This window comes from Streptomyces sp. NPDC086777 (genome assembly GCF_040702065.1).
Lineage (GTDB): Bacteria > Actinomycetota > Actinomycetes > Streptomycetales > Streptomycetaceae > Streptomyces.
In genome coordinates this window covers 56,423-113,208 of record NZ_JBFBJI010000028.1, presented here as the reverse complement: position 1 = coordinate 113,208, position 56,786 = coordinate 56,423, and the positions used below count along the sequence as shown (strand labels likewise).

Sequence of the window (56,786 nt, the reverse complement as noted above, 5' to 3'; positions counted from 1 at the left end):
ACTGGGAGTCCGTCTGGAGGAGGACGAAAGCGCTGCGTCGGCGGGGACCGAGGCCGACCGGGAACCCGGGGCTCGGCCAGACACCGCGAGGAACGCAGATCTCGCGGTCTGGCACAGCTGGGTCCGGGGGCTCGGCATGCTGGTCTGGTTCGTGTTCTTCCTCGTGGTGCCCATGCTGGGACACGGCAACCGGTGGACCATGCTGATCGCGACGACCGGCCTGTTTCTGGTGCCCGGAGCTGACCTGGTTCTGGGGATCCTCCAGAGGGTGCGCACGCACAGCGACGCACTGCTCTGCGGGGCCGACGTGGTCATGCCCTCCCCTGAGTCCGGAGCCGGTGCCACGCGCCGCTTTCTCGACACTGCGGCCCTACGTGTCCTCCCTGACGACTTGGTGATCACCGACACGGTGGGCGCAGAACGATGGCTCCCGCTGCGGAGAAACCACGGCGTGACCCGCCTCGTCCGTCTCGTCGAACCGTCGTCCGGTGCCGTGCTCGGCGTGGAGTTCCGGGACAAGCAGAACGCTGCACGCGCACTGCTGCCGTGGCGATGGTGGTTCGCGGGGCCCGCGGGAGCCGAGAACTGGTCCCGCTTCCTCAAGGCGTCCGGTCTGTCCGTCTCCGACGAGAAGGTGCGGCACAGCCGGGACGCGGACGGGTGGTGGAAGAACCACACCATGGCCGCCGACGCACGATGGTTGGCCCCGGTCGACCCCAAGAGGGCGCGAGAGAAGACAAGCTGGCACTCGACGGTCCTCGGAGGCGGGGAAGCGATCGTGGTACCGATCCTCGGTCTGATCCCGTTGCTGGGCCTCGGCTCCGACCAGCCGGTGGCGCGGGTGGCCGGCGTCCTGGCGGCCCTCACCATTCTCGTGGAGGTCGTACCGGTGGTCGCGCACCGTCTGACGAGCCGCTTCCGGCTCGATCGCCGAGCTGAAGTTGAGGCAGCATGACCACCACGCCGACGCCGCCTTCTGACTACCAGCTCATGCTGCCCGACGGCTGGTTTCGTGTCGCGTTGGAGCCGGAGCGCCGAGAGCGGTCTGTCGACGCCCTGGTGAAGCGGCAGTTCAGCGGTACGGACGACGTGCCGCACCTGCGTCAGCTGCTGCGCAAGGAAATGTTGGAACGTGCGACCGACGCGTACGACGCCGGCGGTATCGAGCTCTATCTCAGCCTGCAGAGGGCAGCCACATTGACGATTCCCGCCTCGTTGCTGGTCACTCTGTTGCCTCCGAACTCTGGCAGCACCTCGTCCCTGAACGAACTGGCCGCAGGCCTCGGCGGCGAGGGGCGCACCGCGTCACTCGTCGAGCTTGCCGCCGGCACTGCTCTCCGCCTTCGCCGGGACCCATCGGCGGCCCCGATGGCGCCGCCGACAGCAGAGGGGGACTACGCGCTGCCTTCGGTCATGCTGGACTACCAGCTCCCGGTGCCAGGAGCGGCGGCTCACCTCCTGTTGACCTTCTCCACTCCGCTTCTGCAGATCGCAGATGCCATGGTCGAGCTCTTCGACGCGGTGGCCGGCTCGCTCACTTGGCTGGACGGTGACGCTATCCATGAATGACATCCAGATGTGCGGCATCGTCTGCCCGACGGACTGGGTACCACTCCCGCTCGATGCATCGGACGACGTGAAGAAGTGGGCAAAGAACACCGCGGCGGAGCTCTGCGAGCGGAGCAGCGCGGCAGGGTTCGAGCTGGACGCCGGGGCTCTGCGAAAAGACCTGCGACGCTGGGCCGAGGACAGCCGCATTCGTGCTCCGTTGTACGGCTTCGCCTTCTACCCCGACGGGTTCGACATCGCCCTGGCACTGTTGGAGGTCGAGGTCATCCGGCCTGATGAGACGGTTCCGCGGCTCTCTCTCGACTGGCTGGCGGACACTTTCAGCGCGCATGACTTCGGCCCGCCGCAGATCTCGCGCCCCGAGGTGCCGATCGGCCCCGCCGTACGCCTGCGCCAGAACTTTTCCGCAGACGGTATGCCGCGCGGCGGTCCCGGAGTTCTGCTCCAGACCGTCACGTACGGAGTCCTCCCGGTCGGAATCGACGACGCCCTCGTTCTTCTCGTTTCCTGGACCTTGCCGGGCTTCGATGAGGTGATGGAGGACGCGGCGGACAGCATCGCCAGGACGCTGACGATATCCTGACGCTCGGGCGGGGGGTGTGACCGTGCTGTCTCAAGGCGCGGGTGCACGGACGACGTTACGCAGCCGAGCCGGCAGGAGGGCCCCGCAGCGCGCGTTCTGCAGAACCGGCAGAAATAAGCAGCGCGGGGCACATGCGTCAGATCAGCGAACGACCGCTTGGATTTCCTTGACGCCAACGTCCCGCGTGGTTCCGAAGGTGCTGTCGGGCAGGCTGTCTCCCGTGCCGCCGGTCCCGGTCCCGGAGATCTTCCAGGTGATCGTCGCCCGGAGCTTGAAGACGCCGTCGCGGGGTGAGCGCAGGTACCTGATTCCGCAGGGCGGCGTCCTGCCCGCGTCTCCCTTGGCGTAGGGCTCGCCGATGGAGCCGTCGGCGTTGAAGACGCACTCGCCGAAGGCGGGGAAGATCTCGGCGTCCGTGGTGCCGGGTTCGAGCTTCAGGGAGACGGGCTTCGCGGTGGTCGTGGCCTGGATGGCGAAGCCGGGAACATTGAGGGCCGCCGTGGCCTGGACCTCGCCGAAGACGGCATTGTCGAGCCAGGCCCAGGTCGGCAGGTTCCCCTTGGTGGTGCCCTAGGGCGCGAGGGTCACCTTTGTGTCGGGCAGTTGCATGCGCTGGTACGCGAGGGCGGCGAACATCTTTGGGCTGACGGCCTCTTCGTACCGGGCCGGCGGCGCGTCACCGTTCTCGACCCAGCAGGGGAGGCCGTTGCACGAGCTCCGCTTGAGCATGTCGGGTTCATCGGGATTCTCGACCGCGGCCCAGAAAATCCCCTCGCCGTCCTGGTCGACGTTGTAGCACGCTCCATCTCGCCGATCGCCGCGCCCGCGGTACCGCCCATACCGGGCGGGTTCCTGGCGCTATCGATCTGTCCGGACATCTTCTTCTCGAAGTCCTTGCACGTGAGGAGCAACGGTGGCGAGTGGAGTCAGTGAGGCGAAGAGGCGTCGGTCAGGGACGGACGGCCGGTGTCGCTTCGCAGAGGTGGGCGGTAATGACCCGCGAAATCGTTCGACTCCTCGCGATTACACCTGTCGACTCTCCGTTTCGGGCGTTGCCTGCTCGTGGGTTGGTTCGCGGTGCTCCTCATCGTCCGGTACGACCAGGCGCATGCCCCGGGACTCGGCGACACGCAGCGCGTCGGTGAGGCATTCGGCGAGGCGGATGCCGGCGTAGCGGACCTCGGTGTACGGCGACATCGGGTCGTCGAGCACCTGGCGGGCACGGCCGAGGACGTCGGTGCCGGTGGCGACCTGGGCGGCCTCCAGGTCGTCGGCGAGGCGGGAGAGGTAGCCCCCCTTGTTGTCCGTGACCAGGTAGCAGGGCTTGCCCTCAGGTGTGGGCCAGGGGAGGAGGCGGGGTGAGGCCGGGGCGTGCGCGCGGCTGTCTGCCTGTTCCATTACGCAGCCACCTCCGGCGCACCGATCACGTGCTGGTCGAGGTCGATCCCGAAGTCGGCGGCCAGTACGAGGGCGAGCCGCCGGCGTTGCCGGAGGGCGGCCTCGCGCTCGCGCGCGGTGAGGTAGGGGCGGACCAGAGCGGAGTCGGCGCCGTCGAGGAGGGTGGCCAGGCCGTACGGCGACCAGTGGCCGGGGAGGTGCGGGGGCTCGGCGGTGAGGGGACAGCGTACGAGGGTGAGGTGCAGGTGCGGGAAGGGCTGACGGCGAGGGCGGCGGCGCCGTTTCCCGGTGCCGGGGGCGAGGAGGAGGCGCAGCCATTGGAGGGCGCGGGGGGATAAGGTCGTGCATGTCGACGCTCCTGGTAAGCGTTGGCCGTGCCCCGGGAGGTCTAGCCACCTCGCCGGGGTCCTGTCATTTCGACCATACCGGTAACTGCGTCCCCCTGCACCCCTAAGGTATATTCCGCGTCCCGCTGCGGCGGGACGCGTTCTACTCCTGCGATGTGCGTAGGGCTGCGGCACGGTGGAGGCATGACCGAGCTTCCGCGTTACGAGTACGTGAAACTCGCCGACGCCATCGCGGCAGACATCGCCTCTGGAAAGCTGCAGCAGGGGGCCGCGCTGCCCGGTGAGCGCGCTATGACTGATCTGTACCGCGTGAGCATCGGTACCGTGCGTCGCGCCATCGTGGAACTCCGAAAACGAGGGCTGGTCGCGACGCTGCCCGCGAAGGGGACGTACGTCATCGGGATGCCGGAGTCAGACGGTGATGCCCACAACGGGGACGGTTCGAACGTCTGAAGGAGCTGCTTGGCGCTGTGTGGCCCCTGCTGCCATGTTGGCCACTCGGCAGCAGCAGCCTGCCACCCTCCCCGCTCCTTCGCGGGCGCCGGCGCCGGGCATGTCTGTCCGTAGGCGTTCAGTTCTCCAAGGCCGACTCGTCGGCTCTGCCGACGCCTTGTTCTGACGAGCCCATGTTGTTTTCAGGAGCGGGAAAGGACACGGTCCGTAGGATCGCCACCGTTCCGTCGCAGAACTCACCCCAGTATTCGGTGGATGCCGTATGAAGGGTGAAGACGGCGGTGTACGGGCCGGTCGGGAATGGAACGTGGACCTCGATCTGACCGGTCAATAGCTTCTTGGGCTGGCCGTCTGCCGTGATCGCCGGGTTGAGGCTCAGCTCGCGCAGGGTGACGCAGGAGACCGCAGGGCCGCAAGGCAGGTCCATCCAGCGGGCGTCGTTCAAAGGATCGCTACTGAGCGCGGCGAGGATGCCCTGCGCCGCTGTCTCCGGATCCGTCTGATCTGTCTGGACGGCGGCCACGGTGAAGGCGCATTGGACGACACCACCGTCGTCCGTGGAGAACAGGCCCAGCGCGGAGTACGCGAGGCCGCTGTCCGACAGATATTCGGCGATGGCCTCGAAGTAAGGAGCCGCCGGGGTCCAGATGGACTCGTCGCCTCGGGAGTACAGCTCGCGCACGAAGGTGTGGGCGAGCGCGGCGCGTTCCTCCGAGGTGCCGGCGAGCGGGAGCGCGAAGAAGCCGTCGGGGGTGACGAACGTCATCGGCGGGACGGGGTTGTCGTCGGTGCCTGGAGTGGGCGGAGTGACATCGGTGGGGGTGGCCATGGGGCGCTGTCCTGAAGTCGTGATCGGTCAGAAGCCGTAGTCATCGGGCTGGGGCTTCACTTCTTCGCCGTCGGGGCCCATCAGACGGATTACGGCGATGCGCTGCCCGACCGGCGGGTCCTCTGGGCCCAGTTGCTCGGCGAGAAAGTTGCCGCTCGGTCGGCGGGTGACTACAGGGGGCGAAGCGAAGCCGCTCTCGGTGACCATGTCGTCGACTGTGCGGCGCTGGCCGGGGGTGAGTGCGTCGGGGCGAATCAGCTCGTTCGGGATGGTCAGGTAACGGAACCACTCGCCGGTGTATACGTGAAGGCGGCACCAAGAGCCGTCGGTGAAGCGGATGACGGTGTCCGCCTTGTCCTTGCTGTACGCCTTCCTCTCCACGGCCGTGATGTCACGGCGCCCGCACTCCCACAGGACCTCGGCCTCGCGGCCGCCGCCACCCGGGTACCCGATGAAGACGATTCGTTGGTCGGTGACGAATGCTTTGGTCTGATAGGAGGCATGCCGCCGGCCTCGATCGAGCTGCCAGGGCAGGGTGCGGGCGAGAGTATCCCGTGCAGCCCACATGACCGGGAAGTCCTCGACCTCGTTTTCGGGATCCTCCGGTGGCGTTTTGACGGGGCCGGAAGGGCCCTTGATGGTGCTGCCGGACCCGGCCAGGCTTTCCAGACCACCCACGACCACTGCAAAGAGCCCGATCAGGCCGGACCGGCCGGCGGAACGAGCCCGGCCACGATTCTCGGTCCGCGGGGTGTAAGTCGGTCCTTCGGGCCAGCCAGGGAGGGCGCCCTGGATGTCGTTCCGCTCCGTGTCGCGGAACCAGCGCATGCCGGAGACCTTGGGGGCGACGCCAGTGGCAAAGGTGACGAGGCACCGGGTAAGCAGTAGTTCTCCGGGACGAGGTTGCCAGGTAGTCATGCAGTGTGCCTTCGGTCGTCAGGGGGAGGTTGCGGCTTCGTCGAGGCGATCACCCGCGGTGAAGTGTTCATGCGCGGCACTGACGATACTGACCGCCTTTGGACCGATCTTGAACACTCCGTCGATGCCTCGGCCCAGTTTGCTGAACGGGTCGACAGCCATCTTCTCCGGCGTGAGCAGATTCCAGGACTTCGTGCCGAGTGTCTGTCCCTGCCGATAACCCGCGTTCATGACGCCGGCCAAGCGGTTCAGTTTCGTGCTGTCGCTCCCCACCAACCGCATCGGACTCTTGCCCCAGAGCGCTACGGTCTTTCCGAAGGCTTCCAGGCGCTTCCCGCCCATCACTGCCTCGGCCTTCTCGCCGAAGGAGACAAAGTTCCGGGAGGCTGCCGGACCCAGATCCCTGAACCCGGCACCGAAGATCGTCTCCGCCGACTCCGCCACCCCCTTCTCGACCACGACTCCCTCCTTGCCGAAGGCGCCGATGCCCGGCAGCAGACCGAGTGCGTCTGTCCCCAGCTGCATCCAGGTGACGTCCGCTCCAGCCGCCATGGCGATCGAATGGGACAACAAGGCCAGCCCACTGGTGAGGATGGCCGCCGCACCGAAGATCGCTCCCAAGGGTTCGAAGGGGAGCGTGATGATGGCCAGAAGGCCGAGCACTGCCGTGAGATCGCTCAAAATGTCGCCGACCATCTTGATCAGGTCCGCGTGATCTTCCAGCCACTTCCCTGTGGCATTCCACGCATCCTCGATCCCGTGCCCCAGCTTGTCCCAGAAGCCGGGCTCGTCGGGCGCGATGTCGGCGGCCTTGTCGAGTTCCTTGCCGATCTGCCGGGCAGCTTGGCGGTACTCCTCTTCCAGCTCGTGGACCTTCTGGATGACGCCGTCCACGGCGCTGGAGGCCTTGCCTAGTTCCATGCTGCCGTCGCTGCCGGCCTTCCCCTCGGCCTCTGCCTTGGCGTCGAGTCTTTCTCCGGCGCTCTTCTCCAGCCGGTCCGCCCGGTCCTGGAAGTCCTGGAGTTCACCTGCCCAGCGGTGCAGGGCACGGGAGGCCTTGTCGAAGGAGTCGTGGCTCTTGCGGACGAGCGGGGTGACGTCCTTGTCGATGTAGTCGGTGAACGCGATCGCGGTCTTGCCCTTCCAGGCCCCGCACTCGATGCGTTCCAACTCACCGAGCGCCGTACCCAGCTCGCCGGCCAGCTTGCCGAGCTGCTTCGCGAGATCCCGGGTGTCCTCCACGCTCCCCGGCGTGGGGTCCCAGCCTATGTGGGGGAAGGCAGGCCGTTGCCCAGCCACGTCACTTGCCCTTCTGCTTCGGAGCCTTGAGGGACTCGGCCAGGTCCAGGTCGAGCTTGCCGAAGCTCTCGCCGATCTTGTTGATCATCTTCACGGCGCCCTGGGTGTGCTTGCCGAGCTGCTTGATGCCGTAGCCCCAGTCGTCGGCGAAGTCCTGGACGTCTTCGATGAGTTGTTTCTCTCCGACGGCCGAGGCGTCCGCGCCGCGGAGGGTGCGGCGGGTGGTCTCCATGCGGTCGCTGATGGACGAGAAGGTCTTCTTCAGGTCCTGGAAGATCGTGTCTTCGAGGCGCAGGTCACTCATATCGGATTCCGGTCTCCTGGGGCAGCCCGGAGCCGCAACTCGGCGGGCCGCTCGCGTCTCGTCAGCGGTTGACCGCCTGGATTTCCTTCACGGTCACGTTCTGCTCGTACGTGGACAGGCCGTCGGGGAGGCCCGGCTGCCGTGCCGGCCCGTCCGGATCGGCCGAGTCCGTCCACGTCACCTTCCACGTGATCGACGCCTTGAAGGGGTACGTGCCGGTTCCGGACGAGCGTTGGTAGGTGACGTTGCAGGCCGCGTCCTTACTGTCGACCGTGTAGCCGCCGTTGCCCTTCACCAGGTCGTACGTGCAGGTCTGCGGATCGGCGTCCGACGTACCCGCGTCGACCCTGAGGGCCACGGGAGTCGCGACGGTCGTCGCAGCCATCTGGACGCCCTTGTAGTTGATGCCGGCAGTCGTCCAGACCCGGTCGAAGTTCCCCTCGAACTTCACCCGCGTACCGAGGTTCACCTTGAGGTGGTCCGGGCTCGGGCTCAGCACCACGGGCGGCTTCGGCAACTTGGTGGAGTTGTAGGCGAGTTCGGAGAGGATCTCCGGCGTCAGCTGGTTGGGGTCCGCCTTCGGCCGGGCGGGCGGAACCCAGATCTCCCAGTTGGCCGGGGTCACGGGACAGGCGTCGGTGTAGTCGTCGTGGCGGAACTGCACCTGCCACCACAGGCCTTTGTCACCCTTGTGGTAGTCCTCGTCGGCACGCTTCTTCGCGTAGCTCGCGGCCGGTTCCTGGGCTCCCTTGTACGAGGACTTGATGAAGTCCTCGTACTCGTCCGCCGTGTACATCGGTTCGTACCAGCAGACGGGGGGCTTCCAGTCGGCGTTCGAGGACGTGGCGGTCGCCGTGGAGGTGGACGAGCCGGGGGTCTTCTGGGTGATGCGGATGTGGGCGCCGATGGTACCGGGGCCCGAGTCGGCGCCGGAATCGCCGCCGGGGTTGGCCCCCGGGTCACCGCCGGGGTCGGCCGGAGGTTGCCCGCCGGTCCCCGTGTCATCACCTGTCTTGGGATCACCGGCGTAGGCCGGGAACCCAGTTCCCAGCGCCACCAGGAGGCCCGCGGCCACGGCCGTTTGGACGACGGCCCGAACCACGCCGGACCTCAGCCCTGGACGCACGCTGCGTCCCCCTTCTTCCAGTTCTGCTGTGTGACCTGCCAGTCGCCGGCCGAGTCACGGGCGGCTTGAAGGGTGTACAGGACGAAGTCCTTGTTGCTCGGCTTGGTACGCAGAACCTTGTTCGTCTTGATTTCCTTGCCGTACGCCTTGCTCTGGTCCTCGCAGTAGCGGGCCGCCGCAGTCTTGCCGTTCGCGACGTCGGTGACCTCGAAGTCGTAGTACCGGTAATGGCCCGTGAGTGTGAGGCCCTGCTTCTTGAGGGTCGCAACACGCTGGGACCAGTAGGTGTAGGCAGCCCCACCGAAGTAGCGGCTCATATTGGTGGTCTTGCCGTCACCTTTGCCGAAGGCTTCGATATTGGCCTGGGTCGAGTACGCCACGTCCCGCAGGATCGCGTCTTTCGTGACGTCTCCCGTCGACTCCCGGTCCACCGTCACGGTGATGTCCGACGGAAACGCGAACGTCGGCGTGTTCTTGTCGGCCGGGGCGGATGCGGACGGCGAAACGGAAGCCGATGCTTCCGTACCGGCCCCCGCGATCTTGTCGTTCTTGTCCTTGGAGCCGTCGTTCCCGCCTCCGCACGCCGTCAGCAGCAGAGCTGCGGTCGCGGCGAGCGCGGCGGCAACGGGCATGGTGCGGCGCTTCACTGTGGACTCCCCCGTGAGAATGAAGTTCGGCAAGAGTGCAAACGGTATCTGCGGGATCCCGGGTTTCGCCACCGCGAACTTCGCTGTAAATATGATGATTGCGGACATTTGAGGTGCCCCGCAGGATGAGGTGGCCCGGTGGTGACGGCGTGACATGGCGCCGCCCCGGGCCGGCCGCAAGGGCATCGTGAAGATTGCGCGGGCATGGCGTGGACGCCTGTCCGCCCCGGTCGGGCGCCGCCCCGCCTTTGACCTCCCTTTGCGGTCTGTTGGTTGTAGCCCCGAAAACCCTCGACACACAGTGACCCTGGCCCTCTGCGTCTCGCGGGGCGGTCGGCAGGCAGGTGTTCACGGGGGTAGTAGTGGCGGACCACGTCAAGGTGTCCACGACAGAGCTGCGGGAGATCAGCAGATCTGTCGCGAAGTTGAAGTCCAACTTTGAACATGCGAAGGATCTCGTCGACTCGTACGGCTCCGAGATCGGGTCCGGCGAGGTGGCCGACGCCCTAGGGGACTTCGCGGACGACTGGAAGAAGAAACGCAAGGAGCTCTGCGACGGGCTGGAGTTCCTCGGGAAGACCGCGGGTGAGGCGGCGAAGGCCTACGACGGGGTCGATCAGCATCTTGCCGACGCGCTGGTCAAGGCTCAGCCGGGGGACAAGTGAGCGATCACGACTTCTCCGGCGTCGACTGGCAGACGGCTCGGTACGACGACAGGGAGTTCACGCCGGGGGACCCGTACGAGGTGGCCCGGCTCGGGAAGCGGATCTCCGACACGGCCCGGCTGATCGAGGAGCAGGCCGCCAAGCTGAACAACCTCGTCGACGGGAACGGGTGGGACTCGGATGCCGGGAAGGCGTTCACCGAGAAGACCGGCGCCACCGTCAAACTGCTGAGCCAGTCGCATCAGCGGTACGCGGCCGCGGGGGCGGCGCTCGGTTCCTCCGTGCCGTACGAGCCCATCGCCGACACCGTGCGGGAGAATTGGGCCACCGCCCTCAACCACGCGCAGAATCGCGTGCGTTCCGCGCTGAAGAAGGCCGCGGCTGCCGATGCCGACAGCAGTAACTACCAGAAGCAGATCGATCAGCACCCGTCCGCGGACGACAACCACCCGGACAAGCAGAAGCTCAAGCGGCAGAAAGAGGCCTCGGACGGGGACCTCGACGCCGCCAAGCGGGAGCTCCGGGCCGCGCTCGACTACCGGGACACCCAGGCCGGGTATGCCGCCAAGGCGATACGGGACGCCGTCGAGCACGACGGGCTGAAGGATCCCAAGCACCACTGGTGGGACAACTGGAAGGACTGGGTCGCCGAGGTGGGGCACTGGGCGGGGGTGGCCGCGGCCGTTCTGGGGGTGCTGGCCCTCGCCCTCAGCTGGGTGCCGATCCTCGGCGAGGTGCTCGGTGCGCTGGCCCTCATCGCCTCGGTCGTCGCCCTGGTCTGCGACACCGTTTCGGCGCTGGACGGCAAGGGCACCTGGCTGGACGTCGCCATCGACGTCATCGGCGTGCTCTCCTTCGGCGCCGGGCGGGTCCTCGGGACGACGGCCAAGGAGGCGGCCATGGCCGCCCGGGGCGCCTCCGCCGTCAAGGACCTGCAGTTGGCCCGGGAGGTCGGGCTGAATCCGACCGCGGCCCGGGAACTCGCCGAGACCCTCAACGGGGTAAAACCCGGAGAGATCGGCAAGGCGCTGTCCGAAGGGCCCACGAAACTCCTGCCCCGGATGCGTTCGGTGGTCAAGGAGTCGTTGAACCTCAAGGCCTACGCGACCGACATCCGCGACGCCCCCGCGGTGCACCGCGCGGCCAAGGCCTTCGCGGAATCGGCGCCCAAACTGGCGGAGATCGGGGACTCCTCGTTCAAGACCATGGCCGGTCAGGCCAACGCCCTCTACTACGGCAGCCAGGTGCTGCCGCTCCTGGCCGGCTGGTCGAACCTGGCACACACGCACTCCAGCGAGCCGTGGGCCACCGGGCCGAACTTCCTCCAGGGGGCGAAGGAGATTCCGGGCATCGGGGCCGGCGGAACACCGTTCTACAACTGGCACTGGAGCACCAGCGGCTGACCCGGTCGGCTGTCGGGAAACCCAGAGCGGAAAGAGCAAGGATCACGTGGCGAGTGAGGACGAGCGGTCCGTCGACGAGCTGTTCGCGGAACTGCCGGAGAAATGGCAGCGGTCGTTGGAGGAGGTGGGGATGGGGCTGCCGGAGCTGCGCCGTATCGCGGCCGGCCCGGACGGCATGCGACGGGTACGCACCATCCTCGCCGAGTTCTCCGACTCCGTCACCACTCCTCGTCCGGTGCGGGCCGGATACGGCGGCGGAACACCGGTATGGCCGTGGGCCCGGCTGCTCCTGGTGGCCGTCGTGTCGGTCGTCGTCTGTCTGCTCTCCAGCCTGTTCATCGGCAAGGCGGCGGCGTTCGTCGGGTTGCTGCTCGGGCTGCCGGTCATCTGGGTGGCCTTCAAGACCCGTGACTCCCGAGGGGCCCCCGCCGCCCGGTACGTCACCGCGGCCGCCTATCTCGTACTGGTCCTGGTCGGCTCGTACTTCGCCAACGGCTGGTACCTGCAGCTGCGTGGGGTGGAACAGACGGTCACCATCGCCACGCCGACCCACCAGTGGACGCACGGGACCCGTGAGACGTACTGCAGGGTCCGGCTGCGGGACGGGTCGGTCCACGAGGTGATCGACAACAAGGGGAACTGTGCCGACCGGGTCGGGCAGACGACCACGGCGGTCGTCGACCCGGCAGGTCACTACAAGCCCTCCCTCGGCACCAAGTCCGCGATCGGCGGCGTCTCCGAGGGCTACGTCTGCCTGGGCGCCGCCGTGGTGCTCGTGCTGGCGCCGGTGACCGTCGTGGTCATGGGACGGCGCAAGCGGTACGACCAGGCGATCGGGTCGGCGGTATGACAGACGGGACTGCCCGTACGGCCACCGCACCCCCCTCCGACTACCGTCTCGCCGTTCCCGAGGAGTGGGAGCGGATCGTGCTCGATCCCGAGCGGTGGCCGCACCGTATCGACAAGGTCGTCAAGCGGGGGCTGCGGCGGACCCGCGCCACCCCCCAGCTGGAGGCCGCGCTCGCGGAGCGGATGCGGGAGCAGGCCGAGGCGGCGCACGCCAACGGCGGGGTCGAGATGTACGTCATGAACCAGGTCCTCGGCCAGGTCCCGGTCTCCGCCGGCCTGGTCGTCACCCTGCTGCGGCCGGCTCCCGGCACCGAGGCCGGGGACCTCGGGGACATCGCCCGCTCGCTCGCCCTGCGTACGACCGAGGAGGCGGCGGACGTCACCCTCGTCGACCTCCCCGCAGGTCCCGCCGTACGCCACCGCTATCTGCGCCGCCCGGCCGCCGACGACCCCGACGGCAACAAGCTCGCCGTCACGCATCTGGACGTCTACCTCGCCGTCCCGAACGGCGACCAGCGGCTGCTGCTCTCGTTCTCGACGCCGATGGAACCGCTGGCGGACGCCCTGGTCGGTCTCTTCGACGCCGTCGCCCGCACCCTGCAATGGATGGCCTGATGCCCGAGTTCGCCGCGTCCACGGTCCACATGAAGGCGCCCGAGGACGCCGTGTCCCTGCCGGTACGCGCGCCGGAGGCCGACCTGCGCGCGTGGGCCGCGGAGGCCGCCGCGCGCCGCGTCGGACCCGACGGCGACCCGAAGCTCCTCACCGCCCTCGCCGCCGAGCTCCGTGAGGCCGCCGCCGACTCGCGCGAGCGCGGACCGGTCACCGCGCTGTCGTACGTGCCGGAGCCGCGGCTCGGGGAGCTGGCGCGGATCGAGCTGTCGGCGCTGGTCGCCGACGACACGTACCCGTCGCTGAGCGTCGAGCTCCTCCGGAGCTACCTCGCCGCCCCCACCGCCGACTCCTACCGGCCGCCCGAGGCCGAGCTGTGCACCCTGCCCGCCGGGCCCGCGGTGCGCGTCCGGCACGCGTACGTCCGTGACGTCGGCCGGGACGGGCTGGGGACGATCATGGAGACGTGCGCGTACGGCATCCGGGCCGACGAGACGTGGGCACTGGTGCTGTTGACGTCCTGGCAGGCGCCGACCCGCACGGACGCCCTGTGCGAGCTGACCGACGAACTGGCGCGGACCGTACGGGTCACGGCCTAGCCGGAACGGTCACGCAGCCGTCAGGTGACCGACCAGGGCCTCGCCCTCGAAGGACGTCAGACGGCACCAGGAGCCGTCCGTGAAGGTGATCCGGAAGTCTCGTCCGCCGACGCTGAACGGCCGCCGTTCGACCGTGGCGACCGTGCTCAGGCCGGTCTCCCAGAGGATCTCCTCCCAGGGGTTCCTGGGATCCTGGAGCCCGCCGAGGACCAGCAGGCGGCGGTCGGTCAGGACCAGGTGCGTGACGTCGGTGTCGGGGCGGCGGGCCGGGTCGAGTTCCCAGGGGAGGGTTCGGGCGACCGTGCCCGGGGCGGCCCACAGCACCGGGAAGTCGGTCTCCTCGTTCTCCGGGTCCTCGCTCCTGCCCAGTCCGGGACCGCCGGAGCCGCCGCCGGAGGGCACGTTGCCGTCGGCGGCCACGGCCAGGGCGAGCACACCCAGGAGGAACGTGACGCCGAGGACGGTCCGCACCACGAAGCCGGTCCTGGACCTGAGCCGGTAGACAGGTCCCGTCGGCCAGCCCGGCAACTCGCCCTGTATGTCCCGCCGTTCGGGGTCTCGGAACCAGCGCCTGCCCTGCACCCGGTCCGCCGCGCCGGTCGCGAAGGACACCGGCGCGCGCGCCACGATCTCCTCGCCCTCCGGGGGGTGCCAGGAGTGGCGCTGCGGCACGGTCACGGTCGGTCCTCCTCAGGGTGGTTCACGGCGGCGGGATCCGTCGTCCGGCCGGGTGATCCGTGATCCTAGTCAGGCCGGCGTCGGAAACCGGCCGCCGGCGTGAGCACTTCGTGCAGGCCTGATGGGCGCACGGTGACGGCACCGGGTGCGGACCGGCCACGAGCACGGTGCGGTCGATTCACCGGCGCACACCTCGGCATCCCTTGAAGTGTCCAGAGACTCAACCGCCGCACGGGCCACCGCCGTTGCAGATCGCAACGACGATTTCAGTGAGGTCAAGGAGTCCGGCCGCGCCTTGAGGGGCTTATGTGCGGCTGATACGGTGCGATCGCTTGACACGCACCCCGCGGGCGAGTATTTGGCCGGTCCGGGGTGATTGGTGTGGAGTGTCCGCTTTCGTCGTGCCGGTGGGCAGGGCGACGAGCGTTGACAGGTTTTCAGAGTTCTTGACAGACACTGTCTTGGCTGTAACGGGGAGCGGTTGCGTGAAGATCCAAGAGCGTACGGGGGCGGGCGCCGGTCGTTCCGCCGGTCCGGCTCAGCCTTCGGTCGGTGACCGCCTTCCCACCGCGCCGCGCGAGCGCAAGCCCGCTCTGGCCGCGCTCGCCGTCCTGCTGATCCTGCTGGGCGCGCTGGGGGCGACGACGCTCGTGCTGCAGGCGGGCGACCGGATCGAGGTCATCAAGGTGACCGCCGACATCCAGCCCGGCGAGTCCGTGACCAACAGCGATGTGACCTCCGTGATGGTCGCGGCCGACGACAGCATCAACTACATCCGGTGGTCCCAGCTCAGCGCCCTGGAGACCCTCAAGGCCAAGACGACCATCTACAAGGACACGGTCGTCATGGGGCAGATGTTCGGCACGGGGAGCACCCTCTCCGCCGGCAAGGCCGTGGTCGGCCTCTCCCTCAAGGAGGGCCAGTACCCCGCCAGGCTCAAGACCGGTGACGTCGTCGCCGCCTACCGTGTCAGCAGCAACGGCGCCTCCACCGGCGGCAGTTCCTCCTCGTCGTCCTCCGGCGGCAGCGACTCCCCGATCGTCAGCCAGGCCAAGGTCAGCTACGTGCCGGACAAGCAGAGCGGCGACGGCTCCCTCGTCAGCAGCACCAACCTCGCCGTCACGCTCACCGTCGACAGCGGCGACGCCGCCGCGCTGGCCCAGGCCGCCTCCACCGGTTCGGTCGCCCTCGTCCTCGTATCCGGCAACGGCAACTAGAAGGCGGCCCCCACCCCATGGCGCTCATCGCAATCGCCGCCGACAAGGGCTCCCCCGGCGTCACCACCGCGGCCGTCGCGCTGGCCGCGGTCTGGCCGCGCCGGGTCCTGCTCGCCGAGGCCGACCCGGCCGGCGGCGACCTGGTCTACCGCAGTGCCGCCGCGCACGGCGGACCGCTCAACCCGAACACCGGCATGCTGTCCATCGCCGCCACCGCGCGGCGAGGGCTCGTACCGGACCAACTCTGGGATCACGTCCAGCCGTTGAGCGGCGGGCTGGAGGTGCTCGTCGGGCTCGGCATAGCCGAGCACGCGGCCGGGCTCGCGGGGCTGTGGCCCACCCTCGGGCACGCCTTCGCCGCCCTCGCCGACTCCCCGAACGCCCCGGCCGACGTCATCGCCGACTGCGGACGGATCAGCGGCGACACCCCGGCCGTCGAGATGTTCCCGCACGCGGCGCTCGTGCTCCTCGTCTCGCGGACCGAACCCGAGGCGCTCGCCCGGGTCCGGGACCGGGCCGCCGCCCTCGCGCAGAAGCTGCACGGCGGCCCGCGCGGCGCCGCCGCCCTCGCCACCCCGCTGATCGGGGTGGTCCTGGTCGCCGACCCGTCCAGCTCGGGCAAGCTGGTCAACCAGGTCAACGACATGCTCGTGCACGCCCAGACCGGCGCCCGCGTGGTCGGCACCATCGCCGACGACCCGGCCGGCGCCGACCAGCTCGCCGGCCGCAAGCGCGGCCGCCTCGACAAGTCCCTGCTGATCCGCTCGGCCCGCAAGGTCACCGCCGACCTCCACCAGCAGTACGGCGCCGCCTGGTCCGTACCGACGCAGGCGCCGCACGCGGGGGCCGGCCGGTGACCGCTGTCGACCACCAGCTGGTCAAGCGGTTCCGGCAGGACGCCGGCGACCGGATCGCCGAGCAGCGCCGCCAGGACCAGGCGTCGGGCGTCACGCCGATGTCCACCGAGGACGAACGCCAGTACGCCCGCGCCGTCATAGCCCAGATCCTGGAGGAGTACGCCCGCGCGGAGATCAACGCCGGACGCACCCCGCTGGACGCGGAGACCGAGGAGCAGTACGCGGCCGCCGTGCACGCGGCACTGTTCGGCGTGGGCCGGCTGCAGCCGCTGCTCGACGACCCGGACGTCGAGAACATCGACATCAACGGGTGCGACCAGGTCTTCGTCGGGTTCAGCGACGGGCGGGAGGCCGTCGGGGATCCCGTCGCGGAGACCGACGAGGAACTCGTCGAGCTGATCCAGGTGCTCGGTGCCTACTCCGGCCTGTCGTCACGCCCGTTCGACTCGGCCAACCCGCAGCTCGACCTGCGGCTTCCCGACGGGTCCCGGCTCTCCGCCGTCATGGACGTCACCCGGCGGCCCGCGCTCTCCATCCGCCGCGCCCGCATGGGCAAGGTCTTCATCTCCGACCTCGTGGGGAACGGGACGCTCACGCCCGAGGTCGCGCACTTCATGGCCTGTGCCGTCCGCGCCCGCAAGAACATCATGATCGCGGGGGCGACCAACGCCGGCAAGACGACGCTGCTGCGCGCCCTCGCCAACGAGATCCCGCCGCACGAGCGGCTGATCACCGTCGAGCGCGCGCTGGAGCTCGGGCTCGACACCTTCCACGACCTGCACCCCAACGTGGTGGCGTTCGAGGAACGGCTGCCCAACTCCGAGGGACAGGGCGCCATTTCCATGGCCGAACTGGTCCGCCGGTCACTGCGTATGAACCCGTCCCGGGTCATCGTCGGCGAGGTCCTCGGCGACGAGATCGTCACCATGCTCAACGCCATGTCCCAGGGCAACGACGGTTCGCTGTCCACGATCCACGCCAACAGCTCCAGCGAGGTCTTCAACCGCATCTCGACCTACGCGCTCCAGGCCTCCGAGCGGCTGCCCATCGAGGCCAGCCAGATGCTGATCGCGGGCGCGGTGAACTTCGTCGTCTTCATCCAGCGGCGCAACAACTACCAGACCGGCGGCCGCCTCCAGCGCATGGTCACCTCCGTCCGTGAGGTCAACGGCGTGGACGGCAGGGTGCTGTCCAGCGAGGTGTTCGCGGAGGCCCACGACGGCCGGGTCGTCCCGCACGCGCCCATAGCCTGCCTGGAGGACCTGATGGCCTACGGCTACCAGCCGCACGGGGCGTGGGGGTGACATGACATGAACCTCAATCCCTTCGCCTCCCTGGGCTCCATGGGCGGGCTGTTCTCCAGCACGGTTCTCTACGGCCTCGGCTGCGGTGTCGCGGTCGGCGGCGGACTCGCGCTGCTGATCCTGGCCGTCCGCGGCCTGCCCGCCAAGCCCGAGCACGAGAAGCAGAAGGCGAACGAGCGGGCGGCCGAACTCGTCCGGTTCGCCGGACAGCGCGGTTCGCTGGCCGCCATCGTCGGGCTCGCGGTGCTGCTGCTGACCCGCTGGGCGGTGGCCGGCATCGCCGCCGGCGTCCTCGTCTTCTTCTGGGACAAGCTGTTCGGCGGTGCCGCCGAGGAGCGGGCCGCGATGAAGCGCGTGGAGGCCCTCGCTTCCTGGACCGAGTCGCTGCGCGACACGATCGCCGGCGCGGTCGGCCTGGAGCAGGCCATCCCGGCCTCCGCCCGCGCCGCCGCACCGATCCTGCGGCCGCACCTCGACGCCCTCGTCGACCGGCTGCGCGCCCGCACCCCGCTGCCCGACGCACTGCAGCACCTCGCCGACGAGATCGACGACGCCTCCGCCGACATCATCGTGGCCGCGCTCATCCTCAACGCCCGCCTGCGCGGCCCCGGTCTGCGCCAGGTACTGGGCGCGCTCGCCAAGTCGGCACGCGAGGAGGTCGACATGCGCCAGCGCGTGATGGCCCAGCGGGCGTCCACCCGGCGCTCGGTGCAGATCGTCGTCGCCGTGTCGGTCGCGTTCGTCCTCGGCCTCGCCGTCTTCAACCGGGACTTCGTCGCGCCGTACGGCACCGCCGTCGGACAGCTGGTCCTCGCCCTGGTCTGCGGGCTGTTCGCGCTCGGCTTCTGGTGGCTGCGCAAGCTGTCCACCATCGAGACCCCGGAACGCTTCCTGGTCCGCGACCAGTCCTCGGTCCAGTTCGTACGACCGCCCAGCACCGCGCCCGGCCGGCCCGGTGCGCCCGGTCACCCCGGTCAGCAGACCCTGCCCACCGAGGAAGGAGCCCGCCAGTGAATCTCACGATGCCGATTCTCGTCGGCGTGACCCTGGGGCTCGGCGTCTACGTCCTGATCCGCGCCCTGATGCCGTCCCGGCGCAGCGCGGTCGCCCAGGTCGCGCGGATCGACGCGATGCGGGCCCGCGGCGCGGCCTACGAGTCCGCGCGGCAGACGCCGGACACCGGCCGGCTCGGCACGCTGCGCGCCGAGGTCGGCGAGCGGGTCGCCGAGTTCTACCGGCAGCAGGGCTGGGAACAGCGCTCGCTCCGCGCCGACCTCGCCGTCCTGGACCGCAGCTGGGAGAAGTTCCTCGCGACCAAGGTGCTGCTCGCGGCGGCCGGCCTGATCTTCGGGCCGTTCCTGTTCGCCGTCGTCTACACGATGGGCTTCGGCCACAACCCCGTCATCCCGGTCTGGCTGGCGCTGGCCTGCGCGGCCCTGTTCTTCTTCCTGCCCGACCTGGAGGTACGACGGGACGCGGCCGACAAGCGCCGGGACCTCAGGCGCGTGATCGGGGCGTACCTCGACCTGGTGTCGATGAGCCTCGCCGGTGGCCGCGGCCTGCCCGAGGCCCTGATGGCGGCCGCCGAGGTCTCCGACGGCTGGGCCAACCAGCGCATCCGCAACGCCCTGGCCGACGCCCGCATCACCGGCGTCAGCCAGTGGCAGGCCCTCGGAGCGCTCGGCGAGGAACTCGGCGTGGAGGAGCTCAAGGACCTCTCCGCCTCCCTCGCCCTGGTCGCGGACGACGGCGCCAAGGTCCGTGAGTCCCTCGCCTCCCGCGCCGAGACCATGCGCCACCGCGAACTTGCCGAGATCGAGGGCAGCGCGGGCGAGAAGTCCCAGTCGATGCTCGTCGCCCAGCTGCTGCTGTGCGCCGGCTTCCTGGTTTTCCTGATCTTCCCGGCGGCGATGCGGGTGTTCCAGGTGTGAGCCGGCCCGAGCTGACCCGAGCTTCGTAGAGAACCTTCGCCAACTGCTGTTTCGAGAGGACAAGTCATCATGAACGGACGGAACGTCAGCACCGGGATCCCGGCGATGGACTTCCTGGTCACCTTCCTGCAGGCGCGCGTGCAGCGCGCCCGCTCCGGCGAGCTCGACCGCGGTGCCTCCGCCGTCGAGTGGGTCATCATCTCGGCGGTCGTCGTGGCGATCGTCGGCGTGGTGGCGGCCATCATCAACGCGGCGCTGAGCGACGGCGCCAACAAGGTCGGCAACTGCATCAAGGGCGCCAACGCCAGCGGAACCTGCTGAGCGGACGAGCGCGACCACGACGGGGGTGACGGGGGTGACGGGGGTGACGGGGATGTCCGCGGGCAGGAGCGGAGGCCTGCGCGGCTGGGTACGCCGCAGGACGGCGGCCGCGCGCGGCGACTCGGGCATGACCGCGATCGAGTTCGTGTTCCTCACCCCTGTCCTGTTCTTCATGATCTTCGCGACGGTGCAGTTCGCGCTGTACTTCTTCGCGGATCACGTGGCCCAGGCGGCGGCCCAGGCCGGCGCACGCAAGGCCCGCGCCACCGCCGACGCGGAGCCCGGCGCCTGGCGCGGCGAGGCCCAGGACGTGGTCGACTCCTACATCAGGCAACTCGGCCCGCAGCTGGTCCTGTCGCCCGACGTCAGGATGGTCCAGCCGGAGCAGACCACCGTCGGCGTCGAGATCACGGCCCGTATCCCGACGGTGTTCCCGGGCCTGGACCTGACGGTGCACGCGCGGTCCGCGGGGCCGGTCGAGCGGTTCGTGGAGGACAACTAGATGTCCGCCGTGGAGAAGAGAGCTCCGGACGGCGACCGGGGACTGTCGACCGTCGAGGTCGTCATCCTCGCCCCGGTCATGATCCTGTTCATCCTGGTCCTGGTCGCCTTCGGCCAGCTCGTCGACGGCCGCGGCGCCATCGACGGCGCCGCGCGGGACGCGGCCCGCGCCGGGTCCATCCAGAAGGACCACGGCACGGCCATGTCGGAGGCGCAGAAGGCCGCCGACGCGGACCTCTCCGACGTCTGCTCGGGGCCGGTCTCCGTCGTCCAGACCAGCGCGGGCTTCGAGTCCGGCGGCATCTTCACGGTCCGGGTGAGCTGCCGGGTGCGGGGCCTGGCCATGCTGGGACTGGACATACCGACGACCCTGTCCTCGACGTTCTCCTCGCCCCTCGACCCGTTCCGGAGGGCGGCATGAGCCTTGCGGTGCTGCGCAGTTGGTGGACCGCGCGCCGGCTCCGTCTCGACGACCGGGGCTCGGGGGCGGGCGCGGTCATCATCTTCGCCCTGGTCTTCCTCTCGCTGTCCGCGTTCGTCATCGACGGCGGCCTGTCCATCTCCAAGCGCGAACGGGCCGCCGACATCGCGGAACAGGCGGCCCGTTACGCGGCCCAGGACATCGACCTGGAGCAGCTGTACGAGAACCAGGGCGACGCGCCGATCAACTTCCAGGACTGCGACGCCCGGGTGAAGACCTTCGCCCGCGAGATGGACATGTCCGCCGCGGACGTCGCGGGCACGCACTGCGTCGCCGCCGACGCCCAGCAGGTCCAGGTCGAGGTCCAGTTGACCTACGAGCCGGTCTTCACCGGCATGTTCTACGGCGGCGCGATCGTGGTGCACGGTGAGGCGACCGCCGAGAACGAGGTCGGCTAACCACCGGGCGCTCCGCTTTGCTCGGGGAGGGCCGCCGTGCGCCGTCGTTCGGCTGCGGCGGCGTCGTGGCCGGTCGCGCAGTTCCCCGCGCTCCTTCGGGGCGCTGGTGCCGGGGGCCACGGGGGGCGGGATCCGCCGGGGGAGTGGGATCGGCATCCAGGTCTTCGGCGGCCCAGGCGGCGCTGATCACTGCCGGCCCACCCGAAAGTGACACATGTCACTCAAGTCACTTGTGTTTCCGGCGTCATCAGGCCGCCGTCGGGCGCTCTCACTTGTACGACGGTCCATCACGCACCCCCGGAGACGATCCGTGCCCATCACGCTCGAGCAGCCCACCGGTGCCCGCCTGCTCACCGCCGACGAGCAGGAGGTGGCGGTCCCCGCGACGCTCCGCTACACCTCGGCCGACCCGCAGGCCGTGCACTTCGTCTTCCCGCCGTGGATCTCCCTGGACGGCGAGGAGGTCGTCTGGAGCTTCGCGCGGGCCCTGTTGGAGGAGGGCCTGTCGGGCCCGGCCGTGCTCGGCAACGTGCACGTGCGCCCGTACGGCGACTCCCGCACGGTCGTCGAACTCCGGGCGGAGGAGGGGGTGGCGGCGATCAGCTTCCCGACCTCCGCCCTCACCCGCTTCCTGCTGTCCTCGCTGCGGGTCACCGGCTGACGGACCGTGTGGGGCGTGTGGAGGGGATGTGTGCGGGTCGGGTGACGGTGACTCCGGCCAATGGGGAGCGGGTTGGTGAAAGCGGAGAATTCGGGCGGCGGTTGGTCGTTCCACCCCTTCGACGCTGTCGGTGCCAGTCAATAGGATCGTCAAGGGGACCTCGGCTGGCTCGATGCGCCCCCGGCCCACTCCTTCCACACACGACCCCGGGACACCCGCCATGGCGCGACGCAGCACATCAAGCTCGACGGGAAGGCCGACGGGCACCGCTCCGTCGGGTCCGCGGAACCGGACCCCGCAGCCGGTGCGGTTGCGTCGGCGTACGTTCGGGGACGTCGTCAAGGCGTTCCTCGCCTTCGTGGTGCTGCTGGTCCTCGTCGTCGGCGTCCCCGGCGCCCTCGCCGTGGCGGTCGGCTGGCCCCTGCCGCGCAGCGCGCCCAGCATGGACTGGCTGTCGCAGCCCATCGACGTACAGACGTTCCTGAACGCGCTGACCGTCGTCGTCTGGCTGGCCTGGGCCCAGTTCACGGCCTGTGTGCTGGTGGAGGTCAAGGCCGCCGTCTCCGGTGTCGGCCTGCCCGGCCGGGTTCCCGGTGCCGGCCCCAGCCAGCTGCTCGCCCGCCAGCTCGTCGCCGCGCTGCTGCTGGTCGGTGCCACCGCCGCCAGCTTCACCCCGGGCCTCTCCCAGCTCGGCCACAGCCTGGAGGGCAACCAGAAGGGCACGGTGGCCACCGCACAGGCGACCCCCGGCATCCTCGCCCAGCAGCAGGAGCAGGCGAAGAGCACCGCCGCCGCCCTCGCCGAGCAGGCCGGCCACGCCGCGGCCCAGGCCGAACAGGGCGGCTCCACCGCCACGCACGGGGCGACGAAGTACTACCGCATCCAGCCGCCCGAGGGCCGCCACCACGACTCCCTGTGGGAGATAGCGCAACGCCACCTCGGCGACGGCCGCCGGTACAAGGAGATCTACGAGCTCAACAAGGACCGCATCCAGCCCGACGGCTCCCGGCTCTCCGAGGCCAGCCTCATCCGCCCCGGCTGGATCATGGAGATGCCCGGCGACGCGCACGGCGGCGAACTCGTCGAGAACCCCGACGCGCACGTCTCGCCTGAGGTCCGGCAGCAGATCGGCGACTACGCGCAGACCGGCGACCACGCCCAGCACCAGCAGCACCAGGAGCGGGGCGGCGGGCAGCACGCGGGCGGCGACGGGGCCACCGCCCAGATCACCGTGCCCGCCCAGCGCCAGGCCGGCGACACGGACGCCCCCGCCGCGCACGGGACCTCCACGGACTCCCCCTCCTCCTCTTCCTCTTCCTCTTCCTTCGGCCTCTCCGAGGCTCTCCTCGGTGCCCCGCTGCTCGCCGCCGGCCTGCTCGCCGCCCTCGGCCGCAGGCGCCGGCAGGCCTTGTGGCAGTCGGCGCTCGGCGCCGTCGGCGGCCACCGCGGCATGGAGCCGCCGATCCCGGCCGGCGACGCCCAGGACGTGCAGGACGCGCTGCTGGTCGGCGCGGACCCGGAGGGCGTACGACAGCTCGACCGGTCGCTGCGCGGGCTCGCCGCCGCCCTCACCGCCGAGTCCCGTTCGCTCCCCGTCGTCTACGCGGCCTGGCTCAGCCACGGCGACCTGCACCTGCAGCTCGCGCAGCCGGCGGGCAAGCCTCCGGCGCCCTGGCAGCTCGGCCAGGACCAGACGTTCTGGACGCTGTCGCGCGCGGACGCCGAGCGCTACGAGGAGACCGACGCGGCCGCCCCGTACCCCGGTCTGGTCAGCCTCGGCACCATGGACGACTCGCGGCTGCTGCTCAACCTGGAGGCCGTGCCCGGCATCGTCTCGCTGAGCGGCCGCGAGGCCGACCGGGCCGCCGTGTTCGCCTCCGTCGCCGCCGAACTCGCCACCAACGGCTGGTCGGACCGGATGACCATCACCCTCGTCGGCTTCGGCGCGGACCTCACCCCGCTCGCCCCCAACCGGCTGCGCCATCTCGACGACGTGGAGGCGCTGTTCGAGACGATGGAGGCGGAGACCCGGCAGCGGCGGGGCGCGCTCGGCGCCGCCGACCACCACTCGGTCCTCACCGGCCGCACCGGGCCCGCCCAGCACACCCGCTGGGCGCCGCACCTCGTCCTGCTCGCCACCCAGCCCTCCACCGACGACGCCGTGCGCCTCGCCGAACTCGCCGCCGACGCCGCCCGGCTCGGCATCGGCTACCTGGTCGGCAGCGAGCGCGACGACCTGCCCGGCGCAGCCTGGGCGATGGAGATCACCCCGGACGGCAGGCTCCTCGCCCCGCTCCTCGGCCTCGAACTGGAGGCCCAGCTGCTGCCGGCGGTCCAGCAGCGCGCGGTCGTCGAACTCTTCGTGGAGGCCGACCCCGAGCGCGACCCCGACGGGCCCACCACCACCCCGCCGTTCCTCGTCGACATCAGCGAACAGGGCCGCCCCGCGGTCTACGCGCGGCTCGTCGGACCGTACGAGATCATCGGCCTGGACACCCCCGACGGGGACCGCAGCCCCCTCCTCCACGAGGCCCTCGCGCTCCTGCTCCTGCACCGCGAGGGCGTGCACCCGCGGGTGCTGTCGTCCGCGCTGTGGCCGCGGGGCGTCACGGAGGACGTCCGCGACGCCCTCCTGGAGCGGCTGCGCGGCTGGCTCGGCACCGACCCCGACGGCAGCCCCCGGCTGCGTGCGGACGCGGCCGGGCGCCTCACGCTCGCCAAGTCCGTCGTCTCCGACCTCGACGTACTGCGTTCCCTCTACTACGAGGCCACCCAGGGCAAGGGCGTCGACAGCCGGGCGGTCCGCGGCCGCCTGCTCACCGACGCACTCGTCCTGGTACGCGGCCCGCTGCTCGCCGACCGCGCCGAGGGCCGCTACCGCTGGCTCACCCACGAGATCGTCGACGCCCAGCTCCCGCTGCTCGTCGCCGACATCGGCCTCGCGCTGTCCGCGTTCCACCTGGAGAAGGACCGCGCGGAGAAGGCGATCGAGGCGCTCGGCGCGGCGCTGCGGACCGCCCCGGCGGACGAACGCCTCTGGAACGAGCTGCTGCGCGCCACGCACACCACCGGCGACCCGGACCGGCTGCGTGCCCTCGCCGCCGACCTGATCGCCCGCAGCGGCGCGCGCGGCCTGCCCCCGCGTACCGAGGCACTCCTCGACGAACTCCTCCCGACCTGGCGCGACGGCGCCGCCGCCACCGGATGACCACCGCCCTCGACCTCGCCCTCCCGGCCGCCGCCGCCCTCTGGGGCGCGACGGCCGGGTCCCTGCTGCCCCGCTCCGCGTACCGCTTCTCGGTTCCGGCGGGGGAGGAGTGGCGGACGTCGTGTCCTGCGGGCCACCCCGTCAGGGGCTGGCTGGGCCGAGCGCCCTGCGGCGACTGCGCGACGACGGCGGCCGAACCCGCGGCCGACGAAGCCGTGGCCGACGGAGCCGTGGCCGACGGACTCGTGGCCGACGGAGCCGTGGCTGAGGGAGCCGTGGCCGAGGGACCCGTGGCCGACGGACTCGTGGCCGAGGGACCCGTGGCCGACGACGGTGAGAACACCCCACCGGGGCCACCCGCGCCCACCCCCCTGGCCCTCGCCACCGCGACGGTCTGCACCGCGCTCGCCCTCGCCACCGGCACCCGCCCCGAACTCGCCGTCTGGCTGCTCCTGGCCCCCGTCGGCGTCCTCCTCGCGGTGGTGGACTTCCGGGTGCAACGCCTCCCCGACCCCCTCACCCTCCCCCTCGCGGCCGCGGCCCTCGCCCTCCTCGGGGCGGCCGCCCTGCTCCCCGAACACGCCGGAGACTGGCTGACCTCCCTCTACGCGGCCCTCGCCCTCGGCGGCGCCTACTTCGTCCTCTTCCTCGTCAACCCGGCCGGCATGGGCTTCGGCGACGTCAAGCTGGCCCTCGGCACGGGCGCCGTCCTCGGCTGGTACGGCTGGCCCACCGTGCTGCTCGGCACCTTCGCCGGGTTCCTGCTGGGCGCGCTGTACGGCGGTGCGCTCGTCGTCGTACGGCGGGCCGGGCGCAAGACGGCGATCGCGTTCGGGCCGTTCCTGATCACGGGGGCGTTCGCGGGGCTGCTGGTGGGGGCGTACACGGCCTGAGCCCGGGCCGTTCGAAGGGCGGGCGCGGGGCTGGCGTAGGCTGGTTCGGTCCGTCCACAAGCCATTACGAAAGGGACGCGCCCGGTGACCGAGAAGGCCGACCTTCAGTCCGTCCTCGACCGTGCCGCTGCCGGTGGGCGGATCACCCCGGAAGAGGCGCTCGACCTCTACCGCGACGCCCCGCTGCACGCGCTGGGCGCCGCCGCCGACGCCGTGCGCCGCCGCCGGTACGCGGGCACCGAGCACATCGCGACGTACATCATCGAGCGGAACATCAACTACACGAACGTGTGCGTCACGGCGTGCAAGTTCTGCGCCTTCTACGCGGCCCCCAAGGACACCGCCAAGGGCTGGACCCGCGACCTCGACGACATCCTGCGCCGCTGCGCGGAGACGGTCGAACTGGGCGGCACCCAGATCATGTTCCAGGGCGGCCACCACCCCGACTACGGCGTCGAGTACTACGAGAAGCACTTCAAGGCGATCAAGGACGCGTTCCCCCAGCTGGTGATCCACTCCCTGGGCGCCTCCGAGGTCGAGCACATGGCCCGGATCTCCGGCGTCTCCGTCGAGGAGGCCATCACCCGTATCCACGCGGCGGGGCTGGACTCCTTCGCGGGCGCCGGCGCGGAGCTCCTCCCCGCGCGCCCCCGCAAGGCCATCGCGCCCCTCAAGGAGAGCGGCGAGCGCTGGCTGGAGATCATGGAGACGGCCCACGGGCTGGGCGTCGAGTCCACGTCGACCATGCTCATGGGCACCGGCGAGACCAACGCCGAGCGCATCGAGCACCTGCGCATGATCCGGGACGTCCAGGACCGCACGGGCGGCTTCCGCGCCTTCATCCCGTACACCTACCAGCCCGAGAACAACCACCTGAAGGGCCGTACCCAGGCCACGCTCTTCGAGTACCTGCGGATGATCGCGATCGCCCGCCTCTTCATGGACAACGTCGCCCACATCCAGGGCTCCTGGCTGACCACCGGCAAGGAGGTCGGCCAGCTCTCGCTGCACTACGGCGCGGACGACCTCGGCTCGATCATGCTGGAGGAGAACGTCGTCTCCTCCGCCGGTGCCAAGCACCGCTCCAACCGCCTGGAGATCATCGACCTGATCCGCAAGGCGGGCCGCGTCCCGGCGCAGCGCGCCACGACGTACGAGCACCTCGTGGTCCACGACGACCCGGCGAACGACCCGGTCGACGAGCGGGTGATGTCCCACATCTCCTCGACGGCCATCGAGGGCGGCACCGCCCACCCCGAGCTGAAGCTGCTCGCCTCCAACTGACCCCGCCGTGCTGACGATCCACGCGGCGACCGAGGTTCGCCACGACTGGGACGGTGCCGCCCTCGGGGACGGCGCCGTCGTCGTCGAGGGCGGCCGGATCGCCGCGGTGGGTACCCTGTGGGACCTGCTGGAGCGCTTCCCGGGCACCCGGGTGCGGAGCTGGCCCGGAGTACTCGGCCCGGCGCGCGTCCACGAACGCGAGCTCCCGGACGCCCCGACGCCACGGGAACGCGTGCACGCGGTGCTGAAGTCGGGTGCGACGGCGGTCCTCGAACGGCACGCCGACTCCCCGGAACTCCGAGCCGCGGCGGCCCGGAACGACGTCCTGGTGCTGACCCGCGCCCCGCGGACCCGCCTCGACGAGAACGCCAGGGCCGACCTCGCGGTGTTCGACGAGTCGGGGGAGTGCATCGCGACGGTGTGCGCGGGCCGCCTTGTCCACAGACGGCGCTAGCAGGTCTTCAGGGGCGTCGCGGGGCACCGCGCGAGCGGCCCCCGCCCACCCGCACAGGACACTCAGCCGGCGAACGCCTCCCCGAACGCCCCCGAACTCTGAGTCACTCCGCTGCAGTTCGTCGCCGCGTCGTCGTCCCCGGAACTCCCGTTCGCGCACTGCTGGTCCCGGAACGTCGACCACATCGACACCCATGCGACGCCCTCCTGCTCCGCGAACGCCCGTACCTCCTTCGCGTCGGACAACGAGAACGTCTCCCCGTCGACGTCGTTGACCCCGATCATCGAGGTCAGCGCCATCCCGCCCCACGCTCCCGCGTCCGACAGTCCGAACACCTTCTTCAGCTGCGCGTGCGCGGCCTTCGCCGAGGTGAGCGCGTAGCCGCCCATGTCCCCGCCGTACGACTCGCCGTAGTTCATGGTCATGATGTTGACGGTCGAGACCTGCACGTCGTACTTGTTCGCCGACGCCAGCAGCGCGAGGCTGTCGGAGTCGAGCCCGGACGGCATCACGGGAAGCGTGAAGGAGACCTCCAGGTCCGGCCGTTCCCTCTGGAGCAGCGCGATCGCCTCCGACCGCAGCGCGACCGAGCCGGAGTCGGTCAGCGTGTCGCCCTCGATGTCGAAGTCGGCCTGCGTGGAGCCCGCGGCGTCCAGCGCGGCGCCGTACGCGGCGGCGAGTTGCGACGCGCCGGAGCAGGTCGTCGCCAGTTCCTTGCCGGAGGCCCCGCCGAAGGACACCCGGACCGACGCGCCGTCCTTCGTCAACCGGGAGATCCGCGACTTCACGGCCGAACTGCCGACGGCGTCCGTCCCGTTCCACGCCGGTGTGCAGCTGCTGCCGTCGGCGATCACGAAGGCCAGGTTATACGTCGAGGGCGATCCTGCGTCGTCCGTGCCGGCGGCCTCCGTCGCGCTGACGTAGGGCGCGTAGGACGTGCCGGACCCGGCCGACCCGGCCGACCCGTCGGCCTCGCTCGCGGACGCGGACGCCGACGCGGACGCCTTCTTCGACGGTGCGGGCGCCGAGTCCGACGTGGCGCCGGTACCCGAGGAGCACCCCGTGACTGCCATGGCAAACAGGCAGGTAAGCCCGGCAGCCGGCCTGAGGAAACTCCGCATTAACATGCACCCGCTCTCGTGATATGTGTCTCAGGCTCGAAACAAAGCCTGATTCCAAAGGAAAACGTCTCACACGGTCATAGCGTTCAGCGGTTCGATCAATACATGGAAACCTCATGGAACGAAGGGTGCGAAGGGGGTGAAAGGTGCGGCATGAAAGGGATGTTCAGGGGGCTTCCCACCCTCTCCCGTCTCCGCAGGTGTTCACAGAATCTCTCAGCGAAAAGACAGGTCGAGGGGTTTCTCATGGGCGCCTCACATGAACTCCGAAGGCGATCACATAAAGGCTCCCTAATATCCGTGGAATGCAATCCGAGCCTGCCATCGAAAGCCGCGCCGCGGGGCGTGGTCGCCGCCGCAAACAAGGCAACGGGTCTGCCGAAGGGCCCGTCTTCGTCGATTCCTCCGGGCGCCGCTCCAAGGTGCTGCGACGCGTCGGCCTCCTCCTCGGCGTCGTCTGCCTCGCCTACACCGGAGTGCTCGGCGCCGCCTTCATGGGCTGGGGAACCTCCCTCACCCCGGACTCGCTGATCCCCGACTTCGCGCGCGCCGGCAACACCCCCGGCGGCGAACGCCCGCAGGGCGGCATCGGCCGTCAGGCCGGCCTGCCCAGCGGCCGCCTCTCGGCGCGGCCCTCGACCGCCACCACCCCGTCCGCGTCCGCGTCCGCATCCGCCACCGCATCCGCCACCGCGGACTGACCGGGAACGCAGGCCTCTCCCCATGACTACTCCGACGTCCGCACGCGGCCGCAGGCGCGCCCCCACCCGCATCGAGCGGGCGGCGGGCAGGGCCGCGGCGCTGCAGAAACCCCGTGTCATCCTCGCTCTGCTGCTCCTGCTGGCGCTGACCTGCGTGATGCTGCTCGACGGCTATCTGCGGGCAGAGGTCGGCGGCGACCAGCGGGTGCGCACCGGAGCGAGTTCCGGCAAGGTCCCGGACAGGATTCTCGACGGCGGCCCGATCCTCACCTTCCGGGGCGGCCAGGCGACCACCGTCTCGGTCCCCGCCAAGACCATCGCCCTCACCTTCGACGACGGCCCGAACCCGACCTACACCCCGCAGGTCCTCAAGATCCTCCAGCAGTACGACGTTCCCGCCACGTTCTTCCTGGTCGGCTCGATGGTGTCGCGCTACCCGGGCATCGTGAAGACGATGGTCCAGCAGGGCAACGAGGTCGGCATCCACACGTTCACGCACGTCGACCTGTCGTACCAGAGCGACGCCCGGATCAACCGTGAGATGCAGCAGACGCAGCTCGCGCTGGCGGGCGCGGCCGGCATCACCACGACCCTGTTCCGCGCGCCGTACTCCTCGGAGACGGACGCCATCGACAACTACAGCTGGCCGGTCTACAAGAAGCTCGGTGACGAGGGCTACACCAGCGTCTTCGTCGACACCGACAGCGACGACTGGAAGAGGCCGGGCGTCTCGAAGATCGTCAAGTGGGCCACCCCGAGCGGCACCAGGGGCGCCGCCGTCCTCTTCCACGACGCCGGCGGCGAACGCTCGCAGACGATCAAGGCGCTGCCTGCCTACATCAAGAAGATGAAGGCGAAGGGCTACACCTTCACCACCGTCAGCGGTGTCGTCGAGAAGCGCAACGCCGCGAGCCGGCAGACCGCCGCGGCGAGCACCACCACGGACGGCGGGGCCACCACCGGCCTCACCGAGGCCGGCGTGACGGGAACCGGCACCGCTTCCGGTACGGGCAACGGTTCCGGGCCCGGTGCCGGCACCGCCCCGAACGGCGAGGGCGGCACCGCCCCCGGCGGGGGCGCCGGCGCCGGCACCCGCGCCACCGCCGTCTCCCGACTCCAGGCCGCCCACCGCACGGCCACCGGCATGACCCTCTACGAGGGCAAGGCCCTCATCGTGGCGGTCGCGATAGCCGAGTGGGCCCTCCCCGTCCTCTCCGGCCTGCTGTTCGTCGTCGGCGTCGCGGTGATGGGCCGCTTCGGGATGATGCTGCTCATCGCTCGCCGCCACTACAGACAGCGCAACAAACGCCGCTTCAGCTGGGGGCCGACGGTCACCCGGCCGGTGAGTGTGATCGTCCCCGCGTACAACGAGAAGGAGTGCATCGCCAACACCCTGGAGTCGCTGGCCCGGAGCACCCACCCGATCGAGGTCATCGTCGTCGACGACGGCTCCACGGACGGCACCTCGGAGATCGCCCGCGCCGCCGCCGACCAGCTCGGCATGCACAACGTCCGGGTCATCCGCCAGGAGAACGCCGGCAAACCGGCCGCCCTCAACAACGGCGTGCGCAATGCCAGTTACGACATCGTGGTGATGATGGACGGCGACACGGTCTTCGAACCGGAGACGGTACGGCACCTCGTGCAGCCGTTCGCCGACCCCGGGGTCGGCGCGGTCGCCGGCAACGCGAAGGTCGGCAACCGCAACACGCTCATCGGCGCCTGGCAGCACATCGAGTACGTGATGGGCTTCAACCTCGACCGCCGCATGTACGACCTGCTGCGCTGCATGCCCACCATCCCCGGCGCGATCGGCGCGTTCCGCCGCGAGGCGGTCCTGGGGGTCGGCGGCATGAGCGAGGACACCCTCGCCGAGGACACCGACATCACCATCGCCATGCACCGCGCGGGCTGGCGGGTCGTCTACCAGGAGCACGCCAAGGCCTGGACGGAGGCGCCCGGTTCGCTGAAGCAGCTGTGGTCGCAGCGCTACCGCTGGTCCTACGGCACCATGCAGGCCCTGTGGAAGCATCGCAAGTCCCTGACGGACAGGGGACCTTCGGGCCGCTTCGGCCGCGTCGGCATGCCCCTGGTCGTCCTCTTCCAGATCGTCACCCCGGTCTTCGCTCCGCTCATCGACGTGTTCACGGTCTACTCCATGATCTTCGTCGACTTCGAGGCCGCGCTGCTGGCCTGGCTCGCCGTTCTCGGTGTCCAACTGGCCTGCGCCGCGTACGCGTTCCGCCTGGACGGGGAGAAGTACCGCTACCTCGCGATGATGCCGCTGCAGCAGCTGGCCTACCGCCAGATGATGTACCTCGTCCTCATCCACTCCTGCATCACCGCCCTCACCGGCGGCCGCCTGCGCTGGCAGAAACTCAAGCGCACCGGCGAGGTCGGCACCCCGGCAGGGGTGAGCGGCTGATGACCTGGGACCAGCAGGACCCGTACCAGCAGAACCCGTACCAGCAGAACCCGTACCAGCAGAGCTACAACGGTTATGACTACGACCCCTACGGCGGCCGGCAGCAGTACGCCGAGGACACCTACACCCAGGCACCGCACGAGACGACCCCCATGCCCCTGGTGGAGCGGCAGCCGGTACCGGAGCCGCGGCCGGTATCGGAGCCGGAGCCGACCGCCGCCGCTACCGCTGTGGGCAGTCGTTCCGCAGGGCGGAACGGGCGGGCACAGCCGACGGCACCGTCGACCGAAACAGCGGACGCCAGGGAGCCCGACCCGAACCCGCGCCCCAAGCCCCCCGCAAGGGACCGCTACTTCGACACCCTCAGGGCCGTCGCCCTCATCCGCGTCGTCACCTACCACACCTTCGGCTGGGCCTGGTGCGGCATGGTGTTCCCCTCCATGGGCGTCATGTTCGGCCTCGCCGGCACCCTTATGGCGAAGTCCCTGGAGCGCCCCGCGCCGAAGGTCGTCAGGAGCCGCCTGCGCCGCCTCCTCCCGCCCTTCTGGTTCTGGGGCTTCTTCGTCGTCCTGGCGATGCTGATCCACGACTGGATGCCGGGCTGGCAGATCGTCTACTGGATCGTGCCGTTCGGCGACCCGCCGGGCAACGCGTGGGGCGAGCAGGCCTGGGAGATCCTCTGGTACCTGCGCACCTACCTCTGGTTCGTCCTCCTCTCCCCGCCCCTGCTGTGGATCTTCCGGAAGGCGCCGGTCCCGGTGCTCCTCCTGTCCCTCGTCCCGATCCTGGTCCTGAACTTCGTCTGGTCCGGTCCGGACAATCGCTTCGGCAGCGCCCTGTGGGACCTGTCGACGTACCTCTTCTGCTGGATCCTCGGCTTCGCGCACCGCGACGGCGTGCTCCGACGGATGAAACCGGCCCTGGTGATCGTCGGCTCGCTCGCCGCCGTCGGCTACGGCGGCTGGTACGCCTTCTCGCACCAGGCCGACTTCGGCACCTACGACCTGGACGAGAACCCCCTCGCCCAGGCCTTCTGGTCGGCCGGGTTCGTGATGCTGCTGATGTGGGCGAAGGCCTACTTCACGATCGACTTCCGCCGGCTGACCCGCCACCGGAAACTCGACCGGACGGTCACGATCTTCAACGCCCGTGCGGTGACGATCTACCTCTGGCACGAGATCGCCCTGGTCCTCGCGGTCCCCCTGATCGACCAGATGTGGAACGTGCCCGCGTTCGAGAAGTGGCTCCCGCTCGACAGCCAGTGGTTCATGTTCGGCGTCGGCTGGATCCTGATCGCGGTGTTCGTCGTGGCGTGCGGCTGGGTGGAGGACGTGGCCGCGAAGAAGAAGCCCAAGCTCCTCCCGTGACGGCGTGCTGCAAGAATGGCGAGGTGACCCGCGCCTCCCTGAACAAGCAGCCGCACGAAGTCGCCTCGATGTTCGACGACGTGGCGGAACGGTACGACCTGACCAACGACGTGCTGTCGCTCGGCCAGGACCGGCAGTGGCGGAAGGAGGTCGCCAGGGCGGTCGACGCGCGCCCCGCGCAGAAGATCCTCGACCTGGCGGCCGGCACGGGCACCTCCTCCCAGCCGTTCGTCAGGGCCGGCGCCTACGTCGTGCCCTGCGACTTCTCCCTGGGGATGCTCCAGGTCGGCAAGCGGCGCAACGCCTGGATGCCCTTCACCGCCGGGGACGCCACCCGGCTGCCGTTCGGTGACGACACCTTCGACGCCGTGACGATCTCCTTCGGGCTGCGCAACGTCCAGGACACCGACGCGGCCCTGCGCGAGATGTACCGGGTGACGCGGCCCGGCGGGCGGGTCGTGATCTGCGAGTTCTCGCACCCGACCTGGGCGCCCTTCCGGACCGTCTACACCGAGTACCTGATGCGCGCCCTGCCGCCGGTCGCCCGCGCGGTCTCCTCCAACCCGGACGCCTATGTCTACCTCGCCGAGTCCATCCGCGCCTGGCCCGACCAGCCCGCGCTGGCCGGCCGGCTGCGCGAGGCGGGCTGGTCGAAGGTGGCCTGGCGCAACCTCACCGGCGGGATCGTCGCCCTGCACCGGGGCTTCAAGGAGGCCTGAGCCCCGGCCCGGGGCCCACCGGCCGGGGAATCACAGGCTGCTCACCTCGAAGGTGTTGTCCCCGGGCTGGTCCAGCTCCCGTTGCAGCCCGCCGCCGGGCGGCCGCGGGATGCGTGGCTCGCGCACGCCTCCGCCGCCGTCGCTCTCGCCGAAGTCGAACCACACGTACACCATCGAGTCCCGCGGCACCTCGGCACCGGGCTGCGGGAACTGGCGCACGACGTAGTCGACGACCGTGAGATGGAAGTCCGGACGGTCCGGCGCGTTGAGGAACAGGCCCCGCGACCGGGCGCTCTCGCGCGCGTCCACGGCCATCAGCCCGACCAGCCGTGGCACGCGCACTTCGGGTGTTTTGGGTGTTATATGCACAGATGTCACCCCCAGCGGTACTGGAAGGGTAACCCCCGGCACACGGCCTCCGGAAGCGCCAAGTGTCTTTCTGTAACAGATCGATACTCTGTGTAATCAATCGGATCGTTGCCCCGCAGGTCGAGGCGGAAGCAGAGCGCCTCCTCCGGCAGGCGCGGGTGCGGGAAGGTCTCCCGCAGTTCCATCCCGAGGCGCCGGGTCACCGCGACCGACCGCTCGTTGCCCGGCCGCACCATCGCGACCACCGCCGGCACCCGCGCCGCCCGCAGCCGCCCCAGCGTCAGGTGCGCCGCCGCCGTCGCGTATCCCCTGCCCCAGTGGGCCCGCCCGAGCCGCCAGCCGATCTCGATCTCGCCCCTGGGCCCCCAGTCCGGCGCCCACGGCTGGGCGCCGGTGAACCCGATGACCTGCCCGGCCTCGTCGGTCATCGTCCACAGGCAGAAGCCGAGCTCCGCGTCGTGCCGGCGCTGGCGGGCGGTGAGCTCCTCGTAGACGGACAGCTCGGCGGCCCTGCCGCCGTGGAACTCCATGACCTCGGGGTCGTCGAAGACCCGGTGCCAGGCGAACGCGTCCTCGTGCGTGGGTACACGCAGCCGTACCGCGGGGAGAGCTCGGTTCACAGGGGCAGCCCTTCAGCCGGGTGATCAGTACCGCTGAATAGACTGCCCATGTCCAGTGCCGGTCGGCACGCAGATTTCGAGCCTTGGGGAGCCCCCGCCGTGACCGAGCCCCTCTCCGAAAACACCGCCGATGTCATCGTCGTCGGCGCGGGGCCAGCCGGCTCCACGACGGCCTACCACCTCGCCAAGTCCGGTCTCGACGTCCTCCTGCTGGAGAAGACCGAGTTCCCGCGCGAGAAGGTGTGCGGCGACGGCCTCACCCCGCGCGCGGTGAAACAGCTGGTCGCCATGGGCATCGACATCTCCGAGGAGGCCGGCTGGCTGCGCAACAAGGGCCTGCGCATCATCGGCGGCGGCACCCGCCTCCAGCTCGACTGGCCGGATCTCGCCTCCTTCCCCGACTACGGTCTGGTCCGCAAGCGTGACGACTTCGACGAACAGCTCGCACGCCAGGCACAGAAGGCGGGCGCCCGCCTCTTCGAGCGCTGCAACGTCGGCGCCCCGATCGTCGACGAGCGAACCGGCCGGATCACCGGCGTCCACGCCAAGCTCGGCGAGGAGAAGCGCGAAGTCACCTTCCACGCCCCGCTCGTCGTGGCCGCCGACGGCAACTCCACCCGGCTCTCCCTCGCGATGGGCCTGCACCGCCGCGAGGACCGCCCGATGGGCGTGGCCGTCCGCACGTATTTCACCTCCCCCCGCCACGAGGACGACTACCTGGAGTCCTGGCTGGAACTCTGGGACCGCCGCGGCGCCCAGGACCGCCTCCTTCCCGGCTACGGCTGGATCTTCGGCATGGGCGACGGCACGTCCAACGTGGGCCTCGGCGTCCTGAACACCTCCGACTCCTTCAAGGAACTGGACTGGCGCGAGGTCCTCAAGGCCTGGTGCGCCTCCATGCCCGAGGACTGGGGCTACACCCCCGAGAACATGACCGGCCCGATCCGCGGCGCCGCCCTCCCCATGGCCTTCAACCGCCAGCCCCACTACACGCGCGGCCTGCTCCTCGTCGGCGACGCCGGCGGCCTGGTGAACCCCTTCAACGGCGAGGGCATCGCCTACGCCATGGAGTCCGGCCAGATCGCCGCCGACGTCATCGTCCAGGCCCACGCGCGGGCCACGCCCAGCGGCCGCGAACTCGCCCTGCAGCGCTACCCGCGCGTCCTCAAGGACACCTACGGCGGCTACTACACGCTGGGCCGCGCCTTCGTGAAGCTCATCGGCAACCCGAAGGTCATGCAGATCGCCGCGCAGCGCGGCCTGACCCATCCGCTGCTGATGAAGTTCACTCTGAAGCTCCTGGCGAACCTCACCGACCCGACCGGCGGTGACGCGATGGACCGCATCATCAACGGCCTGAGCAAGGCGGCCCCGAAGGCCTGACCCCCCTAGGAGCCGATCGCCTCGATGTTGGCGGCCCGGCGGGCGTAGACGTCCTCCCGCCGGTCCGCCATCTGCCGCAGCGCTTCCTTGCGCTCCCGCCCGGACAGCCGGTCGAGATACACGCGCCCGTTCACATGGTCGGTCTCGTGTGCCAGGCAGCGGGCGAAATACCCCGTTCCCTCGATGGTGAGCGGATTGCCTTCCTTGTCCTGCCCGTGCACGACCGCCCGGTCCGGCCGCGGTACGTCCATCACCGCCCCCGGCACCGACAGGCACCCCTCGCCCTCGTCGAGCAGCCGCCGCCCGGCCGGGTCCGGTGCCTCCAGGACGGGGTTGACGATATGCCCGACATGTCGGACACCGTCGTCGTCGGGGCAGTCGTACACGAACAGCCGCAGGTCGACCCCGACCTGGTTCGCCGCGAGGCCGGCTCCCTCGGCGATGTACATGGTGCGGAACATGTCGTCGATGAGCGCGGCGAGGTCGGGACCGAACTCGGTGACGTCCCGGCACGGCTTGTGCAGGACGTCCTCACCGGTCTCGGTGATCCGGCGCACCGAACCGCGCCGGGCCTCGGGGGCGTGCCGGGGGTAGTAGTCCATGGGATCGCCCTGGACGAAGACGCGTGGCATCGCGGTGTCTCCTTCTCGGATCTCGGGGCCGCTGCGCCGTGTGCGAGCGGCCTGCACCGAGCATCCCAGGAGTCACCGGATCGCGGGCGGGCCTGTGGGAAACCCCCGCGAGAGCCCGCGGCCTGTGGAGAACCGCGCGAAGGGCGGCCGGCGCGGAGGGGGGTGATCCGTGGTCGGGGGGGCGTGGCGGGGCGGGGGGTGATCCGTGGCGGCGTGGGCGCGCCGGAAGGGCCGCTGCCCCCGAGCGGCTGCGGCCCTACCGTGCTTGTGCGATGCCCGAGTTGTCTTGGTTGCCCGGGTTGTCAGAGCACCCGCACCGCGCCGGTCGGCGGGTCGTACGACAGCGGGTGCTCACCGACGCCGCTGGAGGGGTTCTGCGCGCCCACGAACATGCCGTCGCCCACGTACACCGCCACGTGGTACGCGCTGCCGGCGCTGCCCCAGTAGAGGATGTCGCCGGGCTGGAGGTTGCTCAGCGAGACCTGGGTGCCCTGCGTCGACTGGTCCTGGGAGACCCGCGGCAGGCTGACGCCGACCGACTTGAAGGCGGCCTGGACGAGGCCCGAGCAGTCCCACGAGTTGGGGCCCGTGCCGCCGGAGACGTAGGCGTCGCCGATCTGTGCCTTCACGAAGGCGACCACCGCGGCCGCCGAACCGGTCGCCGTGGACGTGCTCGTGGAGGTACTGGAGCTCGTGGAGGCGCTGAGGGTGGTCCGCTCGGCACTGCGCGAGGCGGCGCGCTCGGCGGCGGCCTTACGGGCCTCCTCGGCCTTCTTCTTGGCCTCGGCCTTGTGCTTCGCCTCAGCGAGGTCCGCCTTGGCCTGCTTCGCGGCATTTGCGGCGGCCGCGTCGCGCTCGGCCTGGAGGGTGTAGTTCGCCGCCGCCTGCTGCGTGGCGTCGGCGGACTGGGCCACCTGGGTGGCCAGATCGGCCGTCAGGGTGGGCAGTTCGAGCGTCTGCGTCACGGGTTCGGCGGCACTCGCCGAGGCCGCGCCCGCCGCTGCCATGCCGAGGACGCCACTGGCAACTCCGGCGCGCACGGCGATGCTTGTCGTCGCGCTGCGGCGGGGTTTCCGGTGGCTGCGTATGTGAGCGGTGTGGGACATGGGAACAACCGGTATCAGGGGCTCCTTCATATCTACAAGAAACGTGTGCTGCGCCACAGTTGCTCAATCGAGACGGCGAATCCCTCGCATGTCTTTCTTTATTGACGCCGTAACGGACATTGCGGACTCCTGTGATCAAGCCCGTGATCACGTTCTTTCGCTGTTACGTCCGGATTGCCCCCCGCCTACCATCGGTCGCGATGGTTGGCCAAGCCCCGTTCTCAGGCGCCTCTCATCGATGTGGCGGAGGTCACGGAACGGTTACCGGTGGGGGTGCGTCTCGCGCGTCCGGGTTCGTGAACGCGTGCACGCGTCCACATCACTCACCGGACCTCCCTCTGATGTGTGAACGCGGCGCACTATCAAGGCCCCCCGTCCACGGCGAATTTGCATGCAGCGGAACCCTCTTGATATAGAGACGCCCGCCCTGGACCCCGTCTGGTCTGCATCAACGGTCGAAATTGTCACTTCTGGTGATCACCTGAACGCTTCGCGTGCGAAGATCACCACTCATCCGACTTCATGATCGATCGTCAGGTGGTGGAGATCACAAAGCTTGTGCAATACCCCGTGTCGCAGATCACAGAGCGTCGGGCATAAGATGCGAGGCAGTTGGGCTTGTGACCTGCTTCACATGTTCGCGATCTTCGCCCGGGACGCGCGGGGTTCGCGGGACGGACGAGGCAGGTGGGGAGCCCGATCCGAACCGCCACCAGTCAGTGCCGACTGAGAGGAGCGAGGAGCGGTGAACGCCTATGCGCCCATCCTCGTACTGGGAGCCCTCGGGGCAGGCTTTGCGATCTTCTCCGTGGTCATGGCCACGCTGATCGGTCCGAAGCGGTACAACCGCGCCAAGCTCGAAGCCTACGAGTGCGGTATCGAGCCGACCCCCACGCCGGCCGGCGGCGGGCGTTTCCCGATCAAGTACTACCTGACGGCGATGCTCTTCATCGTCTTCGACATCGAGATCGTCTTCCTCTACCCATGGGCCGTCACCTTCGACGCCCTGGGTGTTTTCGGGCTCGTGGAGATGCTGCTCTTCGTGCTCACCGTCTTCGTCGCCTACGCGTACGTGTGGCGGCGCGGCGGCCTGGAATGGGACTGAGGGGTCTTTGGACATGGGACTCGAAGAAAAGCTGCCGAGCGGCTTCCTGCTGACCACCGTCGAGCAGGCCGCGGGCTGGGTGCGCAAGGCGTCCGTCTTCCCCGCCACCTTCGGCCTCGCCTGCTGCGCCATCGAGATGATGACCACCGGCGCCGGCCGCTACGACCTGGCCCGCTTCGGCATGGAGGTCTTCCGCGGCTCACCCCGCCAGGCCGACCTCATGATCGTGGCCGGCCGGGTCAGCCAGAAGATGGCGCCGGTGCTCAGGCAGGTCTACGACCAGATGCCCAACCCCAAGTGGGTGATCTCCATGGGCGTCTGCGCGTCCTCGGGCGGCATGTTCAACAACTACGCGATCGTCCAGGGCGTCGACCACATCGTGCCCGTCGACATCTACCTGCCGGGCTGCCCGCCGCGCCCCGAGATGCTGATGGACGCGATCCTCAAGCTCCACCAGAAGATCCAGACCTCCAAGCTCGGCGTCAACGCGAAGGAAGCGGCCCGGGAGGCGGAGGAGGCGGCGCTCAAGGCCCTGCCCACGATCGAGATGAAGGGGCTGCTGCGGTGAGCGACGCGAACGGCCACAACGGGGTCAACCCCGAGAAGGACCTGGCCGCCGACAACCTCCCCGGCCAGCGCGGTCAGGGCGGCGAGGAGATCCGCGTCCAGCGCGGCATGTTCGGCGCGAACAACGGCGGCGACACCTCCGGCTACGGCGGCCTGGTCCGCTCGGTCCGCCTCCCGGGACCGGCCGCCCGTCCCTACGGCGGCTGGTTCGACGAGGTCGCCGACGAGCTGGAAGGCGCCCTGGAGGAGCAGGGACTGCTCCCGGACAACGCCATCGAGAAGACGGTCGTCGACCGCGGCGAACTCACCTTCCACATCGAACGCGAGCACCTCCCGCGCGTCGCCCGCACCCTGCGCGACGACCCCGCCCTGCGCTTCGAACTGTGCACCGGCGTCAGCGGCGTCCACTACCTGCACGACAAGGGCCGCGAACTGCACGCCGTCTACCACCTGCGCTCGATCACCCACAACCGGCTGATCCGCCTGGAGGTCAGCGCACCGGACGCCGACCCGCACATCCCGTCCCTGGTCTCCGTCTATCCGACCAACGACTGGCACGAGCGCGAGACCTACGACTTCTACGGAATCGTCTTCGACGGTCACCCGGCCCTGACGCGGATCATGATGCCGGACGACTGGCAGGGCCATCCGCAGCGCAAGGACTACCCCCTCGGCGGCATCCCCGTCGAGTACAAGGGCGCCCAGATCCCGGCTCCGGACCAGCGGAGGTCGTACTCGTGAGCACACAGTCAGCAGCCGCCCGCGAAACCACCGAGGGCACCGTCTACACGGTCACCGGCGGCGACTGGGACGAGGTCGTCCAGTCCGCGGCCCGCGCCGACGACGAACGCATCGTCGTCAACATGGGTCCCCAGCACCCGTCCACCCATGGGGTGCTCCGTCTCATCCTGGAGATCGACGGGGAGACGGTCACCGAGGCCCGCTGCGGCATCGGCTACCTGCACACCGGAATCGAGAAGAACCTCGAGTTCCGCACCTGGACGCAGGGCACCACGTTCGTGACGCGCATGGACTACCTGACGTCCTTCTTCAACGAGACCGCCTACTGTCTCGCCGTCGAGAAGCTCCTCGGCATCGAGGACCAGATCAGCGACCGCGCCAGCATCATCCGGGTGCTCCTGATGGAGCTGAACCGGCTCTCCTCCCACCTGGTGTGCATCGCCACCGGCGGCATGGAGCTCGGCGCCACCACGATCATGATCTACGGCTTCCGCGATCGTGAAATGATTCTCGATCTCTACGAACTGATCACCGGCCTGCGGATGAACCACGCGTACATCCGCCCCGGCGGCCTCGCCCAGGACCTGCCGCCCGGCGCGGTCGACCAGATCCGCGAGTTCGTGAAGAAGATGCGCAAGAACCTCCCGGAGTACGACAAGCTCGCGACCGGGAACCCCATCTTCAAGGCCCGCATGCAGGACATCGGCTACCTCGACCTGGCCGGCTGCATGGCCCTCGGCGCCACCGGCCCGATCCTGCGCTCGGCCGGCCTGCCGCACGACCTGCGCAAGGCACAGCCGTACTGCGGCTACGAGACGTACGACTTCGAGATCCCGACCGCCGACACCTGCGACGCCTACGGCCGCTTCCTGGTCCGCCTGGAGGAGATGCGCCAGTCGCTCGGGATCGTCGAGCAGTGCCTGGACCGGCTCCAGCCCGGACCGGTCATGGTCGCCGACAAGAAGATCGCCTGGCCCGCCCAGCTCGCTCTCGGACCGGACGGACTCGGCAACTCCCTCGACCACATCAAGAAGATCATGGGCACCTCCATGGAGGCCCTGATCCACCACTTCAAGCTGGTCACCGAGGGCTTCCGGGTCCCGCCCGGCCAGGCCTACGCGGCCGTCGAGTCCCCCAAGGGCGAGCTCGGCGTGCACGCCGTGTCCGACGGCGGCACCCGCCCCTACCGGGTCCACTTCCGCGACCCGTCCTTCACCAACCTGCAGGCCATGGCGGCGATGTGCGAGGGCGGCCAGGTCGCCGACGTCATCGTCGCGGTGGCGTCCATCGACCCCGTGATGGGAGGCGTCGACCGGTGACCACCTCTTCCTCGGAGCGCGGTGTCAGCCTGGGCATGCCCGAGCTGCCCGCGCCCGCCTACCCGGACGACGTCCGGGCCCGCCTGGAGACGGACGCGCGCGAGGTCATCGCCCGCTACCCCGACTCCCGGTCCGCCCTGCTGCCGTTGCTGCACCTCGTGCAGGCGGAGGAAGGGCACGTCACGCGCACCGGCATGCAGTTCTGCGCGGACGTCCTGGAGCTGACCACGGCCGAGGTCACCGCCGTCGCCACCTTCTACACCATGTACCGGCGCAAGCCCTCCGGCGACTACCAGGTGGGCGTCTGCACCAACACGCTGTGCGCGGTCATGGGCGGCGACGCGATCTTCGAGACCCTCCAGGAGCACCTGGGCGTCGGCAACGGGGAGACCACCGGCGACGGCAAGGTCACCTTGGAGCACATCGAGTGCAATGCGGCCTGCGACTTCGCGCCCGTCGTGATGGTCAACTGGGAGTTCTTCGACAACCAGACCCCGGCCAGCGCCAAACGCCTCGTCGACGACCTGCGCGCCGGCCGGGACGTCGAGCCGACCCGCGGCGCCCGGCTGTGCACCTTCAAGGAGACCGCCCGGATCCTGGCCGGCTTCCCCGACGAGCGGCCCGGGGCCGTCGAGGAGAGCGGGAGCGCGGGACCCGCGTCGCTGGTGGGCCTCCGCCTGGCAAGGGGTGAAGCCGCACCCGCGCGCGTGGTCCATCCGCGCGGAGGTCCGCAGCAGGGGGCACCGGACCGGCAGGACCGGCCGGCGCACGAGCCGTCGCCGGCCGAGCACCTCAGTTCCCATGACGCACCGCAGGAGACCTCGGCCTCCGACCCGTCGCACCCGGCAGGGCCTGCCGCCGAGGAGGGGGAGTGATGACGGTGGTACCCGACCTCAAGGACACCAGCCCCGAGAAGCTGCTCGCACCCGTGCTGTCGGCCTTCTGGGACGAGGACCGGTCCTGGACGCTCGACGTCTACCGGAGGCACGAGGGATACGAGGGGCTCCGCAAGGCGCTCGCCATGTCACCGGACGACCTGATCGCCTATGTCAAGGAGTCCGGACTCCGCGGCCGCGGCGGCGCGGGATTCCCCACCGGGATGAAGTGGCAGTTCATTCCCCAGGGAGACGGCAAACCGCACTATCTAGTTGTCAACGCCGACGAATCGGAGCCCGGGACCTGCAAGGACATCCCGCTCCTGTTCGCCAACCCGCACAGCCTCATCGAGGGCATCGTGATCGCGTGCTACGCCATCCGGTCGTCGCATGCCTTCATCTACCTGCGGGGTGAAGTCGTCCCCGTCCTGCGGCGGTTGCACGAGGCCGTGCGCGAGGCCTACGCGGCCGGCTACCTCGGCGAGAACATCCTCGGCAGCGGACTCGACCTTCAGCTCACCGTGCACGCCGGCGCCGGCGCGTACATCTGCGGTGAGGAGACCGCACTGCTCGACTCGCTCGAAGGCCGCCGCGGTCAACCGCGACTGCGTCCCCCCTTCCCTGCCGTCGAAGGGCTCTATGCCTGCCCGACTGTTGTGAACAACGTCGAGTCCATCGCCTCGGTTCCCGCCATCCTCCACAAGGGCAAGGAATGGTTCCGGGCGATGGGGAGCGAGAAGTCACCCGGCTTCACGCTCTACTCCCTCAGCGGCCACGTCGCGAGCCCCGGCCAGTACGAGGCACCGCTCGGCATCACCCTGCGCCAGCTTCTCGACATGAGCGGCGGGATGCGGCCCGGCCACCGCCTGAAGTTCTGGACCCCCGGCGGCTCCTCGACGCCCATGTTCACCGACGAGCACCTCGACGTCCCCCTCGACTACGAGGGAGTGGGCGCCGCGGGCTCCATGCTCGGCACCAAGGCGCTCCAGTGCTTCGACGAGACCACCTGCGTGGTGCGCGCCGTCACCCGCTGGACCGAGTTCTACGCCCACGAGTCCTGCGGCAAGTGCACACCCTGCCGCGAAGGCACCTACTGGCTCGTGCAGTTGCTCCGCGACATCGAGGCCGGCAAGGGCGTGATGTCCGACCTCGACAAGCTGAACGACATCGCCGACAACATCAACGGCAAGTCCTTCTGCGCCCTCGGCGACGGCGCGGCGTCCCCGATCTTCTCCTCGCTCAAGTACTTCCGCGAGGAGTACGAACAGCACATCACGGGCCGGGGCTGCCCCTTCGACCCGGCCAAGTCGACGGCCTGGGCGGACCGCCCGGAGGTGAACGCATGACCGTGACCACGAGTTCCCCCTCCTCGGGGGGAACGGCGGCGGTCCCGCCGCAGGACCTCGTCACGCTGACGATCGACGGCGCCGAGATCAGCGTGCCCAAGGGCACCCTGGTCATCCGCGCCGCCGAACAGCTCGGCATCGAGATCCCGCGCTTCTGCGACCACCCCCTGCTCGACCCGGCCGGCGCCTGCCGCCAGTGCATCGTCGAGGTCGAGGGCCAGCGCAAGCCCATGGCCTCCTGCACGATCACCTGTACGGACGGGATGGTGGTGAAGACCCACCTCACCTCGCCCGTCGCCGAGAAGGCCCAGCACGGCGTGATGGAGCTGCTGCTCATCAACCACCCGCTGGACTGCCCGGTCTGCGACAAGGGCGGCGAGTGCCCGCTGCAGAACCAGGCCATGTCGCACGGCAACGCCGAGTCCCGCTTCGACGGCCGCAAGCGCACCTACGCCAAGCCCGTCCCGATCTCCACCCAGGTGCTCCTGGACCGCGAGCGGTGCGTGCTGTGCGCCCGCTGCACCCGGTTCTCCAACCAGGTCGCCGGCGACCCGATGATCGAACTCCTGGAGCGCGGTGCGCTGCAGCAGGTCGGCATCGGCGAGGGCGACCCGTTCGAGTCGTACTTCTCCGGCAACACCATCCAGATCTGCCCGGTCGGCGCGCTGACCTCGGCGGCGTACCGCTTCCGCTCCCGGCCCTTCGACCTGATCTCCTCGCCGTCCGTGTGCGAGCACTGCTCGGGCGGCTGCGCCACCCGCACCGATCACCGGCGCGGCAAGGTCATGCGGCGGCTCGCCGCCGACGACCCCGAGGTCAACGAGGAGTGGATCTGCGACAAGGGACGCTTCGCGTTCCGGTACACGCAGCAGAAGGACCGCCTGGAGACCCCGTTGGTCCGAGGCGCCCAGGGCGTCCTCGAAGCCGCCTCCTGGCCGGAGGCCCTCGAAGCCGCCGCCCGGGGCCTGGCCGCCGCCCGCTCCCGGGCCGGCGTCCTCACCGGCGGCCGGCTCACCGTCGAGGACGCCTACGCGTACAGCAAGTTCGCGCGCGTGGCCCTCGACACCAACGACATCGACTTCCGCGCGCGCGTGCACAGCAGCGAGGAGGCCGACTTCCTGGCCGCACGGGTGGCCGGCCGCGGCCGCGACCTGGACGGTACGGGCGTCACCTACACCTCCCTGGAGAAGGCGCCCGCTGTCCTCCTGGTCGGGTTCGAGTCGGAGGAGGAGGCGCCCGGCGTCTTCCTGCGGCTGCGCAAGGCATGGCGCAAGCACAAGCAGCAGGTGTACTCGCTCGCCACATACGCGACACGCGGACTGGAGAAGGCCGGCGGCACACTGCTGCCGGCCGCGCCGGGCACCGAGACCGAGTGGCTGGACGCGCTCGCGAGCGGAGTCGGCCTGGAGGAGTCCGGTGCCCGGGCCGCCGAGGCGCTGCGCTCCGACGGCGCGGTGATCGTCGTGGGCGAGCGCCTGGCAGCGGTCGCCGGCGGCCTCACCGCTGCCGTACGGGCCGCCACCGCCACCGGCGCCCGGCTGGTGTGGATCCCGCGCCGGGCCGGAGAGCGCGGCGCGCTCGAGGCCGGCGCGCTGCCGTCGCTGCTGCCGGGCGGCCGCCCGGCCACCGACCCACGCGCGCGTGAGGAGGTCGCCGCCGCCTGGGGCGTCTCCGAACTCCCGCTCCGCTACGGCCGCGACACCGGCCAGATCGTGGAGGCCGCCGCCCGCGGCGAACTCTCCGCCCTGCTGGTCGCCGGTGTCGAGGTCGCCGACCTGCCCGACCCGGCACGCGCGCGTACGGCACTCGAAGCCGTCGGCTTCCTGGTCTCCCTTGAGCTGCGGCCCAGCGAGGTCACCGAACACGCCGACGTCGTCCTGCCGGTCGCCGCGGTCGCCGAGAAGGCCGGCACCTTCCTCAACTGGGAGGGCCGGGCGCGGCTCTTCGAGGCCGCCCTCAAGCCCGAGCAGATGACCCGGCGGCTGCCGCCCACCGACGCACGCGTGCTGCAGATGCTCGCCGACGCCATGGACGTCCACCTCGGTCTGCCCGACCTGCACACCGCGCGCGCGGAACTGGACCGGCTCGCCGCCTGGGACGGACCCAAGGCCTCCGAACCACGGGAGACGGCCGTCTCGCTGCCCAGGCCCGCCACCGGGGAGGCCGTGCTCGCCGGACACCGGCTCCTCCTCGACCAGGGCGTCCTCCAGGACGGCGACGACGCACTGGCGGGCACCCGGCACGCCGCGCACGCGCGCGTGTCCGCCGCGACCGCCGCCGAGGCGGGCGTCGAGGACGGCGGCCTCATCGCCGTCACCGCGGGCGCCGGCACCGTCGAACTCCCGCTCAGGATCACCGAGATGCCCGACCGCGTGGTCTGGCTCCCGCTGAACTCGACCGGCGGCGGCGTCGCCTCCGACACCGGGGCGCTGCCCGGCTCCCTCGTCCGCATCGGCCCGGCGGCCACCGCCGGTGAGGCACCCAAGGAGGTGGAGGCATGAACCCGTACCTCGCCGCTGAAGACCTCTCCATGTTCGGCCGCGACCCCTGGTGGCTGGTCGTCCTCAAGGCGGTCTTCTGCTTCGCCTTCCTGATGGTGACCGTGCTGATCTCCATCGTCATGGAGCGCAAGGTCGTCGCCTGGATGCAGCTGCGCGTCGGCCCCAACCGGCACGGCCCCTGGGGCATGCTCCAGTCGCTCGCCGACGGCATCAAACTGATGCTCAAGGAAGACGTCGTCGTCAAACGCGCCGACAAGGCCGTCTACGTCCTCGCCCCGATCGTCGCGGCGATCCCGGCGTTCATGGCCATCGCGGTCATCCCGTTCGGCCCGGCCGACAACGAGATCTCCATCTTCGGCCACCGCACCACGATGCAGCTCACCGACCTGCCGATCGCGATGCTCTACATCCTCGCGGTCGCCTCCGTCGGCATCTACGGCATCGTCCTCGCCGGCTGGAGCTCAGGCTCCACGTACCCGCTCCTCGGCGGCCTGCGCTCCTGCGCCCAGATGATCTCCTACGAGATCGCCATGGGCGCCGCGTTCGCCTCCGTGTTCCTGTACTCCGGGTCGATGTCGACGTCCACGATCGTCGACCAGCAGCAGGGCCGCTGGTACATCCTGCTGCTGCCGGTCTCCTTCGTCCTCTACGTCGTCACCATGATCGGCGAGACCAACCGGGCACCTTTCGACATGCCCGAGTCCGAGGGCGACCTGGTCGGCGGCTTCAACACCGAGTACTCGTCGATCAAGTTCGCGATGTTCATGCTCGCCGAGTACGTCAACATGGTGACCGTCTCGGCCGTGTCGACCACCCTGTTCCTCGGCGGCTGGCGGGCCCCCTGGCCGATCAGCACCGTCTGGGCGGGCGCCAACCACGGCTGGTGGCCGATGCTCTGGTTCGTCGCCAAGGTCGTCCTCCTGCTGTTCGGCTTCGTCTGGGTGCGCGGCACGCTCCCGCGTGTGCGCTACGACCAGCTGATGAAGCTCGGCTGGAAGGTCCTCATCCCGGTCTCCGTCGTCTGGCTGATGCTCGTCGCGACCGTGCGGACCTTGCGCAACCAGAACTACGGCTTCGCCGACATCGCCCTGTACGTCGGCGGCGGCGTCCTCGCCCTGCTGGTCCTGTCCTTCGTCGTCGACATGTTCCGCGACAAGGGCAAGGAGGCCGCCCAGCCGGCCGCCGAACCGGCCGCGTTCGACCCGATGGCGGGCGGCTTCCCCGTACCGCCGCTGCCCGGACAGGAACTGCCGCCGGTGCCCCGGCGCACCCCCCGCCGGGAGCGGGAGCTGATTGTCAGTGGCGGGTCGGACACTGTCAGTGACGGACCTACGGATGGAAAGGAGGCGTCCGATGGCTGAGGAGCCCAAGGAGACCAAGCCCGGTTTCCAGAACCCCGTCGCCGGCTTCGGCGTGACCTTCAAGGCCATGTTCAAGAAGCGGCTGACCGAGCAGTATCCGGAACAGGCGAAGACCACGGCCCCGCGGTTCCACGGACGGCACCAGCTCAACCGCCATCCGGACGGCCTGGAGAAGTGCGTCGGCTGCGAGCTGTGCGCCTGGGCCTGCCCCGCCGACGCCATCTACGTGGAAGGCGCCGACAACACCGACGAGGAGCGCTACTCGCCGGGCGAGCGCTACGGCCGCGTCTACCAGATCAACTACGCGCGCTGCATCCTGTGCGGCCTGTGCATCGAGGCGTGCCCCACGCGCGCGCTGACGATGACCAACGAGTTCGAACTGGCCGACAGCAGCCGCGCGAACCTCATCTACACCAAGGAGCAGCTGCTCGCCGGTCTCGAAGAGGGCATGGTCGACTCCCCGCACTCGATCTTCCCGGGCACCGACGAACAGGACTACTACCGGGGCCTGGTCACCGAGGCCGCGCCCGGGACCGTACGCCAGGTGGCCGTCTCCAAGGGCGAGAAGCCCGAGGAGCAGGACCAGGGGGTGGAAGCATGAGCCCGCAGCTCGCCGTCTACACCACCTCCACCGGCGAGGCCTTCCAGTTCTGGGTCCTCGGCACCGTCGCCGTGATCGGCGCCCTGTCCACCGTCTTCATGAAGCGGGCCGTGCACAGCGCGCTGTCACTCGCCGGAACCATGATCGTCCTGGCGGTGTTCTACCTCGCCAACGGCGCCTACTTCCTCGGCATCGTCCAGATCGTCGTCTACACCGGCGCGATCATGATGCTGTTCCTCTTCGTGGTGATGCTGGTCGGCGTGACCGCCGCCGACTCCCTGAAGGAGACCATCAAGGGCCAGCGCTGGCTCGCCCTTCTCTGCGGGGTCGGCTTCGGCGTCCTGCTCCTCGCGGGCATCGCCAACGCCTCCCTGAAGAACTTCGCGGGCACCGGCCAGGCCAACGCCAACGGCAACGTGCAGGGCCTCGCCGCCCTCATCTTCACCAAGTACGTCTTCGCCTTCGAAATCACCGGCGCCCTGCTGATCACGGCCGCCATCGGCGCCATGGTGCTCACCCACCGGGAGCGCACCGAACGCGCCAAGACCCAGCGCGAGCAGTCCGAGCAGCGCGTCCGCGACGGCAAGCACCTGCCGCCGCTGCCCGCACCGGGCGTCTACGCCCGGCACAACGCCGTGGACATCGCCGGCCTGCTCCCCGACGGCACCCCGTCCGAGCTCACGGTCAGCAAGACGCTCCGCGACCGCGGTCAGATGCGTGACGTGTCAGCGGAGGCACTCGGCGACCTGCGGGCCCTGGAACAGCGCTCCGAGGAACGCCTGGAGCGGACCCCGGTCGAGCCCGCGCACTTCAAGCGCAGCGAGGAGGCGTCGAAGTGAACCCCGTCTACTACCTCTACCTCGCCGCCCTGTTGTTCACGATCGGCGCCACCGGTGTGCTGATCAGACGGAACGCGATCGTCGTCTTCATGTGCATCGAGCTCATGCTGAACGCCTGCAACCTCGCGTTCGTCGTCTTCTCCCGGATGCACGGCAATCTCGACGGCCAGATCATCGCCTTCTTCACGATGGTCGTCGCCGCCGCGGAGGTCGTGGTCGGGCTCGCGATCATCGTGTCGCTGTTCCGTACCCGCCACTCGGCCTCGGTCGACGACGCCAGCCTGATGAAGCTGTAAGGGGTCGCTGAATCGTGGAGAACCTGATTGCGCTGCTGATCGCGGCGCCCCTGCTCGGAGCGGCCGTCCTCCTCGTCGGCGGGCGGCGCCTGGACGCGGTGGGCCACTGGATCGGCACGCTCCTGTCGACGACGTCCTTCGTGTTCGGCGTCATCCTCTTCGCCGACCTGCTCGGCAAGAACCCCGAACACCGCACCCTGATGCAGCACCTGTACACCTGGGTGCCGGTGGAGGGCTTCCAGGCGGACGTCACCTTCCGCCTCGACCAGCTGTCCATGACGTTCGTCCTGCTGATCACCGGCGTCGGCTCCCTCATCCACCTGTACTCCGTCGGGTACATGGAGCACGACGAGCGCCGCCGCCGCTTCTTCGGCTACCTCAACCTCTTCCTCGCGGCGATGCTGCTGCTCGTCCTCGCCGACAACTACCTGCTGCTGTACGTCGGCTGGGAGGGCGTCGGCCTCGCCTCCTACCTGCTGATCGGCTTCTGGCAGCACAAGCCCAGCGCGGCGACCGCGGCCAAGAAGGCCTTCATCGTCAACCGCGTCGGCGACATGGGCCTGTCCATCGCGATCATGCTGATGTTCACGACGTTCGGCACCTTCGCCTTCGGCCCGGTCCTCAGCCACGCCACCGACGCCTCCGAGGGCCGCCTCACCGCGATCGGCCTGATGCTGCTGCTCGCCGCCTGCGGCAAGTCCGCCCAGGTGCCGCTGCAGTCCTGGCTCGGGGACGCCATGGAGGGCCCCACCCCGGTCTCCGCCCTCATCCACGCGGCGACCATGGTGACCGCGGGCGTCTACCTCATCGTCCGCTCCGGAGCGATCTTCAACGCGGCTCCCGACGCCCAGCTCGTCGTCACCGTCGTCGGTGCCGTCACCCTCCTCTTCGGAGCGATCGTCGGTTGCGCCAAGGACGACATCAAGAAGGCCCTCGCGGGCTCGACCATGTCGCAGATCGGCTACATGGTGCTCGCCGCCGGCCTCGGCCCGATCGGCTACGTCTTCGCGATCATGCACCTGGTGACGCACGGCTTCTTCAAGGCCGGTCTCTTCCTCGGCGCCGGCTCCGTCATGCACGGCATGAACGACGAGGTCGACATGCGCAGGTACGGCGGCCTCCGTAAGTACATGCCGGTCACCTTCATCACCTTCGGCCTCGGCTACCTCGCCATCATCGGCTTCCCAGGCCTGTCCGGCTTCTTCTCCAAGGACAAGATCATCGAGGCGGCGTTCGCCAAGGGCGGCACCGAGGGCTGGATCCTCGGCACCTGCGCCCTCGTCGGCGCGGCCATCACCGCCTTCTACATGACGCGCGTGATGCTGATGACGTTCTTCGGCGAGAAGCGCTGGCAGCCCGACGAGCACGGCCACGAGCCGCACCCCCACGAGTCCCCGAAGGTCATGACGATCCCCATGATCGTCCTGGCGGTCGGCTCGGTCTTCGCCGGCGGCTTCTTCAGCATCGGCGACCGCTTCCTGCACTGGCTGGAGCCGATCACCGGCCACAGCGAGGGCGACTCCCCGATCAGCGCGGGCGTCGTCACCGGCGCCACCATGGTCTGCCTGATCATCGGCGTCGGCATCGCCTACCTCCAGTACGGCCGCCGCCCCGTCCCCGCCGTCGCCCCGCGCGGCTCGCTGCTCACCCGCGCGGCCCGCCGCGACCTCCTCCAGGACGACTTCAACCACGTCGTCCTGGTCCGCGGCGGCGAACACCTCACCCGCTCCCTCGTATATGTCGACCACACCCTGGTCGACGGCGTCGTCAACGGCACGGCAGCGGGCTTCGGCGGGCTCTCCGGCCGGCTGCGCAAACTGCAGAACGGCTACGCGCGCTCGTACGCGGTCTCGATGTTCGGCGGCGCTGCCCTCCTGGTCGCCGCGACCCTGCTGATGAGGGCGGTCTGATACCGATGTCCTTTCCTCTGCTGACAGCGACGGCGGTCCTCCCGGCCGTCGGCGCGGTCGCCACGGCCGCCGTACCGGCCGCCCGGCGCACCGCCGCCAAATGGCTCGCGCTGCTGGTCTCGCTCGCCACGCTCGCTCTGGCGATCGTCGTCCTGGTCCGCTTCGACCCCGGCGGCGCCCGCTACCAGCTCACCGAGTCGCACGCCTGGATCAGTGACTTCGGCGTCCGCTACGAACTGGGCGTCGACGGCATCGCGGTCGTCCTGCTCGCCCTGACCGCCCTGCTGATGCCGTTCATCATCCTGGCGGGCTGGCACGACGCCGACCCGCTGGAGACCGGCAGCAAGCGGTGGCGGCCCACCCAGGGCTTCTTCGCCCTGATCCTGGCCGTCGAGGCGATGGTGATCATCTCCTTCGAGGCCACCGACGTCTTCCTCTTCTACATCTTCTTCGAAGCCATGCTCATCCCGATGTACTTCCTCATCGGCGGCTTCGGAGACCGCGCCCACGCCCAGGGCGAGGAGGCCGCGTCGACGCAACGGTCGTACGCCGCCGTGAAGTTCCTCCTCTACAACCTGGTCGGCGGCCTGATCATGCTGGCCGCGGTGATCGGCCTCTACACGGTCGCCGGGAACTTCTCCCTCGCCGAGATCGTGCAGGCCCGCGCCAACGGCACCCTGCACATGGCGACCAGCACCGAACGCTGGCTGTTCCTCGGCTTCTTCTTCGCCTTCGCCGTGAAGGCGCCGCTGTGGCCGCTGCACACCTGGCTGCCCAACGCCATGCAGGAGTCCACCGCCCCCGTCGCCGTCCTCATCACCGCGGTCGTCGACAAGGTGGGCACGTTCGCGATGCTCCGCTTCTGCCTCCAGCTCTTCCCGGAGGCCTCGAAGTGGGCGACACCCACCATCCTGGTCCTCGCCGTGATCAGCATCGTCTACGGCGCCCTGCTCGCCGTCGGACAGCGCGACATCAAGCGGCTGGTCGCCTACGCGTCCATCTCCCACTTCGGGTTCATCATCCTGGGCATCTTCGCGATGACCAGCCAGGGCCAGTCCGGCGCCACCCTCTACATGGTCAACCACGGCATCTCCACCGCCGCGCTGATGCTGGTCGCCGGCTTCCTGATCTCCCGCCGCGGCTCCCGGCTCATCGCCGACTACGGCGGCGTGCAGAAGGTCGCCCCGGTCCTCGCCGGCACCTTCCTGATCGGCGGCCTGGCCACCCTGTCCCTGCCCGGCCTCGCCCCCTTCGTCAGCGAGTTCCTCGTCCTGGTCGGCACGTTCACGCGCTACCCGGCCATCGGGATCATCGCCACCTTCGGCATCGTCCTCGCCGCGCTCTACACCCTCGTCCTCTACCAGCGGACGATGACGGGCCCGGTGAAACCGGCGGTCGCCGCGATGCCCGACCTGAAGGCACGCGAACTCGTCGTCGTCGCCCCGCTGATCGTTCTGCTGATCTTCCTGGGCGTCTACCCGAAGCCCGTCACGGACATCGTCAACCCGGCGGTCAAGCAGACCATGTCGGACGTACACAAGACCGACCCGAAGCCCGCAGTGGAGGCGGCCAAGTGAGCGCAGCAGCCGTCCACAGCCTGTGGACAACCGCAGCCGAGCCGATCTCGAAGATCCCGGCACCGAAAATCGAATACGGGCAGCTGTCACCCACCCTGATCATCGTCGGCGCGGCGATCGTCGGAGTGCTGGTCGAAGCGTTCGTCCCGCGCAAGTCCCGCTACTACGCCCAGGTGTTCGTCTCCGCCGTCGCCCTGTGCGCCGCCTTCGCCGCGGTCGTCGCCCTGGCCGCCGACGGCTACGGCACCACCAAGGCACACATCGCGGCCATGGGTGCCGTCGCCGTCGACGGACCGTCCCTGTTCCTCCAGGGCACGATCCTGCTGGCCGGCCTCGTCGGCCTGTTCACCTTCGCCGAACGCCGCCTCGACCCCGAGGCCCACGGCAACCGCGTCGACTCCTTCGCCGCCCAGGCCGCCGCGGTCCCCGGCAGCGACACCGAGAAGGCCGCGGTGAAGGCGGGCTTCACCACCACCGAGGTCTTCCCGCTCCTGCTCTTCGCCGTCGCCGGCATGCTGGTCTTCCCCTCCGCCAACGACCTGCTGACGCTCTTCGTGGCCCTGGAGGTCTTCTCCCTCCCGCTCTACCTGCTGTGCGCCCTGGCCCGCCGCAAGCGGCTCATGTCACAGGAAGCCGCCGTCAAGTACTTCCTGCTCGGCGCCTTCGCCTCCGCGTTCACCCTGTTCGGCATCGCCATGCTCTACGGCTACGCCGGCTCGGTGTCCTACGCCACCATCGCCCAGGTCGTCGACGGCACCGTCACCAGCGTCGACCCCGCCCTCGCCAACACCATGGGCAACGACGCACTGCTCCTCATCGGCACCGCCATGGTCGTCATGGGCCTGCTCTTCAAGGTCGGCGCCGTCCCCTTCCACATGTGGACACCCGACGTCTACCAGGGCGCGCCCACCCCGGTCACCGGCTTCATGGCCGCCGCCACCAAGGTCGCCGCCTTCGGCGCCCTGCTGCGCCTCCTGTACGTCGTCCTGCCCGGCATGCGCTGGGACTGGCGGCCGGTCATGTGGGGCGTCGCGATCATCACCATGCTGGGCGGCGCGATCGTCGCGATCACCCAGACCGACATCAAGCGGCTCCTCGCCTACTCGTCGATCGCACACGCCGGCTTCATCCTCGCCGGTGTCATCGCGACCTCGAAGGACGGCGTGTCCTCCGTCCTCTTCTACCTGGCCGCGTACTCCTTCGTGACCATCGGCGCGTTCGCCGTCGTCACCCTGGTGCGCGACGCGGGCGGCGAGGCCACCCACCTGTCCAAGTGGGCAGGCCTCGGCCGCCGCTCACCACTCGTGGCAGCCGTCTTCGCCGTCTTCTTGCTGGCCTTCGCGGGCATCCCGCTGACCTCCGGCTTCGCCGGAAAGTTCGCCGTGTTCAAGGCGGCGGCCGAGGGCGGCGCGGTCCCGCTCGTCGTCATCGGTGTGATCTCCTCCGCGATCGCCGCGTTCTTCTACATCCGCGTGATCGTCCTGATGTTCTTCAGCGAGCCCAGGCCCGACGGACCCACGGTCGCCGTCCCGTCACCGCTCACCATGGCGGCGATCGGCCTCGGCGTCGCCGTCACCCTGGTCCTCGGCGTGGCACCGCAGTACTTCCTGAACCTGGCCAGCCAGGCCGGAGTATTCGTGCGCTGACCCATCCCGCACACCCCCGGGCCCCGGTTCCTCGCACAGGAGCCGGGGCCCACGCGTGCGTGCACGGCCCAGGACTACGGGCACGCCACCGTCGGGTTCCACTGCGCGAACAGACCGCTCGGATTGTCCTTCCAGATCCACGCACGCAGCGTGTACACCGACCCCGTCACACCCGGAACCGTCATCGGCCCCTGGAACTGCTGCCCGAACAACGTCGGCACGGTGCCGCCGCCCGCCCGCACGATCCACTCCGCCGCCACCAGCGCACGGCCGCCGCCGGAATCGGTCTCGTACAGGAGACCAGCGGGCTCGGCCGGATCCACACTGCCGACGCCGGCCGCCTTCACGTAGTGGTACCCCGCGCCTCCCCTGCCGCTCGGCCCGTCCTTGTCGCAGATGTCGGACCGGGCGTACCCGTCCGTGACCGCGAACGGCTCGTACTGGTAGTCCGCCGTCGCCGTGTACGTCGGGGTCACATCCGTCCACACGAACGGGTCGGGATCGGGGACGGGAGCCGCGCCGGCAGGAACCGCGGCCAGAGCGAACGGCACGGCCAGGGCCACAACGGCGCCGGCGGTGCGGGACCTGAGAGACATCCTGATGCTCCTTGGGGCGGAAGAGGCACGCGAGCGCGACGCCTCCGTACGACGCGGGCCTCCCCGGTCCCGCCCGTGCAGCATCGCCCGCACCTCTTCCCCGCCGCCACGCGAAGACCGCCAAAGGACTGAGGACACCACCGGACGGGGGATACGCGCCCGCCCTCCCTACGGCAGGCAGCCTGTGGACAACTCCGGCGTTGTCGGTCCGGACCCCTATCGTGGAGGCAGTGGTCGAAGGACGACGTACGGGGGACACGACGATGGGCGGGACGGGCGGGACCTACGACATGCCAGGGACGACCGAGACGCCGGGGGCGCCACAGGCGCACGGCCCGGCGGACAGCGAGGCACTGGCCACGCTGCACCGCGTCTTCGGGTACGACGCCTTCCGGGGCGAGCAGGAAGCGATCATCGAGCATGTGGTGGCGGGCGGCGACGCCGTCGTCCTCATGCCCACCGGCGGCGGAAAATCACTGTGCTACCAGATCCCCGCCCTGGTCAGACCCGGTACGGGCATCGTGGTCTCACCGCTCATCGCCCTCATGCAGGACCAGGTGGATGCCCTGCGCGCCCTCGGCGTCAACGCCGGGTTCATGAACTCCACCCAGGACTTCGACGAGCGGCGCGTGGTCGAAGCCCAGTTCCTCGCGGGCGAGCTCGACCTCCTCTACCTCGCCCCCGAACGGCTCCGCCTGGACTCCACACTCGACCTGCTCGCCCGCGGCAAGATCGCGGTGTTCGCCATCGACGAGGCGCACTGCGTCTCCCAGTGGGGCCACGACTTCCGCCCCGACTACCTCGCCCTCTCCCTCCTCGGCGAGCGCTGGCCCGACGTCCCGCGCATCGCACTCACGGCCACCGCCACCCACGCCACCCACCAGGAGATCACCCAGCGGCTGCACATGCCGACGGCCCGGCACTTCGTGGCCAGCTTCGACCGGCCCAACATCCAGTACCGGATCGTCCCCAAGGCCGACCCCAAGAAACAGCTCCTCACCTTCCTCCGCCAGGAACACGAGGGCGACGCCGGCATCGTCTACTGCCTCTCCCGCAAGTCCGTCGAAACCACGGCCGAATTCCTCACCCGCAACGGCGTCGACGCCGTGCCCTACCACGCCGGCCTCGACGCGGCCACCCGCGCCGCCCATCAGTCCCGCTTCCTGCGCGAGGACGGCCTCGTCGTCGTCGCCACCATCGCCTTCGGCATGGGCATCGACAAACCCGACGTCCGCTTCGTCGCCCACCTCGACCTGCCCAAATCCGTCGAGGGC

The 56,786-nt window shown here is 69.9% G+C and carries 57 protein-coding genes and 2 pseudogenes (1 of these 59 cut by a window edge); 43 read left to right on the top strand and 16 right to left on the bottom strand.

Going from position 1 to position 56,786, the window contains the following annotated elements:
- Positions 1-136 precede the first annotated feature (136 nt).
- The 3 genes from AB0472_RS32715 to AB0472_RS32705 are packed head-to-tail and all read left to right on the top strand — an operon-like array spanning position 137 to position 2,152.
- The gene (locus AB0472_RS32715) at positions 137-955 is read left to right on the top strand and encodes a hypothetical protein (RefSeq protein WP_366361799.1); all 819 of its coding nucleotides are present in this window, start codon (positions 137-139) and stop codon (positions 953-955) included.
- Positions 952-1,569, top strand: a complete 618-nt coding sequence (locus AB0472_RS32710; RefSeq protein ID WP_366361797.1) for a hypothetical protein — start codon at positions 952-954, stop codon at positions 1,567-1,569. Before AB0472_RS32715 ends, AB0472_RS32710 begins: the two co-directional genes overlap by 4 nt.
- Complete coding sequence (locus AB0472_RS32705) at positions 1,562-2,152, top strand: hypothetical protein (RefSeq protein WP_366361795.1); 591 nt, start codon at positions 1,562-1,564, stop codon at positions 2,150-2,152. Before AB0472_RS32710 ends, AB0472_RS32705 begins: the two co-directional genes overlap by 8 nt.
- A gap of 141 nt (positions 2,153-2,293) precedes the next feature.
- Here AB0472_RS32705 and AB0472_RS32700 read toward each other — a convergent pair.
- From AB0472_RS32700 to AB0472_RS32690, 3 genes and pseudogenes are all read right to left on the bottom strand, one after another.
- Positions 2,294-3,048 (bottom strand): annotated as a pseudogene (locus AB0472_RS32700) (hypothetical protein); the annotation flags it as partial.
- A gap of 127 nt (positions 3,049-3,175) precedes the next feature.
- Positions 3,176-3,550: a hypothetical protein gene (locus AB0472_RS32695; RefSeq protein WP_366361794.1), complete on the bottom strand. Its 375-nt coding sequence runs from the start codon at positions 3,548-3,550 to the stop codon at positions 3,176-3,178.
- Entirely contained in the window at positions 3,550-3,864 is a 315-nt protein-coding gene (locus tag AB0472_RS32690) for a hypothetical protein (RefSeq protein ID WP_366361825.1), read from the bottom strand. The genes AB0472_RS32695 and AB0472_RS32690 overlap by 1 nt, the downstream gene beginning before the upstream one ends.
- 216 nt (positions 3,865-4,080) lie before the next feature.
- Between AB0472_RS32690 and AB0472_RS32685 the strand changes: the two genes are divergently transcribed.
- Entirely contained in the window at positions 4,081-4,350 is a 270-nt protein-coding gene (locus AB0472_RS32685; protein ID WP_366361792.1) for a GntR family transcriptional regulator, read from the top strand.
- A gap of 118 nt (positions 4,351-4,468) precedes the next feature.
- Here AB0472_RS32685 and AB0472_RS32680 read toward each other — a convergent pair whose 3' ends face one another.
- From AB0472_RS32680 to AB0472_RS32655, 6 genes are all read right to left on the bottom strand, one after another.
- A complete protein-coding gene (locus AB0472_RS32680; RefSeq protein ID WP_366361790.1) occupies positions 4,469-5,179 on the bottom strand; it encodes a hypothetical protein in 711 nt (236 codons plus the stop codon).
- A gap of 27 nt (positions 5,180-5,206) precedes the next feature.
- A complete protein-coding gene (locus AB0472_RS32675; protein WP_366361788.1) occupies positions 5,207-6,007 on the bottom strand; it encodes a hypothetical protein in 801 nt (266 codons plus the stop codon).
- A gap of 108 nt (positions 6,008-6,115) precedes the next feature.
- Positions 6,116-7,339 (bottom strand): enoyl-CoA hydratase/isomerase family protein, encoded by a 1,224-nt coding sequence (locus tag AB0472_RS32670; protein ID WP_366361786.1) that lies wholly within the window; start codon positions 7,337-7,339, stop codon positions 6,116-6,118.
- 58 nt (positions 7,340-7,397) lie between these two features.
- Complete coding sequence (locus tag AB0472_RS32665; protein WP_366361784.1) at positions 7,398-7,700, bottom strand: hypothetical protein; 303 nt, start codon at positions 7,698-7,700, stop codon at positions 7,398-7,400.
- 61 nt (positions 7,701-7,761) lie between these two features.
- Positions 7,762-8,775 carry a hypothetical protein gene (locus tag AB0472_RS32660; protein WP_366361782.1) on the bottom strand — a complete coding sequence of 338 codons (1,014 nt, stop codon included), beginning with the start codon at positions 8,773-8,775 and terminating at the stop codon, positions 7,762-7,764.
- Positions 8,776-8,810: 35 nt separating this feature from the next.
- Positions 8,811-9,581 carry a hypothetical protein gene (locus AB0472_RS32655; RefSeq protein ID WP_366361780.1) on the bottom strand — a complete coding sequence of 257 codons (771 nt, stop codon included), beginning with the start codon at positions 9,579-9,581 and terminating at the stop codon, positions 8,811-8,813.
- Positions 9,582-9,835: 254 nt separating this feature from the next.
- Here AB0472_RS32655 and AB0472_RS32650 point away from each other — a divergent pair, with 254 nt between their 5' ends.
- Genes AB0472_RS32650 through AB0472_RS32630 form a run of 5 tightly spaced genes read left to right on the top strand, consistent with a single transcriptional unit; the run spans position 9,836 to position 13,601 of the window.
- Positions 9,836-10,138, top strand: coding sequence for a hypothetical protein (locus tag AB0472_RS32650; protein WP_351708794.1), 303 nt, complete (start codon positions 9,836-9,838; stop codon positions 10,136-10,138).
- Entirely contained in the window at positions 10,135-11,541 is a 1,407-nt protein-coding gene (locus AB0472_RS32645; protein ID WP_366361777.1) for a hypothetical protein, read from the top strand. Before AB0472_RS32650 ends, AB0472_RS32645 begins: the two co-directional genes overlap by 4 nt.
- A 46-nt stretch (positions 11,542-11,587) precedes the next feature.
- Positions 11,588-12,391 (top strand): hypothetical protein, encoded by an 804-nt coding sequence (locus tag AB0472_RS32640; protein WP_366361776.1) that lies wholly within the window; start codon positions 11,588-11,590, stop codon positions 12,389-12,391.
- On the top strand, positions 12,388-13,005 hold the full coding sequence (locus tag AB0472_RS32635; RefSeq protein WP_366361774.1) for a hypothetical protein: 618 nt from the start codon (positions 12,388-12,390) through the stop codon (positions 13,003-13,005). Before AB0472_RS32640 ends, AB0472_RS32635 begins: the two co-directional genes overlap by 4 nt.
- Entirely contained in the window at positions 13,005-13,601 is a 597-nt protein-coding gene (locus tag AB0472_RS32630) for a hypothetical protein (RefSeq protein ID WP_366361772.1), read from the top strand. Before AB0472_RS32635 ends, AB0472_RS32630 begins: the two co-directional genes overlap by 1 nt.
- A 9-nt stretch (positions 13,602-13,610) precedes the next feature.
- Here the strand turns inward: AB0472_RS32630 and AB0472_RS32625 are convergent, their stop codons facing one another.
- Positions 13,611-14,279 (bottom strand): hypothetical protein, encoded by a 669-nt coding sequence (locus AB0472_RS32625; RefSeq protein WP_366361770.1) that lies wholly within the window; start codon positions 14,277-14,279, stop codon positions 13,611-13,613.
- Between the two features lie 485 nt (positions 14,280-14,764).
- Between AB0472_RS32625 and AB0472_RS32620 the strand changes: the two genes are divergently transcribed.
- The 14 genes from AB0472_RS32620 to AB0472_RS32555 all read left to right on the top strand — a co-directional run bounded on the left by AB0472_RS32620 (position 14,765) and on the right by AB0472_RS32555 (position 27,789).
- Entirely contained in the window at positions 14,765-15,496 is a 732-nt protein-coding gene (locus AB0472_RS32620) for a hypothetical protein (protein WP_366361768.1), read from the top strand.
- A gap of 17 nt (positions 15,497-15,513) precedes the next feature.
- Positions 15,514-16,353 (top strand): hypothetical protein, encoded by an 840-nt coding sequence (locus AB0472_RS32615; RefSeq protein WP_366361766.1) that lies wholly within the window; start codon positions 15,514-15,516, stop codon positions 16,351-16,353.
- Positions 16,350-17,657, top strand: a complete 1,308-nt coding sequence (locus AB0472_RS32610) for an ATPase, T2SS/T4P/T4SS family (protein ID WP_366361764.1) — start codon at positions 16,350-16,352, stop codon at positions 17,655-17,657. Before AB0472_RS32615 ends, AB0472_RS32610 begins: the two co-directional genes overlap by 4 nt.
- Before the next feature lie 6 nt (positions 17,658-17,663).
- On the top strand, positions 17,664-18,671 hold the full coding sequence (locus AB0472_RS32605; RefSeq protein ID WP_366361762.1) for a type II secretion system F family protein: 1,008 nt from the start codon (positions 17,664-17,666) through the stop codon (positions 18,669-18,671).
- Complete coding sequence (locus AB0472_RS32600; protein WP_366361760.1) at positions 18,668-19,588, top strand: type II secretion system F family protein; 921 nt, start codon at positions 18,668-18,670, stop codon at positions 19,586-19,588. Before AB0472_RS32605 ends, AB0472_RS32600 begins: the two co-directional genes overlap by 4 nt.
- Positions 19,589-19,657: 69 nt before the next feature.
- Positions 19,658-19,909 (top strand): hypothetical protein, encoded by a 252-nt coding sequence (locus AB0472_RS32595; RefSeq protein WP_366361758.1) that lies wholly within the window; start codon positions 19,658-19,660, stop codon positions 19,907-19,909.
- A gap of 52 nt (positions 19,910-19,961) precedes the next feature.
- Positions 19,962-20,411: a TadE family protein gene (locus AB0472_RS32590; RefSeq protein WP_366361756.1), complete on the top strand. Its 450-nt coding sequence runs from the start codon at positions 19,962-19,964 to the stop codon at positions 20,409-20,411.
- Entirely contained in the window at positions 20,412-20,831 is a 420-nt protein-coding gene (locus AB0472_RS32585) for a TadE/TadG family type IV pilus assembly protein (RefSeq protein ID WP_366361754.1), read from the top strand.
- Complete coding sequence (locus AB0472_RS32580) at positions 20,828-21,289, top strand: pilus assembly protein TadG-related protein (protein WP_366361752.1); 462 nt, start codon at positions 20,828-20,830, stop codon at positions 21,287-21,289. The genes AB0472_RS32585 and AB0472_RS32580 overlap by 4 nt, the downstream gene beginning before the upstream one ends.
- 310 nt (positions 21,290-21,599) lie before the next feature.
- Positions 21,600-21,950, top strand: a complete 351-nt coding sequence (locus AB0472_RS32575; RefSeq protein ID WP_366361750.1) for an SsgA family sporulation/cell division regulator — start codon at positions 21,600-21,602, stop codon at positions 21,948-21,950.
- A 220-nt stretch (positions 21,951-22,170) separates the two neighbouring features.
- On the top strand, positions 22,171-25,158 hold the full coding sequence (locus AB0472_RS32570; protein ID WP_366361748.1) for a BTAD domain-containing putative transcriptional regulator: 2,988 nt from the start codon (positions 22,171-22,173) through the stop codon (positions 25,156-25,158).
- Entirely contained in the window at positions 25,155-26,051 is an 897-nt protein-coding gene (locus tag AB0472_RS32565; protein WP_366361746.1) for an A24 family peptidase, read from the top strand. Before AB0472_RS32570 ends, AB0472_RS32565 begins: the two co-directional genes overlap by 4 nt.
- 84 nt (positions 26,052-26,135) lie before the next feature.
- Positions 26,136-27,335 carry a cyclic dehypoxanthinyl futalosine synthase gene (gene mqnC, locus AB0472_RS32560; RefSeq protein WP_366361744.1) on the top strand — a complete coding sequence of 400 codons (1,200 nt, stop codon included), beginning with the start codon at positions 26,136-26,138 and terminating at the stop codon, positions 27,333-27,335.
- A 7-nt stretch (positions 27,336-27,342) separates the two neighbouring features.
- Positions 27,343-27,789 carry a hypothetical protein gene (locus AB0472_RS32555; protein WP_366361742.1) on the top strand — a complete coding sequence of 149 codons (447 nt, stop codon included), beginning with the start codon at positions 27,343-27,345 and terminating at the stop codon, positions 27,787-27,789.
- A gap of 62 nt (positions 27,790-27,851) precedes the next feature.
- Here the strand turns inward: AB0472_RS32555 and AB0472_RS32550 are convergent, their stop codons facing one another.
- Entirely contained in the window at positions 27,852-28,910 is a 1,059-nt protein-coding gene (locus AB0472_RS32550) for a chitinase (RefSeq protein ID WP_366361740.1), read from the bottom strand.
- A 305-nt stretch (positions 28,911-29,215) separates the two neighbouring features.
- Between AB0472_RS32550 and AB0472_RS32545 the strand changes: the two genes are divergently transcribed.
- From AB0472_RS32545 to AB0472_RS32530, 4 genes are read left to right on the top strand one after another with little or no spacing between them, the layout of a single operon-like run.
- Positions 29,216-29,611, top strand: a complete 396-nt coding sequence (locus AB0472_RS32545) for a hypothetical protein (RefSeq protein WP_366361739.1) — start codon at positions 29,216-29,218, stop codon at positions 29,609-29,611.
- A gap of 22 nt (positions 29,612-29,633) precedes the next feature.
- Positions 29,634-32,036 (top strand): bifunctional polysaccharide deacetylase/glycosyltransferase family 2 protein, encoded by a 2,403-nt coding sequence (locus tag AB0472_RS32540; protein ID WP_366361737.1) that lies wholly within the window; start codon positions 29,634-29,636, stop codon positions 32,034-32,036.
- Positions 32,036-33,403 carry an acyltransferase family protein gene (locus AB0472_RS32535; protein ID WP_366361735.1) on the top strand — a complete coding sequence of 456 codons (1,368 nt, stop codon included), beginning with the start codon at positions 32,036-32,038 and terminating at the stop codon, positions 33,401-33,403. The genes AB0472_RS32540 and AB0472_RS32535 overlap by 1 nt, the downstream gene beginning before the upstream one ends.
- 23 nt (positions 33,404-33,426) lie before the next feature.
- The gene (locus AB0472_RS32530) at positions 33,427-34,122 is read left to right on the top strand and encodes a demethylmenaquinone methyltransferase (protein ID WP_189266482.1); all 696 of its coding nucleotides are present in this window, start codon (positions 33,427-33,429) and stop codon (positions 34,120-34,122) included.
- Positions 34,123-34,152: 30 nt separating this feature from the next.
- Here AB0472_RS32530 and AB0472_RS32525 read toward each other — a convergent pair whose 3' ends face one another.
- Entirely contained in the window at positions 34,153-34,464 is a 312-nt protein-coding gene (locus AB0472_RS32525; RefSeq protein WP_366361733.1) for a PASTA domain-containing protein, read from the bottom strand.
- 143 nt (positions 34,465-34,607) lie between these two features.
- A pseudogene (locus AB0472_RS32520) lies at positions 34,608-35,111 on the bottom strand (GNAT family N-acetyltransferase); the annotation flags it as partial.
- Between the two features lie 99 nt (positions 35,112-35,210).
- Between AB0472_RS32520 and AB0472_RS32515 the strand changes: the two are divergent.
- Positions 35,211-36,494, top strand: coding sequence for a geranylgeranyl reductase family protein (locus AB0472_RS32515; RefSeq protein WP_366361732.1), 1,284 nt, complete (start codon positions 35,211-35,213; stop codon positions 36,492-36,494).
- A 5-nt stretch (positions 36,495-36,499) separates the two neighbouring features.
- Here the strand turns inward: AB0472_RS32515 and def are convergent, their stop codons facing one another.
- Together def and AB0472_RS32505 are read right to left on the bottom strand one after the other, a co-directional pair.
- On the bottom strand, positions 36,500-37,126 hold the full coding sequence (gene def / locus AB0472_RS32510) for a peptide deformylase (protein WP_366361730.1): 627 nt from the start codon (positions 37,124-37,126) through the stop codon (positions 36,500-36,502).
- Between the two features lie 302 nt (positions 37,127-37,428).
- Positions 37,429-38,232, bottom strand: coding sequence for a C40 family peptidase (locus AB0472_RS32505; RefSeq protein ID WP_366361728.1), 804 nt, complete (start codon positions 38,230-38,232; stop codon positions 37,429-37,431).
- A gap of 745 nt (positions 38,233-38,977) precedes the next feature.
- Here AB0472_RS32505 and AB0472_RS32500 point away from each other — a divergent pair.
- The 14 genes from AB0472_RS32500 to nuoN are packed head-to-tail and all read left to right on the top strand — an operon-like array spanning position 38,978 to position 54,916.
- Positions 38,978-39,337, top strand: a complete 360-nt coding sequence (locus AB0472_RS32500) for an NADH-quinone oxidoreductase subunit A (protein WP_007383963.1) — start codon at positions 38,978-38,980, stop codon at positions 39,335-39,337.
- A gap of 13 nt (positions 39,338-39,350) precedes the next feature.
- Complete coding sequence (locus AB0472_RS32495) at positions 39,351-39,905, top strand: NADH-quinone oxidoreductase subunit B family protein (protein ID WP_053654534.1); 555 nt, start codon at positions 39,351-39,353, stop codon at positions 39,903-39,905.
- Complete coding sequence (locus AB0472_RS32490) at positions 39,902-40,645, top strand: NADH-quinone oxidoreductase subunit C (RefSeq protein ID WP_366361726.1); 744 nt, start codon at positions 39,902-39,904, stop codon at positions 40,643-40,645. The genes AB0472_RS32495 and AB0472_RS32490 overlap by 4 nt, the downstream gene beginning before the upstream one ends.
- Positions 40,642-41,964 (top strand): NADH-quinone oxidoreductase subunit D, encoded by a 1,323-nt coding sequence (locus tag AB0472_RS32485; RefSeq protein ID WP_366361724.1) that lies wholly within the window; start codon positions 40,642-40,644, stop codon positions 41,962-41,964. Before AB0472_RS32490 ends, AB0472_RS32485 begins: the two co-directional genes overlap by 4 nt.
- Entirely contained in the window at positions 41,961-42,839 is an 879-nt protein-coding gene (gene nuoE / locus AB0472_RS32480) for an NADH-quinone oxidoreductase subunit NuoE (protein ID WP_366361722.1), read from the top strand. The genes AB0472_RS32485 and nuoE overlap by 4 nt, the downstream gene beginning before the upstream one ends.
- The gene (nuoF, locus tag AB0472_RS32475) at positions 42,836-44,185 is read left to right on the top strand and encodes an NADH-quinone oxidoreductase subunit NuoF (RefSeq protein WP_366361720.1); all 1,350 of its coding nucleotides are present in this window, start codon (positions 42,836-42,838) and stop codon (positions 44,183-44,185) included. The genes nuoE and nuoF overlap by 4 nt, the downstream gene beginning before the upstream one ends.
- Positions 44,182-46,686 carry an NADH-quinone oxidoreductase subunit G gene (locus AB0472_RS32470; RefSeq protein WP_366361718.1) on the top strand — a complete coding sequence of 835 codons (2,505 nt, stop codon included), beginning with the start codon at positions 44,182-44,184 and terminating at the stop codon, positions 46,684-46,686. The genes nuoF and AB0472_RS32470 overlap by 4 nt, the downstream gene beginning before the upstream one ends.
- Positions 46,683-48,047, top strand: a complete 1,365-nt coding sequence (nuoH, locus tag AB0472_RS32465; protein WP_366361716.1) for an NADH-quinone oxidoreductase subunit NuoH — start codon at positions 46,683-46,685, stop codon at positions 48,045-48,047. The genes AB0472_RS32470 and nuoH overlap by 4 nt, the downstream gene beginning before the upstream one ends.
- Positions 48,040-48,648 carry an NADH-quinone oxidoreductase subunit NuoI gene (gene nuoI / locus AB0472_RS32460; RefSeq protein WP_366361714.1) on the top strand — a complete coding sequence of 203 codons (609 nt, stop codon included), beginning with the start codon at positions 48,040-48,042 and terminating at the stop codon, positions 48,646-48,648. Before nuoH ends, nuoI begins: the two co-directional genes overlap by 8 nt.
- On the top strand, positions 48,645-49,487 hold the full coding sequence (locus AB0472_RS32455) for an NADH-quinone oxidoreductase subunit J (RefSeq protein WP_366361712.1): 843 nt from the start codon (positions 48,645-48,647) through the stop codon (positions 49,485-49,487). The genes nuoI and AB0472_RS32455 overlap by 4 nt, the downstream gene beginning before the upstream one ends.
- Positions 49,484-49,783: an NADH-quinone oxidoreductase subunit NuoK gene (gene nuoK, locus AB0472_RS32450; protein WP_046726439.1), complete on the top strand. Its 300-nt coding sequence runs from the start codon at positions 49,484-49,486 to the stop codon at positions 49,781-49,783. The genes AB0472_RS32455 and nuoK overlap by 4 nt, the downstream gene beginning before the upstream one ends.
- 14 nt (positions 49,784-49,797) lie before the next feature.
- Complete coding sequence (nuoL, locus tag AB0472_RS32445) at positions 49,798-51,693, top strand: NADH-quinone oxidoreductase subunit L (protein WP_366361709.1); 1,896 nt, start codon at positions 49,798-49,800, stop codon at positions 51,691-51,693.
- A gap of 5 nt (positions 51,694-51,698) precedes the next feature.
- Positions 51,699-53,270, top strand: coding sequence for an NADH-quinone oxidoreductase subunit M (locus AB0472_RS32440; protein ID WP_366361707.1), 1,572 nt, complete (start codon positions 51,699-51,701; stop codon positions 53,268-53,270).
- Positions 53,267-54,916, top strand: a complete 1,650-nt coding sequence (gene nuoN / locus AB0472_RS32435; RefSeq protein WP_366361705.1) for an NADH-quinone oxidoreductase subunit NuoN — start codon at positions 53,267-53,269, stop codon at positions 54,914-54,916. The genes AB0472_RS32440 and nuoN overlap by 4 nt, the downstream gene beginning before the upstream one ends.
- Positions 54,917-54,990: 74 nt before the next feature.
- Here the strand turns inward: nuoN and AB0472_RS32430 are convergent, their stop codons facing one another.
- Positions 54,991-55,512, bottom strand: a complete 522-nt coding sequence (locus tag AB0472_RS32430; protein ID WP_366361703.1) for a hypothetical protein — start codon at positions 55,510-55,512, stop codon at positions 54,991-54,993.
- A gap of 290 nt (positions 55,513-55,802) precedes the next feature.
- On the opposite strand from AB0472_RS32430, the gene recQ reads away from it, so the two are divergent.
- A protein-coding gene (recQ, locus tag AB0472_RS32425; RefSeq protein WP_366361823.1) for a DNA helicase RecQ crosses the window boundary here: on the top strand, positions 55,803-56,786 show its beginning. 1,044 nt of this gene lie beyond the right edge of the window; the window shows 984 of its 2,028 coding nt (coding positions 1-984); its start codon is at positions 55,803-55,805; the stop codon falls past the right edge of the window.

Coding starts and splice junctions, on each gene's coding strand:
- AB0472_RS32440 (WP_366361707.1), top strand. CDS start 51,699: ATGTCCTTTCCTCTGCTGACAGCGACGGCGGTCCTCCCGGCCGTCGGC.
- AB0472_RS32585 (WP_366361754.1), top strand. CDS start 20,412: ATGTCCGCCGTGGAGAAGAGAGCTCCGGACGGCGACCGGGGACTGTCG.
- AB0472_RS32495 (WP_053654534.1), top strand. CDS start 39,351: ATGGGACTCGAAGAAAAGCTGCCGAGCGGCTTCCTGCTGACCACCGTC.
- AB0472_RS32580 (WP_366361752.1), top strand. CDS start 20,828: ATGAGCCTTGCGGTGCTGCGCAGTTGGTGGACCGCGCGCCGGCTCCGT.
- AB0472_RS32455 (WP_366361712.1), top strand. CDS start 48,645: ATGAGCCCGCAGCTCGCCGTCTACACCACCTCCACCGGCGAGGCCTTC.
- AB0472_RS32565 (WP_366361746.1), top strand. CDS start 25,155: ATGACCACCGCCCTCGACCTCGCCCTCCCGGCCGCCGCCGCCCTCTGG.
- AB0472_RS32535 (WP_366361735.1), top strand. CDS start 32,036: ATGACCTGGGACCAGCAGGACCCGTACCAGCAGAACCCGTACCAGCAG.
- AB0472_RS32570 (WP_366361748.1), top strand. CDS start 22,171: ATGGCGCGACGCAGCACATCAAGCTCGACGGGAAGGCCGACGGGCACC.
- AB0472_RS32505 (WP_366361728.1), bottom strand. CDS start 38,232: ATGTCCCACACCGCTCACATACGCAGCCACCGGAAACCCCGCCGCAGC.
- AB0472_RS32595 (WP_366361758.1), top strand. CDS start 19,658: ATGAACGGACGGAACGTCAGCACCGGGATCCCGGCGATGGACTTCCTG.
- AB0472_RS32545 (WP_366361739.1), top strand. CDS start 29,216: ATGCAATCCGAGCCTGCCATCGAAAGCCGCGCCGCGGGGCGTGGTCGC.
- AB0472_RS32615 (WP_366361766.1), top strand. CDS start 15,514: ATGGCGCTCATCGCAATCGCCGCCGACAAGGGCTCCCCCGGCGTCACC.
- AB0472_RS32655 (WP_366361780.1), bottom strand. CDS start 9,581: ATGTCCGCAATCATCATATTTACAGCGAAGTTCGCGGTGGCGAAACCC.
- AB0472_RS32695 (WP_366361794.1), bottom strand. CDS start 3,550: ATGGAACAGGCAGACAGCCGCGCGCACGCCCCGGCCTCACCCCGCCTC.
- nuoI (WP_366361714.1), top strand. CDS start 48,040: ATGGCTGAGGAGCCCAAGGAGACCAAGCCCGGTTTCCAGAACCCCGTC.
- AB0472_RS32685 (WP_366361792.1), top strand. CDS start 4,081: ATGACCGAGCTTCCGCGTTACGAGTACGTGAAACTCGCCGACGCCATC.
- AB0472_RS32590 (WP_366361756.1), top strand. CDS start 19,962: ATGTCCGCGGGCAGGAGCGGAGGCCTGCGCGGCTGGGTACGCCGCAGG.
- AB0472_RS32680 (WP_366361790.1), bottom strand. CDS start 5,179: ATGGCCACCCCCACCGATGTCACTCCGCCCACTCCAGGCACCGACGAC.
- def (WP_366361730.1), bottom strand. CDS start 37,126: ATGCCACGCGTCTTCGTCCAGGGCGATCCCATGGACTACTACCCCCGG.
- AB0472_RS32710 (WP_366361797.1), top strand. CDS start 952: ATGACCACCACGCCGACGCCGCCTTCTGACTACCAGCTCATGCTGCCC.
- AB0472_RS32635 (WP_366361774.1), top strand. CDS start 12,388: ATGACAGACGGGACTGCCCGTACGGCCACCGCACCCCCCTCCGACTAC.
- AB0472_RS32550 (WP_366361740.1), bottom strand. CDS start 28,910: ATGCGGAGTTTCCTCAGGCCGGCTGCCGGGCTTACCTGCCTGTTTGCC.
- nuoH (WP_366361716.1), top strand. CDS start 46,683: ATGAACCCGTACCTCGCCGCTGAAGACCTCTCCATGTTCGGCCGCGAC.
- AB0472_RS32665 (WP_366361784.1), bottom strand. CDS start 7,700: ATGAGTGACCTGCGCCTCGAAGACACGATCTTCCAGGACCTGAAGAAG.
- AB0472_RS32675 (WP_366361788.1), bottom strand. CDS start 6,007: ATGCGCTGGTTCCGCGACACGGAGCGGAACGACATCCAGGGCGCCCTC.
- AB0472_RS32705 (WP_366361795.1), top strand. CDS start 1,562: ATGAATGACATCCAGATGTGCGGCATCGTCTGCCCGACGGACTGGGTA.
- AB0472_RS32430 (WP_366361703.1), bottom strand. CDS start 55,512: ATGTCTCTCAGGTCCCGCACCGCCGGCGCCGTTGTGGCCCTGGCCGTG.
- AB0472_RS32540 (WP_366361737.1), top strand. CDS start 29,634: ATGACTACTCCGACGTCCGCACGCGGCCGCAGGCGCGCCCCCACCCGC.
- AB0472_RS32715 (WP_366361799.1), top strand. CDS start 137: ATGCTGGTCTGGTTCGTGTTCTTCCTCGTGGTGCCCATGCTGGGACAC.
- AB0472_RS32630 (WP_366361772.1), top strand. CDS start 13,005: ATGCCCGAGTTCGCCGCGTCCACGGTCCACATGAAGGCGCCCGAGGAC.
- AB0472_RS32605 (WP_366361762.1), top strand. CDS start 17,664: ATGAACCTCAATCCCTTCGCCTCCCTGGGCTCCATGGGCGGGCTGTTC.
- AB0472_RS32470 (WP_366361718.1), top strand. CDS start 44,182: ATGACCGTGACCACGAGTTCCCCCTCCTCGGGGGGAACGGCGGCGGTC.